General features: G+C 61.4%; 47 protein-coding genes and 1 tRNA gene (1 of these 48 running past the window's edge). 31 read left to right on the plus strand and 17 right to left on the minus strand.

Features of this window, described 5'->3' with window-relative positions:
* The 5 genes from R2R70_RS14280 to R2R70_RS14300 all read right to left on the minus strand — a co-directional run.
* Positions 1-3,098: retention module-containing protein (locus R2R70_RS14280; protein WP_410978337.1), on the minus strand; the 3,098-nt coding region annotated here is incomplete at its 3' end.
* Positions 3,099-3,315: 217 nt separating this feature from the next.
* The gene (locus tag R2R70_RS14285) at positions 3,316-5,472 is read right to left on the minus strand and encodes a DUF3488 and DUF4129 domain-containing transglutaminase family protein (RefSeq protein ID WP_410978338.1); all 2,157 of its coding nucleotides are present in this window, start codon (positions 5,470-5,472) and stop codon (positions 3,316-3,318) included.
* Positions 5,469-6,488: a DUF58 domain-containing protein gene (locus tag R2R70_RS14290; protein WP_410978339.1), complete on the minus strand. Its 1,020-nt coding sequence runs from the start codon at positions 6,486-6,488 to the stop codon at positions 5,469-5,471. The genes R2R70_RS14285 and R2R70_RS14290 overlap by 4 nt, the downstream gene beginning before the upstream one ends.
* A complete protein-coding gene (locus R2R70_RS14295) occupies positions 6,485-7,414 on the minus strand; it encodes an AAA family ATPase (RefSeq protein WP_410978340.1) in 930 nt (309 codons plus the stop codon). The genes R2R70_RS14290 and R2R70_RS14295 overlap by 4 nt, the downstream gene beginning before the upstream one ends.
* 118 nt (positions 7,415-7,532) lie before the next feature.
* Positions 7,533-8,045: an NUDIX hydrolase gene (locus R2R70_RS14300; protein ID WP_225347259.1), complete on the minus strand. Its 513-nt coding sequence runs from the start codon at positions 8,043-8,045 to the stop codon at positions 7,533-7,535.
* Positions 8,046-8,368: 323 nt separating this feature from the next.
* Here R2R70_RS14300 and R2R70_RS14305 point away from each other — a divergent pair, with 323 nt between their 5' ends.
* Positions 8,369-8,920, plus strand: coding sequence for a copper chaperone PCu(A)C (locus R2R70_RS14305; protein ID WP_410978341.1), 552 nt, complete (start codon positions 8,369-8,371; stop codon positions 8,918-8,920).
* Positions 8,921-9,075: 155 nt separating this feature from the next.
* On the opposite strand, the gene R2R70_RS14310 is transcribed toward R2R70_RS14305, so the two are convergent.
* The gene (locus R2R70_RS14310; RefSeq protein WP_410978391.1) at positions 9,076-9,687 is read right to left on the minus strand and encodes a LysE family translocator; all 612 of its coding nucleotides are present in this window, start codon (positions 9,685-9,687) and stop codon (positions 9,076-9,078) included.
* 936 nt (positions 9,688-10,623) lie between these two features.
* Between R2R70_RS14310 and R2R70_RS14315 the strand changes: the two genes are divergently transcribed.
* The 8 genes from R2R70_RS14315 to R2R70_RS14350 all read left to right on the plus strand — a co-directional run bounded on the left by R2R70_RS14315 (position 10,624) and on the right by R2R70_RS14350 (position 22,469).
* Complete coding sequence (locus R2R70_RS14315) at positions 10,624-10,869, plus strand: hypothetical protein (RefSeq protein ID WP_410978342.1); 246 nt, start codon at positions 10,624-10,626, stop codon at positions 10,867-10,869.
* A 707-nt stretch (positions 10,870-11,576) separates the two neighbouring features.
* A complete protein-coding gene (locus R2R70_RS14320; protein WP_410978343.1) occupies positions 11,577-14,000 on the plus strand; it encodes an N-6 DNA methylase in 2,424 nt (807 codons plus the stop codon).
* A complete protein-coding gene (locus R2R70_RS14325) occupies positions 13,993-15,258 on the plus strand; it encodes a restriction endonuclease subunit S (protein WP_410978344.1) in 1,266 nt (421 codons plus the stop codon). Before R2R70_RS14320 ends, R2R70_RS14325 begins: the two co-directional genes overlap by 8 nt.
* A 39-nt stretch (positions 15,259-15,297) precedes the next feature.
* A complete protein-coding gene (locus R2R70_RS14330) occupies positions 15,298-17,121 on the plus strand; it encodes a DUF262 domain-containing protein (protein WP_410978345.1) in 1,824 nt (607 codons plus the stop codon).
* Between the two features lie 3 nt (positions 17,122-17,124).
* Positions 17,125-17,430: a hypothetical protein gene (locus R2R70_RS14335; protein ID WP_410978346.1), complete on the plus strand. Its 306-nt coding sequence runs from the start codon at positions 17,125-17,127 to the stop codon at positions 17,428-17,430.
* Positions 17,431-17,536: 106 nt separating this feature from the next.
* Positions 17,537-18,151, plus strand: a complete 615-nt coding sequence (locus R2R70_RS14340; RefSeq protein WP_410978347.1) for a Fic/DOC family protein — start codon at positions 17,537-17,539, stop codon at positions 18,149-18,151.
* Positions 18,152-18,405: 254 nt separating this feature from the next.
* The gene (locus tag R2R70_RS14345) at positions 18,406-21,771 is read left to right on the plus strand and encodes a type I restriction endonuclease subunit R (RefSeq protein ID WP_410978348.1); all 3,366 of its coding nucleotides are present in this window, start codon (positions 18,406-18,408) and stop codon (positions 21,769-21,771) included.
* Positions 21,768-22,469, plus strand: coding sequence for a M48 family metallopeptidase (locus R2R70_RS14350; RefSeq protein ID WP_410978349.1), 702 nt, complete (start codon positions 21,768-21,770; stop codon positions 22,467-22,469). Before R2R70_RS14345 ends, R2R70_RS14350 begins: the two co-directional genes overlap by 4 nt.
* 658 nt (positions 22,470-23,127) lie before the next feature.
* On the opposite strand, the gene R2R70_RS14355 is transcribed toward R2R70_RS14350, so the two are convergent.
* The 5 genes from R2R70_RS14355 to R2R70_RS14375 all read right to left on the minus strand — a co-directional run bounded on the left by R2R70_RS14355 (position 23,128) and on the right by R2R70_RS14375 (position 26,041).
* Entirely contained in the window at positions 23,128-23,475 is a 348-nt protein-coding gene (locus R2R70_RS14355; RefSeq protein ID WP_410978350.1) for a helix-turn-helix domain-containing protein, read from the minus strand.
* Positions 23,361-23,600: a helix-turn-helix transcriptional regulator gene (locus tag R2R70_RS14360; protein WP_410978394.1), complete on the minus strand. Its 240-nt coding sequence runs from the start codon at positions 23,598-23,600 to the stop codon at positions 23,361-23,363. Before R2R70_RS14360 ends, R2R70_RS14355 begins: the two co-directional genes overlap by 115 nt.
* 112 nt (positions 23,601-23,712) lie before the next feature.
* The gene (locus R2R70_RS14365; protein ID WP_410978351.1) at positions 23,713-24,465 is read right to left on the minus strand and encodes a hypothetical protein; all 753 of its coding nucleotides are present in this window, start codon (positions 24,463-24,465) and stop codon (positions 23,713-23,715) included.
* A gap of 116 nt (positions 24,466-24,581) precedes the next feature.
* Positions 24,582-25,856 carry a tyrosine-type recombinase/integrase gene (locus R2R70_RS14370; RefSeq protein WP_410978352.1) on the minus strand — a complete coding sequence of 425 codons (1,275 nt, stop codon included), beginning with the start codon at positions 25,854-25,856 and terminating at the stop codon, positions 24,582-24,584.
* A 99-nt stretch (positions 25,857-25,955) separates the two neighbouring features.
* Positions 25,956-26,041: transfer RNA gene (locus R2R70_RS14375), tRNA-Leu, on the minus strand.
* A gap of 407 nt (positions 26,042-26,448) precedes the next feature.
* Here R2R70_RS14375 and queA point away from each other — a divergent pair.
* From queA to secF, 5 genes are all read left to right on the plus strand, one after another.
* A complete protein-coding gene (gene queA, locus R2R70_RS14380; RefSeq protein WP_107336757.1) occupies positions 26,449-27,480 on the plus strand; it encodes a tRNA preQ1(34) S-adenosylmethionine ribosyltransferase-isomerase QueA in 1,032 nt (343 codons plus the stop codon).
* 137 nt (positions 27,481-27,617) lie between these two features.
* Positions 27,618-28,754 carry a tRNA guanosine(34) transglycosylase Tgt gene (tgt, locus tag R2R70_RS14385; RefSeq protein ID WP_082388822.1) on the plus strand — a complete coding sequence of 379 codons (1,137 nt, stop codon included), beginning with the start codon at positions 27,618-27,620 and terminating at the stop codon, positions 28,752-28,754.
* A 131-nt stretch (positions 28,755-28,885) separates the two neighbouring features.
* On the plus strand, positions 28,886-29,221 hold the full coding sequence (gene yajC / locus R2R70_RS14390; RefSeq protein WP_043333819.1) for a preprotein translocase subunit YajC: 336 nt from the start codon (positions 28,886-28,888) through the stop codon (positions 29,219-29,221).
* Positions 29,222-29,291: 70 nt separating this feature from the next.
* Entirely contained in the window at positions 29,292-31,142 is a 1,851-nt protein-coding gene (secD, locus tag R2R70_RS14395) for a protein translocase subunit SecD (protein WP_054556870.1), read from the plus strand.
* Between the two features lie 12 nt (positions 31,143-31,154).
* Positions 31,155-32,060 (plus strand): protein translocase subunit SecF, encoded by a 906-nt coding sequence (gene secF / locus R2R70_RS14400; protein WP_410978353.1) that lies wholly within the window; start codon positions 31,155-31,157, stop codon positions 32,058-32,060.
* A gap of 127 nt (positions 32,061-32,187) precedes the next feature.
* Here secF and R2R70_RS14405 read toward each other — a convergent pair whose 3' ends face one another.
* On the minus strand, positions 32,188-32,982 hold the full coding sequence (locus R2R70_RS14405) for an inositol monophosphatase family protein (RefSeq protein ID WP_043333816.1): 795 nt from the start codon (positions 32,980-32,982) through the stop codon (positions 32,188-32,190).
* A 505-nt stretch (positions 32,983-33,487) separates the two neighbouring features.
* Here R2R70_RS14405 and R2R70_RS14410 point away from each other — a divergent pair.
* From R2R70_RS14410 to der, 14 genes are all read left to right on the plus strand, one after another.
* A complete protein-coding gene (locus R2R70_RS14410; protein ID WP_054556868.1) occupies positions 33,488-34,285 on the plus strand; it encodes an RNA methyltransferase in 798 nt (265 codons plus the stop codon).
* Positions 34,286-34,294: 9 nt separating this feature from the next.
* Positions 34,295-35,248, plus strand: coding sequence for a serine O-acetyltransferase (cysE, locus tag R2R70_RS14415; RefSeq protein ID WP_410978354.1), 954 nt, complete (start codon positions 34,295-34,297; stop codon positions 35,246-35,248).
* Positions 35,249-35,390: 142 nt separating this feature from the next.
* Entirely contained in the window at positions 35,391-35,864 is a 474-nt protein-coding gene (locus tag R2R70_RS14420; RefSeq protein ID WP_410978355.1) for a Fe-S cluster assembly transcription factor, read from the plus strand.
* Positions 35,865-35,989: 125 nt separating this feature from the next.
* On the plus strand, positions 35,990-37,138 hold the full coding sequence (locus tag R2R70_RS14425) for an aminotransferase class V-fold PLP-dependent enzyme (protein WP_410978356.1): 1,149 nt from the start codon (positions 35,990-35,992) through the stop codon (positions 37,136-37,138).
* Positions 37,139-37,153: 15 nt separating this feature from the next.
* Positions 37,154-37,480 carry a HesB/IscA family protein gene (locus R2R70_RS14430; RefSeq protein WP_043333813.1) on the plus strand — a complete coding sequence of 109 codons (327 nt, stop codon included), beginning with the start codon at positions 37,154-37,156 and terminating at the stop codon, positions 37,478-37,480.
* Positions 37,481-37,777: 297 nt separating this feature from the next.
* Complete coding sequence (ndk, locus tag R2R70_RS14435; protein WP_043333812.1) at positions 37,778-38,203, plus strand: nucleoside-diphosphate kinase; 426 nt, start codon at positions 37,778-37,780, stop codon at positions 38,201-38,203.
* 354 nt (positions 38,204-38,557) lie between these two features.
* On the plus strand, positions 38,558-39,715 hold the full coding sequence (gene rlmN, locus R2R70_RS14440; RefSeq protein ID WP_043333811.1) for a 23S rRNA (adenine(2503)-C(2))-methyltransferase RlmN: 1,158 nt from the start codon (positions 38,558-38,560) through the stop codon (positions 39,713-39,715).
* 158 nt (positions 39,716-39,873) lie between these two features.
* On the plus strand, positions 39,874-40,800 hold the full coding sequence (gene pilW, locus R2R70_RS14445) for a type IV pilus biogenesis/stability protein PilW (protein WP_410978357.1): 927 nt from the start codon (positions 39,874-39,876) through the stop codon (positions 40,798-40,800).
* A 336-nt stretch (positions 40,801-41,136) separates the two neighbouring features.
* Positions 41,137-42,180 (plus strand): RodZ domain-containing protein, encoded by a 1,044-nt coding sequence (locus R2R70_RS14450; protein ID WP_410978358.1) that lies wholly within the window; start codon positions 41,137-41,139, stop codon positions 42,178-42,180.
* Between the two features lie 11 nt (positions 42,181-42,191).
* On the plus strand, positions 42,192-43,307 hold the full coding sequence (ispG, locus tag R2R70_RS14455; protein WP_043333809.1) for a flavodoxin-dependent (E)-4-hydroxy-3-methylbut-2-enyl-diphosphate synthase: 1,116 nt from the start codon (positions 42,192-42,194) through the stop codon (positions 43,305-43,307).
* A gap of 112 nt (positions 43,308-43,419) precedes the next feature.
* Positions 43,420-44,703, plus strand: a complete 1,284-nt coding sequence (gene hisS / locus R2R70_RS14460; protein ID WP_084589419.1) for a histidine--tRNA ligase — start codon at positions 43,420-43,422, stop codon at positions 44,701-44,703.
* A gap of 87 nt (positions 44,704-44,790) precedes the next feature.
* A complete protein-coding gene (locus tag R2R70_RS14465; protein WP_410978359.1) occupies positions 44,791-45,447 on the plus strand; it encodes a YfgM family protein in 657 nt (218 codons plus the stop codon).
* Positions 45,444-46,604, plus strand: coding sequence for an outer membrane protein assembly factor BamB (bamB, locus tag R2R70_RS14470; RefSeq protein ID WP_043333807.1), 1,161 nt, complete (start codon positions 45,444-45,446; stop codon positions 46,602-46,604). The genes R2R70_RS14465 and bamB overlap by 4 nt, the downstream gene beginning before the upstream one ends.
* A 392-nt stretch (positions 46,605-46,996) precedes the next feature.
* Positions 46,997-48,421 (plus strand): ribosome biogenesis GTPase Der, encoded by a 1,425-nt coding sequence (gene der / locus R2R70_RS14475; protein ID WP_043333806.1) that lies wholly within the window; start codon positions 46,997-46,999, stop codon positions 48,419-48,421.
* Positions 48,422-48,578: 157 nt separating this feature from the next.
* Here the strand turns inward: der and R2R70_RS14480 are convergent, their stop codons facing one another.
* Positions 48,579-49,442, minus strand: coding sequence for an ATP-binding protein (locus tag R2R70_RS14480; protein ID WP_410978360.1), 864 nt, complete (start codon positions 49,440-49,442; stop codon positions 48,579-48,581).
* A 237-nt stretch (positions 49,443-49,679) separates the two neighbouring features.
* Here R2R70_RS14480 and R2R70_RS14485 point away from each other — a divergent pair, with 237 nt between their 5' ends.
* Complete coding sequence (locus tag R2R70_RS14485; protein WP_172978723.1) at positions 49,680-50,519, plus strand: M48 family metallopeptidase; 840 nt, start codon at positions 49,680-49,682, stop codon at positions 50,517-50,519.
* 383 nt (positions 50,520-50,902) lie between these two features.
* Complete coding sequence (locus tag R2R70_RS14490; RefSeq protein WP_410978361.1) at positions 50,903-52,090, plus strand: EAL domain-containing protein; 1,188 nt, start codon at positions 50,903-50,905, stop codon at positions 52,088-52,090.
* Between the two features lie 233 nt (positions 52,091-52,323).
* Here the strand turns inward: R2R70_RS14490 and R2R70_RS14495 are convergent, their stop codons facing one another.
* Together R2R70_RS14495 and R2R70_RS14500 are read right to left on the minus strand one after the other, a co-directional pair.
* Positions 52,324-54,735, minus strand: a complete 2,412-nt coding sequence (locus tag R2R70_RS14495; RefSeq protein WP_410978362.1) for an ATP-binding protein — start codon at positions 54,733-54,735, stop codon at positions 52,324-52,326.
* A gap of 48 nt (positions 54,736-54,783) precedes the next feature.
* A complete protein-coding gene (locus tag R2R70_RS14500; protein WP_043333803.1) occupies positions 54,784-55,275 on the minus strand; it encodes a hypothetical protein in 492 nt (163 codons plus the stop codon).
* A 276-nt stretch (positions 55,276-55,551) separates the two neighbouring features.
* Between R2R70_RS14500 and R2R70_RS14505 the strand changes: the two genes are divergently transcribed.
* On the plus strand, positions 55,552-56,268 hold the full coding sequence (locus R2R70_RS14505) for a response regulator transcription factor (RefSeq protein WP_410978363.1): 717 nt from the start codon (positions 55,552-55,554) through the stop codon (positions 56,266-56,268).
* A 180-nt stretch (positions 56,269-56,448) separates the two neighbouring features.
* Here R2R70_RS14505 and aroE read toward each other — a convergent pair whose 3' ends face one another.
* The gene (gene aroE, locus R2R70_RS14510; RefSeq protein ID WP_410978392.1) at positions 56,449-57,282 is read right to left on the minus strand and encodes a shikimate dehydrogenase; all 834 of its coding nucleotides are present in this window, start codon (positions 57,280-57,282) and stop codon (positions 56,449-56,451) included.
* Positions 57,283-57,325: 43 nt separating this feature from the next.
* A protein-coding gene (gene hemF, locus R2R70_RS14515) for an oxygen-dependent coproporphyrinogen oxidase (protein WP_107336010.1) crosses the window boundary here: on the minus strand, positions 57,326-57,671 show its 3' portion. Its footprint extends 575 nt past the window's final position; the window shows 346 of its 921 coding nt (coding positions 576-921); its start codon lies off the right edge, out of view; its stop codon occupies positions 57,326-57,328.

A 57,671-nucleotide genomic window follows, 5' to 3' on the forward strand; every position in this document is an offset into this window, starting at 1 on the left:
GTATCCGCATCGACGCCAGCAATGGTGACCGTGGCAATCCCGGCAGTGGCGGCGACCGTGAAGCTGCCGGTGACGGTATCGCCGGTGGCTTCGGTGACGCTGTTGTCGTCCGTGCCGGTGATGATCGGCGCGGCATCGGGCATACCGATGATCAGGATGTCGACCGTGGTGGTCGAGCCATCGCTGAGCTCGACCACGAACGACTGGCTGACAGTGTCACCCTCATTCAACCCCTGAACGACAGCGGCTTCGTTATCGAGGGTGTAGGTCCACTCCCCTGCCTCGTTGACGCTGAAAGTGCCGTAATCATCGCTTTGGGTGCCAGCGACAACATCAGTACTTTCGACATCGACAAGCGCGCCGGAAGCTTCGGTAACGCCATCCTCCGTTACCTCTCCAGAATCGCCGCCAATCAGGGCGCCCACGTCATTGCTGGTCGCGGTGTTGCCGGCCGGATCGGTGACCGAGGCTTCGACGCTGTATTCGCCTTCGCTCAGCGGCGTCTCGGCGTCAACCGTGTAGGTGCCGTTCTCGACAGTCGCGGTGACGGTCTGCTCGTTACCCTCGCTGTCGGTAATGACCAGCGTGACAGTGCTGCCGTCTTCGGCATCGGTGGTACCGACGATGGTCGGCGTGGTGTCGGAGGTCAGTGCCGGGGCATCGACAGTCAGCGCCGGCACGCTTGCGTCGATCTCGCCTACATCATTGCTGGTCGCGGTGTTGCCGGCCGGATCGGTGACCGAGGCTTCGACGCTGTATTCGCCTTCGCTCAGCGGCGTCTCGGCGTCAACCGTGTAGGTGCCGTTCTCGACAGTCGCGGTGACGGTCTGCTCGTTACCCTCGCTGTCGGTAATGACCAGCGTGACGGTGCTGCCGTCTTCGGCATCGGTGGTACCGACGATGGTCGGCGTGGTGTCGGAGGTCAGTGCCGGGGCATCGACGGTGAGCGCCGGCGCGCTTGCGTCGATCTCGCCCACGTCATTGCTGGTCGCGGTGTTGCCGGCCGGATCGGTGACCGAGGCTTCGACACTGTATTCGCCTTCGCTCAGCGGCGTTTCAGCGTCAACCGTATAGGTGCCGTTCTCGACGGTGGCAGTGACGGTCTGTTCGTTGCCGTCGCTGTCGGTGATGACCAGGGTGACGGTGCTGCCGTCTTCGGCATCGGTGGTGCCGACGATGGTCGGCGTGGTGTCGGAGGTCAGTGCCGGGGCATCGACAGTCAGCGCCGGCGCACTTGCGTCGATCTCGCCCACGTCATTGCTGGTCGCGGTGTTGCCGGCCGGATCGGTGACCGAAGCCTCGACACTGTATTCGCCTTCGCTCAGCGGCGTCTCGGCTTCAACCGTGTAGGTGCCGTTCTCGACAGTCGCGGTGACGGTCTGCTCGTTGCCGTCGCTGTCGGTGATGACCAGGGTGACGGTGCTGCCATCTTCGGCATCGGTGGTACCGACGATGGTCGGCGTGGTGTCGGAGGTCAGCGCGGGAGCATCGACGGTCAACGCCGGCGCACTTGCGTCGATCTCGCCCACGTCATTGCTGGTAGCGGTGTTGCCGGCCGGATCGGTGACCGAGGCTTCGACGCTGTACTCGCCTTCGCTCAGCGGTGTCTCGGCATCGACGCTGTAGGTGCCGTTCTCGACGGTGGCGGTGACGGTCTGCTCGTTGCCATCGCTGTCGGTGATGACCAGGGTGACGGTGCTGCCATCGTCGGCATCGGTGGTACCGACGATGGTCGGCGTGGTGTCGGAGGTCAGTGCCGGGGCATCGACGGTGAGCGCCGGCGCACTTGCGTCGATCTCGCCCACGTCATTGCTGGTCGCGGTGTTGCCGGCCGGATCGGTGACCGAGGCTTCGACGCTGTACTCGCCTTCGCTCAGCGGCGTCTCGGCATCGACGCTGTAGGTGCCGTTCTCCACGGTGGCGGTGACGATCTGCTCGTTACCATCGCTGTCAGTGATGACCAGGGTGACGGTGCTGCCGTCTTCGGCATCAGTGGTACCGACGATGGTCGGCGTGGTGTCGGAGGTCAGCGCGGGGGCATCGACGGTCAACGCCGGCGCACTTGCGTCGATCTCGCCCACGTCGTTGCTGGTCGCTGTGTTGCCGGCCGTGTCGGTGACCGAGGCCTCGACGCTGTATTCGCCTTCGCTCAGCGGCGTCTCGGCGTCGACGCTGTAGGTGCCGTTCTCGACGGTGGCGGTGACGGTCTGCTCGTTGCCGTCGCTGTCGGTGATGACCAGGATGACGGTGCTGCCATCGTCGGCATCGGTGGTACCGACGATGGTCGGCGTGGTGTCGGAGGTCAGTGCCGGGGCATCGACGGTCAGTGCCGGCGCACTTGCGTCGATCTCGCCCACGTCATTGCTGGTCGCGGTGTTGCCGGCCGGATCGGTGACCGAGGCTTCGACGCTGTACTCGCCTTCGCTCAGCGGCGTCTCGGCGTCGACGCTGTAGGTGCCGTTCTCGACAGTCGCGGTGACAGTCTGTTCGTTGCCGTCGCTGTCAGTGATGACCAGGGTGACGGTGCTGCCATCGTCGGCATCGGTGGTGCCGACGATGGTCGGCGTGGTGTCGGAGGTCAGTGCCGGTGCGTCGACCGACAAGGACAGCACGACCTCTGTCGGCAGTGTCGGATCAAGATCCAGCCCCAGGCCATCTTCGTCCTCATCATTGAATTCCGGGTCGGTAAAGCCGCCCTCATATTCATAGGAGGTCCGTTCGACACGCCCTTCGCGCCCCACCCCAGAGGCATCCAGGAAACCACTACGACTGCTGCCCGGCGCACCGCCATTCTCACCGGCTGCGGGAGCTTCCTGAATTGCGGTCGGGTCTTCGCCACGAGCGATCGCTTCGCGCAACGCTTCCACTGCCGGGTCAACAGGCGCTTCCCCACGCGACTCGGCCAGCAACACCTCAATGCCGATCGGCGCCCCCTGCGGCACCACAAGCTGGGTGCCGTCTTCCAGCACCACGATCGCGCCCTGCGGTGCGACCAGAGTGGCTGTCGGTTCAAGCGTCATTCCATTGACGACACGCTGCGCCTCGTTGGTGGAGGAAACAACAAGTACTGTGCCTTCTGTGCGGATGACCTGGACCATGGGGACATACTCCTGCTGGGGAAAGGTGCTGCATCATGCTGCGAAGGGGGCAATGGCATGATCGACAAGAACGGATAGTTACATTTTGATACACAAGATCACTTACTGCAACCTAGCAATTTTCAGTAGCGCTATCGCGCTGCAAAGATGAGATATCTAATGCAAAAAAAACCTCTTTAAATCAATAGTTAACACTCACCAAAGACATCATTACGCTTTAGCGAATCTTGCGAGACAGCACAGACCACTGGCGCCGAACACTACGCAAGGGTGGTGATTGATCATGAGAGCTCGCTAATACCGTAGCATCGTTGTATAGCCATTGTTCAATCAAATCTGCCAAATGTAACAATACTCTTACATTTTGCGGCTGCTGTTGGGCAATACGGCGCAAGTGGCTGCCGGGAGCCTCGCCCACGTGGGGGCCATGGCCCGTACGCTCCAGCCGCTTCACCAATCTGCGGTAGGCTCGCACACCTGCGTGCGCTGACACCTCACGGCCAGACCACAACACCAGCGCCACGCCTGCCAGCACCACACTGGCCAACAGCCCGAGCACACCCCAGACAAGCCACTCCCAGCGGAAGTCACCAAACAGTCGCTTCCAGAGATTTCGCTGCTCGTCGAGACGGAACCCCACCACGCTGCGTTGCCAGCGGTATTCGAAACGCTCCCACTGCCGTCTCAGATCACTGAGCAATGAATTATTCAGCGTGAAGGCGCGCAAGCCAGCATCGGCCATGAAGCCCGGCTGCCCCTGCAGGCTCAGCGCCCCCTGCGAGATTCGCTCGGGAGCCACCGCCGCGGTGGGATCAAATCGATTCCAGCGGCCGGCATAGAACACCTCGACCCAGGCGTGGGCGTCATACTGACGAATGCTCAATTCCTGCGGCCCACCGATGCCATCGCCTTGTGCCTCGCCGCCCAGATAACCCGCGACCATACGCGCCGGCAGTCCGGCAGCGCGCGCCAGAAAAACGCTGGTAGAGGCGTAATGGGTGCAATAGCCCCGCAAGCTGTCGAACAGGAAATCATCGACACGGCTGAGCCCCTCGAGGCGCGGTGGCGTCAGGGTGTAGTGGAAAGGCTGGCGATTGAAATACTGGAAAAGGCGTTGCAGGAAGACCTGAGGTTCTCCCCCCGACTCCCGCATCAGATCGCGAGCGAACTCACGGGCACGCGGGTTGCCATCATCGGGCAACAGCTGATCAAGGCGCTGCATCCATTGCGGAGCCGTTGTCGGTGGCGCGCCGGAGGAAGACATCTCCAACAGCTCGCGGGTATTGAGTGACGCCAGCCCCTCAAGGGTGCCGTCGATCAGGTAACGGGCCTCACGACTGGTCGTCAGTGGCGCGCCGAGACTCGGCCGCCAGGGGCGCGGGTCCGGCTCCAGCAGCAGCTCATAGCGATGACGCGCGACTTCCCCCTCCATACGCGTCCCGCGCTGAACGTAGCGCTCGGCCGGCCCGCCCAGTGCCTCCTGAAGACGCTCCGGCGTGGCGCGCGACCAGCGCACGCCATCAAACAGGCTCAGGGTATACACACGCCAGTAGCGCTGGGAGGCCGCAGGCAGACCGTTGTCGAAACGTGCCCGAAACGCCAGGGCATCACTGCGACCCAGGGCGGCGATATCGCCGGGAGAGACACTGTCGGTAAGCCCCGTGGTGGCCTCGTTGAGCTGCGGCACGTTCCACAGCGGCGGCAAGCGGGGAAAGAGCACGAACAAGCCCAGCATCAGCGGCAGGGACAACCCCATCAGCCAGGCCGTCTCCCGCATGGCCTCGCGACGCTCGCGTGCACCGGCGATCAACACCAGCCCGCCGACCAGCCACGCCGCAGCCATGACCGAGGCCGCCGCCATCAAGGGCCCCTGGTCATGCAGGAAGGCCGCCGCCAGCACCACGAAACCCAGCCCGCAGACCACGCGACCATCGCGCAGGCTGTCCGTCTCCAGCAACTTGAGCAGATAGATGCCGACCAGCAGGCCGATCATCGCCTCCAGGCGCAGCATCTGGCCGTATTCGAGAAACAGGCCCGCCGCGACCATTGCCACCGCCGCCAGTCGCAACAGGATGCCAGCGCGCGGAACTCGCGCCCGGAGTTGCTGAAAGCGCCACAACGCCGCCAGCAAGGCCGGCAAGGCAAGCCACACCGGCATCCACAGCACATGCAGCGCCAGCACCAGACACTGGCCGATGAACAGATGGCGCAGCTCAAGCCAGCCCAGCGCCTGATCAGGCGTCAGCGGTTTGCGCTGCCACCAGCGTCGTCTGGCGCTGGAGGAAGTAGAAGATGTGCCACTGGAGAGCTCGTCCTTTGAGGAGCGGCCCAGGGAGGCGCGTCCCGGGGAAGCCTTGGCTGTCGACAGGCTCATGCGCTGCCCTCCTGACTCAAGGGACGACTCGCGCCGGCTCGCTCGGCGGCCTCACTGGCCGCCAGCTGGGCGGACCATGGCAACCTCTGCTCGCCGCCGAACAGCGTCAGCGCCTCAAGCACTCGACGACGATGCGCCCCGCCGCTGGCGATGGCCAATGTCTGGCCCGGCAGCCGCAGACCATAGGTCGCCTGGGCGCCTTCCGCCGCCAGCACCCGCGCCGTAAGCTCCGAAAGCCGCTGCTCCATGTCGCCACGACAGGCCTCGTAATCCAGCCACAGCGAGGGACGCGCAGGTGTCTCGAAGCGCTTGGTGACCAGCTCTCCGCTGCGCCCCCAGTGCTTCCATGCGATATGCGCTGGCGCGTCGCCCGGCACATAGCGGCGCAGCCCGGCGAAATCGCCCTGCTCTATCTGCTCGAGCGTGCGACGACTGCCCTGCGGGGTGGAGGGAAGCTCTGGCTGTGGATAGACGAGGACCGGCGTATCGATCGCGACCCAGGCCCACAGGCGTACCAGCCCCAGTGGCCAGCGCGACTCCAACGTCAGCGTCGGCAATGAGAACTGGCCACGCTGAAAGGCCGCCAGCTCCAGCGGCGCACTGCCTTCGCCGTCATGGATCTCGAGTCGTTGGCGCGCCTCTCCCAGTCGCACATCGATGGCATGCGAGCGAGCCCGACCGGTGAGGCGCACCATGACGCGCAACGTATTGCCTGCAAACGCCTCACCATCGGCGATCAGCTGCACTCGCACGCCCGCCAGATTGCGCCAGCTGCGAAAGATGCTGACCACTGCCACGGCGAAAAGCCAGAAGGACAGGCCATGCGCCAGCGAGTTCTCGTAATTGATACCCAACAGCAGCAGCAGGATCACCAGCACCGCCCAGAACAGCCCGAAGGGCGTCGGCAAGATCATCAAGCGCGCGTGATGAAGCGCCTCGCCTCCGCCAATCGACATCTTGCGCAGCATGCGGGCTTTCACGCGCGTCCATGCGCCGGGCTTCGCCACCTGGGTCATGCAGGCACCACCGCCACCTGCCCGAGCAGATGGCGCGCCACGGCTTCACCTTCTGCAACACTGCCTTCGCTGAGGCGGTGCCCCACGACGGGCGCCCAGACCGCTTGCACATCCTCCGGCAGCACATAGTCACGTCCTACCAGCAGTGCCCAGCCACGCGCAGCACTGGCCAACGCCAGCACCCCGCGCGTCGAGAGACCATAGGCCACTTCCGGTGAGCTGCGCGTCGCCGCCACCAGCGCCTGCAGATAATCCAGCAGCGGGTCAGACAGGCGCACACGGTCCACGGCGGCCTGCCACTCCTTGAGCACCGAGACGGGCAACAAGGGTCGCAGCGCCTCGATATGCTGACGCCCGGCATTGCCCTTGAGAATCTCGCGCTCGGCAGCGGGCTCCGGGTAGCCCAATGACAACCGCATCAGGAAGCGGTCCAGCTGGGACTCCGGCAGCGGGAAGGTGCCGGATTGCTGGAGCGGATTCTGGGTCGCGATCACGAAGAACGGTTCTGGCAGGCGACGGGTCTCGCCCTCCACCGTCACCTGACGCTCTTCCATCGCCTCCAGCAACGCGCTCTGCGTCTTGGGCGTGGCACGGTTGATCTCGTCCGCCAGCACCAGCGAGTGGAATACCGGGCCGGGATGGAAGCGGAAGTTGCCCTCACGCGGGTCGAATACCGATACGCCGAGAATGTCAGCGGGCAATAGATCGCTGGTGAACTGCACCCGCTGCATGTCCGCTCCGATCAGACGCGCCAGCCCCTGGGCGAGCGTCGTCTTGCCCAGCCCCGGCAAGTCCTCGATCAGGACATGACCACGGCACAGCAGACAACAGAGCGCCAGACGGATCTGGCGCGGCTTGCCCGCCAGCACGGTCGACAATGCGGCTTCCACCTCTTCCAGCTGCTGTGGCGATACCTTGGCATTCATGCAAAGACTCCAGAACAAAGTGGGGAGGAGGAGATGCGGCCATCACGATGGGCAGCACACACCAGATGACGCAGGGCCAGCGGCGTTGCTGCCCAGGCTCGACAAGGAAAAGCGAAGATCATCGGCTCAGGCTCTCACTCAGAAAGCCTTCACGAATCAGGCGCTCAAGGGCCATACGGCTATCAGGCGTTGAAGGATGCAACGCAAGCGCATCGGCCGGCGTGACCCAGAAGGCATCTGCCACTTCTTCGGCCTGCAGCGTCAGCGGGCCATCGTAATGCACCAGATACGCACTGCCGAAGACATGGTTGGTTGCGTCGGTGTAGCAGAAATCGAAACAATGCTTGAGCGGCGCGCCGCGCACGCCAATCTCTTCCTCCAGCTCGCGACGGGCAGCCACCTGCACGGCCTCACCGGCCCCGACAACGCCCCCACTGGCGAGATCGAAATAGCCGGGGAACACTTCCTTGCTCAGGGTACGCTTCTGGATGCACAGCTCACCGCGGCCATTGAGCACGAAGGCATAGGTGGCACGGTGCCAATAGCGGTAGCGTCGCATCAAACGACGTGGTGCCGTGCCACAAGGGCGATTCTGCGCATCGACCAGCTGAATGATTTCGTCCTGGATCACCGTTCCCTGTTCCTTGCCTGTCCTTGAATCACTTCGATAGCCACCTGCGACGACCAACACCGCCGGATGGCATCGACCAATGCGTCCCACGGTAGCAGAATGCGACGAAGCTGCCTTCAACTGCGGCCCGGACACCAGCCTTCACACCCGGGCAACAGGTGACGCTCACATTCGTGCAAACCACCTAAAACAGAACTCTCTGCAATAGCCTCTGCACTAGCCTCTACACTAGAGGCCATCGACGTCAGAAAACACCACACTGGCATCATGGACCGCTCCCATGGTCATTCTCTTTACACACCCAGACAGGAGATGCGCACAGCATGAGGCAACCTCGCCAGGGACATGGCGCGCCGCGACGCGCCGGACAGATATCGGCTGGCCTGACCGCCCTTCGCACCATCCCCACCACCGCCAGCAGATGGCTGGCGACGCTAGCCCTGCTCTCCCTTGCCACCATTCACGCCACTGCGCAGGAGCCCCTGTCCGCCGCTCCCCATGTCGAGCAGGCCTTTGCGCTACCGACGCCACCGGGTGCCACGACCGGGGCCGCCTACCTGACACTCTCGATCGCAAAGGGCGATGCCATACTGACAGGCGCCAGCACGCCGATGGCCGCCACGGTCGAATTGCACAGCATGCAAGTCACGCAAGAGCGCATGCAGATGCACAGAATCGAGCAACTGGCGACTTCCTCTGACGCGCCGCTGACGATGGCTCCCGGCGGCGGCCCCCACCTGATGCTGATCGGGCTGACGCAGCCACTCATTGCGGGCGACAGGCTGCCACTGACACTGCATTTTCTGGCGAGACCTGACACGAGCCTTGAGGTCTCGATCAAGGACTACGCCGAGATGATGTCGCTCAGTGAGTAACGCCATCGGTGCATACGCCTCTATCGACAAACACCTCTATCTACAAACGCCTCAACCCGCGAAACGCGCATGCAAAACGGCCCTGACACAAGATGCCAGGGCCGTTTCCTACCAGATAACGAATCACCAGATCCTCACCGGGCTGACAGGCTGTCTCAAAGCCCCCAGACCACCCGCAACGCCAGCCCCAGCAACACCACGCCCGTCAGTCGATTGATCCACATCGCGCGCGCCTGCAACCAGGGCAGCACCCGCGAGTGCGACAGCACCAGTGCCACCAGCACATACCAGAGCCCGTCGATGCCCATGGCCGTCACGACAACCAGCCACTTGCCCATCTCGCTCATCTCCGGCGTGATCAACTGACTGAGCAGCGCCACGAAGAACAGGATCAACTTGGGGTTGGCCAGCGCCACCATGAAACCATCGCGTATCGCCATGGAACGGGACGTCGTGACGGCCTGCGCCTCCAGCGCTCCACCGCGACCCGCCCGCAGTGCATTGAACCCCAACCAGGCCAGATAGACTGCGCCCAGCAGCATGATCGCCTGGAAGACGTCCGGGTAATGAACGATCAAGGCGCCGAGCCCCCAGGCAGTCAGCGCGGCATACAACCCGACTCCCAGCGCATGACTGATACCGGCGGCGACCCCCGCACTCCTACCGCCGCCCAGGGTATGGCGCAGCACCATCGCCAGACTCGGTCCGGGCGACATCGCCCCCATCGCGCATAGCGCAACCAGTGACAACCACAGATTCAGCGGCATCCAATGCATGAAGGTCATTCCATGTTCCAGTCAATTGGTGAAAGCGACACTGCGCCGGCCTCGGACATACACCTGGGGAATCACCTGACAGTAGCCCGGCGCTCGCGATGGGCCCGCCCTCCCCATCCTGCGTTACTCAAGAGATGAGAGCATCGGGCACATAAGACTCCCACCAAGTCTTCGGGCAGGCGCGATCGAGTGTATCAAGCGCCATGCTGATGCGGCAGCAGGCCATATGGACGACCTGAACATGCCCCTCAGGATGGGTGTCACACGAACTGGACAGTCCGCCCTCGAAGGCGGCCGTCGTGCATGGATTTATATGAGAACATAATAAAGTACAGAATTTTACACATTTGAAACTTGTGCAACAAATTAGCCGTTGTACAAGTTTATGATGACCAGTAACGTCTGTACCGCTGCTCAGGAAGAGCGGCAGGTTCAGCGTAGTGACAGGCCAAGTGCACAGGAAGTGCAGCCAGGGACAGGCCCTGTCAAAGGATGACGCGCAGGCTTGGGGACTTCGCTCCCGGCCAGGAAGATTCGTAAGCCTGAGCGGGTAGGTTTACGAATCTTCATGACTGGCAAGCCTGCGAGCTCAGGGAAAGAGAGCACTACGCTGAATGACACCGAATTCAGTCAGTTTCTGAAAGGTGTACAAGATTCTTGCGGGTCATTAGCGCCCGATCGCTGCTCAGGAAGAGCGGCAGGTTCAGCGTAGTGACGGGCCAAGTGCACAGGAAGTGCAGCCAGGGACAGGCCCTGTCAGAGGATGACGCGCAAGCATGGGAAGCTTCACTCCCCGGCCAGCAAGATCCATGAGTCTGAGCGATTGATTCATGGGCCTTGATGGCTGGCAGGTTTGCGAACTCAAGGAAAGAGACCACTACGCTGCACCTCACCAGATTCAGTCAATTGCTGAGAAGGAGAGGAGACATGGAAGGGAAAGCTCAAGCCGCACTGTGTTGTCCGGCATGCTCCGGCCTGAAGATGGAGTATCAGTACCACACCCCATCGGCCGACCACCTGGTGCACTGCCAGGATTGCCATGAATACGTCGGCATGTGGTTTACCCTGCGCCAGGAACTCGCGATCCAGAACACCCGCATCGCACTCCTCGCCCCCTCCCTCGCCAGCAACAGCCTCTATCGACGCGTAACGAGCGTTCCACATCAGGCGTGAGCCGCCGTCTGGATGCACGAGACACAGGTAAGCCCCGACATTCGTTCGGGGCTTTCCTGTGTCTGGGCCCCTGCCGTCACGTAAAGAGCACAGACAAGCAGCTGCCAGCGCCATGACAGGCGAAGCGTGAAGGAATAAGCAAGGACAAGTATTCGGGACAGGGGTAGAGACAGACTGAGCGCGAGCGAAGAACCACGAGGAAGATGAATCGGTGGGAGCCAGAAACGCAAAAAGCCGCTCGAAAGCGACTTTTTCAATTCTGGTGCCGGTGGTCGGACTCGAACCGACACGCCTATTAAGCGGCGGATTTTGAATCCGCTGCCCTATCTAAAAAATCATATACTTACCCACATATTTTCACAAAGCCCAATACCCGACCCAATACCTGAAATACACTTGCACACCACCGAATGCGACACCTCACGAGACACGTTAGGCCTTCAGCACCAACCCAAAGTTCTGACTGACGAAACGATGTTGCAACAAGCGTTTCCTGTGTTTCCTTTGCGCTTCTTGAATCATCGAGCCTCTTGCATCTCAAGCCTAGCCTACGCGTCTTCAATGCGACGCACCCGGCTTCTCAACTGACAGCTTTTCAGCAGGTTGGCCGCCCTCTCATGGCTTTCCCGGCGCAAATTTGGTGAGATAGCCCCAACCGAAAACGGCGGTGCAATACCGCCGTCTCATCAGACAGGGAAGCGCGGTAGATGATACTCACCCTAAACCAACTGGAACGGCACCTGTTCAAGGCGGCCGATATCCTGCGTGGCAAAATGGATGCCTCGGAATTCAAGGAATACATCTTCGGGATGCTGTTCTTGAAGCGTTGCTCGGATGTCTTCGAGCAACGTCAGGAGGAAGTCCGTCAGCAGCTCAAGCAAGCCGGCAAGAGCGAGATCGACATCGCTCACCTCATCGATATGGAAAGCTGGTACAAGGCGACCTTCTACGTCCCCGAACAGGCACGCTGGGCCTACCTGCTCAAGGAAGCCCACCAGGGCGTCGGCAATGCACTGAACAAGGCGCTGGCAGGCCTGGAAGAAAAGAATCCAAGCCTCGCCGGGGTACTCGAGCATATCGACTTTACACGCAAGGTGGGCTCTACCACTCTGCCAGATAAAAAGTTGCGCCAGCTGATCACCCACTTCAGCGAATACCGCCTGCGTAACGAGGACTTCGAGTTCCCCGATCTACTCGGCGCGGCCTATGAGTACCTGATCCGCGACTTCGCCGATTCCGCCGGCAAGAAAGGTGGCGAGTTCTACACCCCGCGTACCGTGGTACGGATGATGGTGCGCCTGATGAATCCTCAGGAAGGTCACAGCGTCTACGATCCCTGTATGGGCTCCGGCGGTATGTTGATCCACTCCAAGGAGTACCTGGAAGAACAGGGCGGTGACCCGCGCCGACTCAACCTGTTCGGTCAGGAGGCATCCGGCTCGGTATGGGCCATCGCCAAGATGAATATGCTGCTGCACGGCGTCAGCAGTGCGGACCTGCGCAACGATGACACCCTGACCGATCCGCAGCATATCGAAGGCGGTGAGCTGGTGCGCTTCGACCGCATCCTGACCAACCCGCCCTTCTCCATCGGCTATACCCCGACTCAGCACTTCCCCGAGCGCTTCCACTACGGCAGCGTGCCGGAAGGTGCCAAGAAGGCTGACCTGATGTTCCTGCAGCATATGGTCGCCTGCCTCAAATCCGACGGTATGCTGGCCACCGTCATGCCCCACGGCGTGCTGTTCCGTGGCGGCGATGAAAAGCGGATTCGCGCCGGGATGCTGGAAGATGATCTCGTCGAGGCTGTCATCGGTCTCGCGCCCAATTTGTTCTACGGCACCGGTATTCCCGCCAGCATCCTGATTCTGCGTGCCAAGGGCGCCAAGCCTGAGGAACGCAAGGGCAAGGTGCTGTTCATCAATGCCGACCGTGAACTCCACGAAGGCCGTGCACAGAACCACCTGCTGCCGGAACATATCGAGAAGATCGCCAGCACCTTCGAGTCCTTCTCGGAGGTGCCCGGCTTCGCCCGTGCCGTGCCGCTTACGGAGCTGCGCGAGAACGACTACAACCTCAATATTCGCCGCTACGCCGACAACACCCCGCCGCCGGAACCCCAGGATGTGCGTGCTCATCTCAAGGGTGGCGTGCCAGTAAAGGAAATCGAGGCCAAGCGTGCCTTGTGCGATGCTCAGGGCCTGGACCCGATGGCACTCTTCCAAGTCCGCGAGAGCGATACTGATTACGTGGATTTTGCCGAGTTGCTAGCCGAGAAACGCGATATCAAACCTGCCATCGAGCAGAATGAAGGTCTAAATGCCAAGCAGGCCAGTGTCATGGCAGCCTTCGAAGGCTGGTGGGCCGAGCACTGCACCAGCGTCACAGGGCTATCCGCCGACGGCGGGCGCTTGACTCAGCTGCGTGATGAGCTGCTGGGCAGCTTCTCGGCCGCCCTCGAGCCCACGGCGATGCTCGACCGCTTTGCGGTACGCGGCATCATTGCCGGCTTCTGGTTCGACAACAAGAACGAGTTCCGCACCCTGCAAGCCCGTGGCTGCCTCGGCGTAGTGGATGCCTGGCGTACCAGCATCGTGAGCTTGCTGGAAGACGACCAGAGCAAGACCAACCCACTGGATCACCGCCTGGTGCACTTCCTGCTGGCGGACTATGTGAGCGAACTGGAAGAACTCGCCGCCAACGCTGCGGAGTTAGATGCGCGCATCAAGGCCGCTGAGGCCAAGCCGGATGGTGACGAGGGCGATGAGGCGGAAGCCGATAGCGGCGAAGGCGACGATGCCCCTACCCCGTCCGAGCTCAAGGCTTGGAAGAGCGAACGCACCCAGGTACGCAAACAGCACAAAGCCAAGGTGGCAGGTTTCGAGACACGCCTGAATCAGGCCGTGGATGCTCTGGACGAACCCGCCGCTGCCGGACTGGTCGGCACCATCCTGCACAACGACTTGAAAGGCATTCTCGAACGCTATATCCGCCAGCAGCGCCAGCAGGTGATCGCCGTCTTCGAGACTTGGTGGGACAAGTACAGGGTGACACTAGCCGATATCGAGGCTGAGCGGGATGCCGCCGCTAAAGAGCTTAAGCAGTATCTGAAGGGGCTGGGATATGTCTGATAGGAAATCAATCCAGCTTGGCGATTACGCCAACGTCCTTTCTGGCTTCCCCTTCCCATCAGAAGGGTTTTCACAAGAAGAAGGCGTGCCCCTCATCAGGATCAGGGACCTCCTTGCCAGCGAGCTTGAAACTTACTTTATCGGACCTTATCCCGATAACTTTGTCATTGACGATGGTAATATCCTTATCGGGATGGATGGCGATTTCAACATCGTTCGATGGACTAAGGGGAAGGCACTCCTTAATCAGAGGGTGTGCAAGGTTTTTACGTCCGCCGCCGAATTGGATAATGGGTACCTCTTCTGGCTCCTCGAGCCTAAGCTGCAGGATATTCACCAGAAAACTCCCCAAACGACGGTCAAGCACTTATCAGTCAGGGATCTGGTCCAACTTCGCCTTGAAATCCCTCCAGTGAATGAACAACGTCTCATCGCGCGCATCCTCGACACTCTCGACACCCAGATCGAGAAGACCGAGGCGCTGATCGCCAAGCTGGAGAAGGTCAAGGAAGGCCTGCTTCACGACCTGCTGACTCGCGGTATCGACGAAAATGGTCAGCTTCGCCCTAGCCCTCAGCAGGCACCGGAGCTATATAAGGAGTCGCCGCTGGGGTTGATTCCGAGGGAGTGGGCGTGCGTTTCAATTGGTGAGATAGCCAGATCTACCACTCTTGGCACGGCAAGTCGGGGGGCTGAGTCATCGGCAAAAACTAAGCTCATCAAGATGGGAAATCTTAACTGGGGAAACACCCTATCGCTTACTGATGTCGAGAACATATCCGACAGAAAAGTCCATGAAAATCTTTTTCTCAATGATGCGGACCTGCTCTTTAACACAAGAAACACTCCTGAGCTCGTTGGAAAAACGTGCTCATGGAAAGGTGATGGAAGTTCCTTTACCTTCGACAACAATATATTGAGGATTCGCTTTTCCAAAGGCCTGAATGGTCATTTTGTCGCATCATATATGAGCGGAGATATTGGAAGAGGCCGTATTGGTCGCCTTGCCACAGGAACAACCTCTGTTGCAGCTATTTACTGGAGGAGTTTGTCGAGACTCGAAGTGCCAGTACCGAGCCCAAGGGAGCAACAGTTAATAGTTGACAAAATAAAATCATCTCAAAATAACACTAATACTCTAAATGATGATTTGACCTCTCTTAAAAGGCTGAAGGCAGGCCTAATGGACGACCTCCTTACTGGCCATGTCCGTACCACCTCGATGCTCGAACATTTTAAAGAGGTCACCTCGGCATAGAACGAGGGCTCCTAAACAACACCACGACAGGGAAAGGTCATGACCACATTTCGCAGCGATAGCACTTCACTACCCGATTTTTTAAAGTACATCACCACCGGCAAGATCCAGCTGCCTGACTTCCAACGTGGCTGGGTATGGGACGATGATCACGTCAAAAGCCTGCTGGTAAGTATCGCCCGATCCTTCCCGGTCGGCGCGGTGATGCTGATGGAGACAGGAGGCGAGGTGCGCTTCCAGACCCGCCCGGTGGAGGGCATCGACCCGAACACCGTGACCAAGGACCCGGACCACCTGATTCTCGACGGCCAGCAGCGCCTCACCAGCCTGACTCAGGCGGTGGGCCTGGATGCCCCGGTCGATACCCGCACCGCCCAGGGCAAGAAGATTCGCCGCCACTATTACTTCAATATCTGCAAGGCACTGGAAGGCGATGAGCGTCTGGAAGATGCCATTGAGGCAGTAGATGAGAACCGCCAGACCACCAAGAACTTCGGTCGTGACGTAAAGCTGGACCTTTCTACTCGCCAGCTTGAGTGTGAGCAGCTCTACTTCCCTTGCGACAAGATTCTCGACCCATCTGATTGGTTGCAAGATCTCTTCCGCTACAACCAGCAAGCAATGGGCGAATTCCTGGAGTTTCAGAAGAAAATACTCGGCGCGTTCTCTGCCTATCAGTTACCTGTCATCGAACTGAAGAAAGAGACCTCCAAGGAGGCGGTCTGCCTTGTATTCGAGAAGGTCAACACAGGCGGCGTGCAGCTCTCGGTATTCGAATTGATCACCGCCAGCTATGCCGCCGAGGGCTACAACCTGCGCGATGATTGGTATGGCTCCGACATCCGTAAGGTGCCTTCACGCAAGGCTCGCTTCAAGGAGCACGAGTTGCTGGCGGGCGTGGAGAGCACCGACCTCCTGCTTGCCATCACGCTGCTACACACACTCGCTCGCAAGCGGGAGGATATCGCTGCCGGCAAGACGGGCAAGCAGGTGCGCCCGGTCAGTGCAAAGCGCACCTCTGTGCTGGACCTACCCCTTGAGGCCTACCAGCAATGGGCAGATGGCGTAGAGCAAGGGTTTGTCAGGGCTTCCTACTTCCTCAAAGGGGAGTGCTTCTACCGGCGCCGAGAACTGCCCTATGCTACCCAACTGGTACCGCTGGCGGCCGTCATGACGCTGCTGGGGGATCGCTGGCACGAGCCTCGGATAAAAAACAAGCTCTCACGCTGGTTCTGGAGCGGTGTGCTGGGCGAGCTCTATGGCGGCGCCGTCGAGACCCGTATCGCCCTGGATCTGGAAGAACTGATGGAATGGTTCGACAACGACGACGCCATTCCGCGTACCGTGGTCGATGCCTCCTTTGACCCCTCACGCCTTAAGACCCTTCGTAGCAGACTCAGTGCTGCCTACAAGGGCATCAATGTGCTGGTGCTGCGTGCCGGTGCCAGGGACTTCTTCTGGAAGAGTGATATCCAACAACTGGATGAACAAGATGTGGCGCTGGATATCCACCACATCTTCCCGCGCGCCTGGTGTGAGACACAGGGCATCCCCGCCAAGGTCTACGATGCCATCATCAACAAGACGCCTATCTCCGCCCATACCAACCGTATGATCGGCGGCAGAGCCCCGTCGGAGTATCTGGCCCGCCTGCAGGACCACAAGCAGGTCCAGCTCGGTGATGAAGCGATGGATGCCATCCTTGAAGGCCACCGTATCCCGACACAAGCTTTACGCGCGGATGACTTTGGCGCCTTCTACCAACAGCGCAAGCAGAACCTGCTCGAGATCATCGAGAAGGCAATGGGCAAGAAAGCGCTGGCGGGCAGTGATGAAGGTAGCGACGAGGGAGGTGACGACTGAATCATGGCCATTGACCTCTCGCGTAGCCTGAATCCACAAAAGGGGCTGATCGACAAGCGAACAAAGCGAGAGGTCTCAGTAGCACCAGTAGGTGTGTTAGCACGTATGCTGGTAGCACTTGATTGGTTGATCACGAAGGAAGCCGTCACACCCAGTGTAGAAGCTATCAAGGAAGGGTTCAGGCACTGGTCCCATGATTTGGCCGGGCAGCGCAAGATGAACCTGTTCTCGGACCGCCTGATCGCCGTGACGCTGGAGAGGCTGATATCAGGCCCAAGGCTCCACATCGTCTTGGGCGCGGAGTCATGACAGGCCACACCTGGAAAGGCTGGAAGGGTCAGGAAGCCTTTACTGAGCTCTGTCGGCCTCAGGTTGGAGACAGACACAGAAGGCTGGACCTGGGGGAGGAACTTATATGAGCAAGTATCGTGCTACTGGATCACAAGGCAGTGCCGAGCCCGGTTCAGGTGGCAAGGTCATGCGTAATAAGCTCGATCTCACCGATCAAGAGAGTCTTGATGAAGCCGAGACTGAACAGCTACTGAAACTATACGAAGTAGTGTTCGCGTCTTTGTCAGAGAACCAGCCACTCAACACTGCGCTACTAAAACACTGGCATCATCGCTGGCTTGGGAATATCTATGACTGGGCGGGCGAAGAGCGTCAGGTCAATCTGGAAAAAAACGGCTTTCCCTTCGCCGCAGCAGGACAGCTGCCCAAGCTATTGAGTAAGCTGGATCGGGAATGGCTGAGTAAACTGACACCCTGCAACGAAATGAATCGAGAGGAAGCGATACACGCCATCGCTCAAATTCATGTCGAGCTGATCTTGATACATCCATTCAGAGAGGGGAATGGCCGTATCGCTCGATTATTGTCAGATGCCATGGCCTATCAAGCGGGGCTGGGACTGTTGAATTACGATGACTGGAATCAGAACAAGGAGGCCTATATCCAGGCCATCCATGCCGGTGTCGATTGTGACTATGAACCAATGGTTGAGCGAGTCAGGCAAGCGGTAGAGACTTGAAACGGGACTTGCCAGAACGCAACTTCATCTCGATAGCTTGACTAGGCTTGCCTGTTTCTACGGCTGTAGATGTGGAAACGGCCTTCAGCAATGCGCTACTGCTCACTCTACGGCGTTTCTTGAGTACTGTAGAAGTCGTCATGTGAACCCTCCATTGAGTTACGAGTCATTTTACGCCTTCTCGCGATAATCTGCACCCAAGCTGCTCCGCTACGAACATTTTCTCACCACCCACCTGATTCTGGAGCCAAGGAATGGCAGGCCCTGAGTACACAGACGTAGAAAAGCCCTTCATTGATCAACTGGTAGGCCAAGGCTGGGAATATCTGGAGGGCTCAGTCAGCGACCCTGCCGTGACGAGCCGCGACAACTTTTCCCAGGTAGTGATGGAGCCGTTGCTGAAGGTTCAACTCGGCAAGATCAACCTGCATGATGGCAAGCGTTGGCTGGATGAGACACGCCTGAACCAGGCAGTCTCTGCCATCACCCGAATCCCCTCCAGCAAGCTGCTGGAAGCCAACAAACAGGCTACCCAGCTATTGCTCGAAGGCCTGACGGTTGAGGGGGTGGAAGGCTGGGATGGCGGTCGGGGTCAGGTTATTCGCTTCATCGACTGGGATGAACCTGCCAACAACACCTTCACGGTGGTCAATCAGTTCAAGGTGAAGAGCCCTCCCGGCCATGACTCGGGTAAAGGTCACGTGATCCCTGACCTTGTGCTGTTCGTTAATGGCATCCCGCTGGTGGTAGTGGAGTGCAAGAGTCGCACAGTGCCCGAAGGCATAAGCCACGCAGTGGACCAGCTGCGGCGCTATCATGACCAACGCATTCTGGATAACGACACCGAAGAACACGAAGGTGCCCCAGCCCTGTTCGCGACCAATCAGTTCCTGGTGGCCAGCAACTTCGATGATGCACGAGTCGGCTCCATCGGCGCTCGCTTCTCTCATTACCTGAGCTGGAAGACTGTCGCCCCGCTGCGTGAGGCAGATGTTGTCACTGACCTTGGGGTGACGCACCTATCGGCCCAGCAGCGTCTGATCGCCGGGATGCTCACTCCGGCCAATTTGTTGGATATCGTGCGTCACTACACGCTATTCATGAATGCTGGCGGGCAAGAGATAAAGCTGGTGTGTCGCTACCAGCAGTACCGTGGCATGACGCGCGCGTTCGAGCGGCTCAAGTATGGCAAGACACGCCGTGAAGACGGGGAGTCTGACCGCCGTGGTGGTATCGTCTGGCACACCCAGGGCAGCGGCAAGAGCCTCTCGATGGTGTTCTTGATGCGCAAGATTCGCACCGACCCTGCCCTGCGTCGCTTCAAGGTGGTAGTCATTACCGATCGCAAGGACCTGCAAGAGCAGCTGTCGGCAACGGCAGAGCTCACTGGGGAGACGGTCACCAAGGCAAGCAAGACATCACAACTCAAGAAGCTATTGGCACGCGAAGGCCCTGGCCTGGTCTTCGGCACCATACAGAAATACCGGGACCCCGATAGCGATGATGAACCTACGCAAGGCGCCTACGCCCAAGTCGCGCAAGATCAGCCTGATGACCAACGTCTGGTTGCCGAACCAGCAGTTGTTAGCAGTGTCGGCAGTCCGCGCAAGCCAACCCTCAGTGCGCCCTTCGAGTTACTCAATACCAGTGAAGACATCCTGATCATGGTGGATGAAGCCCACCGCACCCAGGCGGGGGATCTTCACGCCAACATGATGCGCGCCCTGCCCAATGCGGCTCGTATCGGCTTCACTGGCACACCGATCATCATGGGTGACAAGAAACGCACCCATGACATTTTCGGTGAGTACATAGACCGCTACACCATCAAGGAAGCAGAAGAGGATGGCGCGACGGTCCCGATACTCTACGAGGGACGCACTGCCAAGGGTGCCATCAAGGAAGGGGCAAGCCTGGACGGCCTGTTCGAGGACCTCTTCCGCGATCACACCAAGGAAGAACTTGAGGCTATCAAGAAGAAGTACGCCACCAAGGGCCAGATTTTTGAAGCACCTCAATTAGTGCAGGAAAAGGCGCAGGACATCCTTCGCCATTACGTCACGAACATCCTGCCCAATGGATACAAGGCTCAGTTGGTGTCTTATAGCCGCCGGGCCGCCTTGCGCTACTTCGATGCTCTTGAACAGGCCAAGCAGGACCTCCTGAAAGAGGCTATGGCACTGTCATCGGAAGACAAGCAGCTCGACGACACCCAGCTTCTCACCCGGCCGCCCAAGGTCAAGGCCGCGATACAGGCGTGGCGCTATCGCAAGGTGCTGGAAGAACTGGAGTTCGCCGTGGTCTTCAGCAGCGGAAACAATGATGACGCTGCTTGGGCCAAGTGGAGTGACCGGGCTGCTGTGGAGAGCCACATCAAACGGTTCAAGAAGCCTCTGCCGCCAAATGATGCCACGCCTGCCGACCCTACCAAGCACGATCCACTGGCCTTCCTGATCGTCAAAAGTATGCTGCTGACTGGATTTGACGCCCCCATCGAAGGGGTGATGTACCTGGATCGCTCTCTACGTGAGGCCGAACTGCTGCAAGCCATCGCACGCGTCAATCGTACTGGTCATGGCAAGTCACACGGCATCGTGGTGGACTATTTTGGCGTTGCCAATCACCTCAAGGAAGCCTTGGCTGCTTATAGCGAGGAAGATATCGAGGGCGCTTTGCAAAGCCTCAAGGATGAAATCCCGTTGCTGCGTGATCGCCACCTGCGTGTTGTTGACGTGCTGCGTGCACAAGGGGTGGATGATCTGGATGACACCGAGGAAGCTGTGCAGGTACTGGGGGATGAGCGCGTTCGCGCTGAGTTCATGGTGAAGCTCAAGGAGTTCAATCGCGGCCTGGATGACGTACTACCCCGCCCTGAAGGCCTGGAATTCGTCAATGATGCCAAGCGTCTCGCCTATATTCATGCCATCGCCCGCAACCGCTACAAGGATACTCCTGAGCTCGGGAAGGATATCGGCAACAAGGTACGCAAGTTGATCGATGACTACGTGATATCTCTGGGCATCGACCCGCGTATCCCTCCTGTACAGCTGACTGACGCGAGCTTCGATGATCATATCGATCACCAGGCGAGTGACCGAGCCAAGGCGTCAGAGATGGAGCACGCGGTGCGCTCCCACGTCAGCAAACACCTCGAGGAAGATCCTGTAAAATACGGTCGCCTCAGTGAACGCCTTGAAGAGCTGCTCGGTCAGCTTGATGGACAGTGGGCAGACCAGGTGGAAGCCTTCAAGAGTCTGATCCAGCAACTGCGAAACGGCGCCAACCTTGATGGTGAGGCCATCCCCGATATGCCGGACCACGCCGAGCCCTTCTGGCGAGAACTGGTAGCCACCTGCGACCTGGACCCGACAAGCCTGAACTCCACCACGGCACAGAGGCTGCTCGAGACTACGGAAGAAGTCGTGGCCATCATTCAGCCCGAGATTGCTATTCCTGATTTCTGGAAGCCATCGCATATCCCGGACCAGGAACGCCTGAAGCAAGGTCTGTTCAGTTTGCTGATAATGGGCAGTTTGGTGCCGACCGATCAAGCGGAGGCTACCGCTGAGCGTCTCTTTGACTTGGCACGCAGCAACCATCACAAGCTGGTAAACGCATGACACGCTTGACCATAGAAGACCTTTCTTTTGAGGTGCGCGAAAGCTCTCGCCGGAAGACGCTGGCTATCACGGTGGAACGCGATGGCGAGCTCGTCATCGCAGCCCCTACCGGCACTGATACGGAATTGGTGCGTGAGTTTGTGGGAGAGAAGCGTCTCTGGATCTACCAGAAACTGTCACAGAAAGCAGAGAAGCGTCGCTGCCTGCCCCAGAAGGAATACGTCAACGGGGAAGGTTTTCTTTACCTGGGACGTAGCTACCGTCTTAAGCGGGTGCCGCCGGCCGCCTCAAGCGCGCCTCTGAAACTGGCCGCCGGACGCTTCCTGCTTCGTGAAGACGCGCTACCTGATGCACGTGAGCACTTCATCCACTGGTACACCAGCCGAGCACAGGACTGGCTGACCAGGAAGGTGGAGGAGCACGCACAACGAATGGGGGTATCGCCCGCAGGTGTGAAGGTTCAGGATCTCGGTTATCGCTGGGGGTCCTGCGGTAAGGGCAACCGTGTGTACTTCCATTGGAAGACCATACTGCTGCCACGCCATATCGCAGAGTATGTGGTCGTGCACGAGCTAGTTCATCTGTACGAACCACATCACACGCCTGCCTTCTGGCGCCGCCTGGAAAGAGCCATGCCGGACTATGAACAGCGCAAGAGCTGGCTCGCCCGGCATGGCATCGAGGTGGAAGGGATATAGGCCTCACGGCAAGGCGCGGGTCTATCTGTTCGGGTGGCCATCAAGCACTCATCAACCATCTTGAATGGCCACAGAACCTGCTACCGGCTGGTAACTTAGTAAGGTCTCCATTTTTTGAAGTCCAACATCTCTGAAAAATGCCCTGACCACTTCATTTTTTGGAGCCTTATCCAAGGCGAAACCACACAGTTCCGGACCACCACTTCAATTTTTGACGCTATCGACTCCAAAAACTGAAGGCGGTAATGCTCGAAATCATGCCTTCCACTTCCTCGGCGGTGTGGTGGTATCCGCTACATCAAGCTTGCCATCACAAGGGTCTATCGGCTGCCAAGTGATGGCATACAGGGCACAACGAGATGCTTCACGTCCCTTGAATGCCTCTCGAGACTTCAGCACCAGGTTACGCTCCTGCAGCTCCCGGAGTGCCTTGCAAAGTGTCCCGTGAGCCATACCTCCCCACGCCTTCATCGTCGTATGCGTAGCGGAAAGGTCGCCATTGTTCCTCCCGTTATACTGAGCCGCCAAAGCGATGAGAACTTTGTGCCCGGACGAAGTAAGCAAGCGAAAATCTTCATGCTCCATGACCACTTTTGGCAAAGCCAGGTAACCACCCGGCCAGCTGGAGATGGCCTTGTGCTTCCTCCTGGCCATCGCATTACCGCTCGCTCATCAGGTGATAGCGCTTGATCTTTTCACCTGGCTTGGAAGGATGGGGATGCTCTCTTGTCTGAATATCTATCCCTGAACGCCGCAGATCCCTGACTGATGCTGGTGGATGTGCAATGTTAAGCTCACTAACCAACTCGATATTGCTCATAGGCCGCCGACGTAGTGACGATAATACTTTGCCAGCCTGGCTGTGCGGATAGATATCACGAGACGACCCACTCATTGCGCCACCTCCTGCTGAGCTTCCCATTGCTGAATATCGGAAAACTTCCAGCGAGTGCAGCCAAAGCCGAACCGCGTAGGCTTCGGAAAGTCTCCAGGCACACGCGCCCATCGCCAGATGGTGGCAGGGTGAACGTCATAGCGGTTGGCAAGCTGCTTGACGGACAACCAGGTGGATACTTGCTGAACACCTACCTGGCTGGCCTGCATAGAGCGATTATGAGAGTACATCGTCATGTCGTATTGCCTTGCGTTGTGGATTCACAGGCAGCATGACGTGGCAGTGAGTCCACTAGTTCCAAATGGGATGACTTGAGTACCATTTGGGGTATGAGCTAGGCGACTGAACTCAAGCTTTCTCCGTTTCTCTGTCTTCACGAATCGAATTGATGTCTGAAATTATATTCGCCACTGTTTCATTCTTTAGATTAAGACCATGCTTGTTCATAATGAGTAGCAAGTCATTAGCTGCAGAATAAGGCTCCCGCGGGATGTCACCTTTCAAAGATTCCTGCGCGAGTGCTTCAATGACGGTCAGATATGATCTTCGACTTCTAGGATGCACATTCTCTTTAGTAGGAAGAGAGGAAAGCTTTTTATTCTCTTCTTTCAATTTATTTATTTCTTCTTTTTGAGCAAGCCACGCTTCTTTAGCCTTCTCAACTCTAGCTTCAGTAGCCTCAATTTTCGACTGTAAGGCCAGATAGTCATCAATGTTAATCGAATGATGGACTCCTCGCTCAATCTCATCGAATAAGAATTCTGGCTTTTGCCCAGGATAGTATTTCAGCATCCACTCTTTTAAGTCGTGATGACGCACCGTTCTACGATAGGGGGCCACGTGCTCACCACTAGTGACAGCTTTCCCATCACGCCCATAAGCGAGATCATCGTTATTGATGGCATCTTCGATTGCCAAGCAATTCACTCGCAAGCAAGGCCATTGAGGGAATAATTTAACATCAGGTATAGCTTCACCGCCTACCGCTTCTAATATCTCCACTTCATGGGCAACCAAACCACACCACCTTATCGCTATTTCGATGAGACGATAATATGGCTTTTGAAGACTATTACAGCTATAAGGATCATACCCTGCCATTATGCCCTCCTTGGCACCTTCTCCCCTAATCACTCACAAATCGACAACCCCACAACCAACGAAGCCATAAATATTTTACTAAGCTTTCGCTAGCGCTTTATCAAAAACATAACTGCTCAATTACGCACCAAAAAATCTGCCCACTGCTTCATGACCCCAGCGCGTTTAGTCAATAAATCACCGCGTCGGTAGGCAGCTTCTGTCTGGTTTCCGATAGCGTGGGCTAACACGGATTCAGCGACATCGTGTGCTGTGGCTGTCCTCTCCGACATCCAGTCGCGCAGTGTGGATCGGAAGCCGTGCGGTACCACTACCCGCCCGTCAGTGGGGTCCACGAAGCCCTGGCCGCCCTCCTTCAGACTTGTTTCGTGCATCCGCTTGATGAGATCGCCCATTGATCTGGCAGCCAACGCCTTGCCATTGCCACGTATGAAGACCAATCCCTCCTGTGCCGGGCTGAGTGTCTTGAGCACTGCCACAGCTGCAGTAGAAAGCGGTATACGATGCTCTCTACGCCGCTTCATTCTGCCCGCCGGTATGACCCAGAGGGCCTCAGCCAGATCTATCTCTTCCCATCTAGCCCCCAGCACGTCACCTGAACGACTCCCGGTAAGAATCAGCAAGGTCAGTGCCTTGGCAGTTACGTCTTCTCGCTGAGTCAGGCTCTGCCAAAATACAGGCGCCGTATCGATCGGCAACGCTGGGAGATGCTCCACCTTCTTTATCTTGGCCGGCGCTGGTAACACAGCATCGAGATTGCCTTTCCAGGCAGCAGGGTTGGGCCCAGTACGATGACCATGAGCCGTTGCCCAAGAAAGAACAGACTCTATGCGCTGACGCACCCTGGCGGCGGTAGTGGGCTTGGCTTGCCATATCGGCTCAAGACATTGGACGACGTGTGCCAGCTCGATATCTGCTACGGACATCGTGCCAAGTGAAGGGATAACATAACTCTCAAGCGAAGATTCCCACTGACGGGCGTGCTTGATGTTACTGGCCTCCGCCTGCTTGATCTGAATCACCGCCTTGGCAGCGCGGGCGAAGGTAAGGCGACGCCTCTCTTCTGCCTGACGGGCTTGCTTGGCCGCCTTGCGTTCAGTTATTGGATCTATACCCTCGGCCAGCTTGTCGCGAATGGACCGAGCTTTCTCGCGGGCTGCAGCCAGGGTAGTGCTGGGAAAAGAGCCCAAGCCAACATCACGATAGACCGCGAAGGAATTTCCGGCAGCAGAAACCCGCCTCTCCCCAGTGGGGAAGCGCAATATCCAAGAACGACCGCCATTATCAGTAACACGCAGAAACAGACCATCGACCCCGCCCACCGCGTGGCGACCAGGAGAAATAAGGCGTCTGACTTGAAGAGCTGAGAGCTCAGGAGCTTTTCTCGGCATGATCTAGTCCCAATACCCGTCCCAATATGGAGGTGTCATTGGATGCTAGTTGATGCAACGAGGTGCTACAAGAAGGGAGAGCTAAGTACTTGATTGGAATGGTGCCGGTGGTCGGACTCGAACCGACACGCCTATTAAGCGGCGGATTTTGAATCCGCTGCGTCTACCAATTCCGCCACACCGGCAACGGAGCGAAATTATACGGGACATTGCGCCAAGGTCAACGAGTTTTGGCGTCAGATCAGACACATGGAGCGCTTCCTCACACCCCACGCCGCAGTGGGCTGAGGCGTGTCGCCCGCAAACGGGTCTTCGCGTGGACGATGGCATTGGGTATCATGAGCGACCTTTTTCGTCTGCCCAGACAGCCAAGGCCTCGAGAGTGTCGCACCTGACTGCCCCACCCGCAGAAAGGGAGTCATGCGCTCGCGACGAGAGCGCCAGTGTCTCAGGGCGGCATCTCCCCATTGTGCATGTACGCATGCCACGGAGCGCACCACGCGCCTCGTGCTATCAGAGTGTCAGGTTGGCCATGTCACGTATCGATTCCGGTGATGCCTCGGGCGTTGCCACACCTTCCGACGCGCGCCCGATGCAGCGCAGCGATTACGATTTCAGCCTGCCGGATGAGCTGATTGCCCGCTACCCGTCAGAGCAGCGCAGCGATTGCCGTCTGCTGCATCTGGATGGCAAGAGCGGCGAGATCGTGCACCGCCGCTTCCCGGATCTGCTCGAGCAGCTGGAACCCGGCGATGTCGTGGTGTTCAACGACACTCGCGTGATCCCCGCGCGCCTGCATGGTCAGAAAGCCTCCGGCGGCAAGATCGAGATGCTGCTGGAGCGTCCGCTGGACGCCCATCGTGGCCTGGCGCACATCCGCTCCAGCAAGTCGCCCAAGCCGGGCACCGAGCTGATCTTCGAAGGCGGCATCACGGCCGTGGTCGAAGGCCGCCAGGAGGCGCTGTTCGAGCTGCGCTTCCACGGCGAGACGCCGATGATCGAGCTGCTCAACCAGCACGGCCACATGCCGCTGCCGCCTTATATCACTCGGGATGACGAGCTGTCGGATCGCGAGCGCTATCAGACGGTCTATGCCAAGCGCGATGGCGCCGTGGCCGCCCCGACGGCGGGCCTGCACTTCGATGAACCGATCATGGCCGCCATGGCCGAGAAAGGCATCGAGACCGCCTTCGTCACCCTGCATGTGGGCGCCGGCACCTTCCAGCCGGTGCGCGTCGACAGCATTCTCGAGCACCACATGCACAGCGAGTGGATCGAGGTCGGTCAGGAAGCCTGCGACAAGATCGCCCGTGCCCGCGCCGCCGGTCGCCGCGTGGTCGCCGTCGGCACCACCAGCGTGCGCTGCCTCGAGAGCGCCGCCAAGGCCCACGCTGGTGAGCTGGCCCCCTACTCCGGCGACACCGACATCTTCATCTACCCGGGCTACGAATGGCAGGTGGTGGATCTGTTGATCACCAACTTCCATCTGCCGGAATCGACCCTGCTGATGCTGGTCTCGGCCTTCGCCGGCTACGAGCACACCATGGCGGCCTATCAGGCGGCGGTGGAAGAGCGCTACCAGTTCTTCAGCTATGGCGATGCCATGCTGCTGGAACGCGCCTGAACCCCCTTTTCTGACATAGCCCCGGCATTCGCCGAGGGCCGTGTCATGCGCAGTTAACGCGCCCCGCGCTATGCTGCGGCATAGTGGCATCGACACACCAGCTGCGGCCTGTTTCGCCGCCAAGCAAAGAGAGCACCATGCGTAAAGAATGCTTCATGAGCTTTGAAAAGCTCGCGACCGATGGCCGTGCACGTCGTGGCCGCATGACCTTCCCCCGCGGCACCGTGGAAACCCCGGCCTTCATGCCGGTGGGCACCTACGGCACCGTCAAGGGCATGACGCCGGAGTCCATCAAGGACATCGGCGCCGAGATCATCCTCGGCAACACCTTCCACCTGTGGCTGCGCCCGGGCACGGAAGTCATCGAAGCGCATGGCGATCTGCATGACTTCGCACAGTGGGACAAGCCGATCCTGACCGATTCCGGCGGCTTCCAGGTCTTCTCGCTGGGCAAGACGCGCAAGATCACCGAACAGGGCGTTCACTTCCGCTCACCGGTCGATGGCTCCAAGGTCTTCATGGGCCCGGAAGAATCGATGGCGGTGCAGCGCTCGCTGGGCTCCGACATCGTGATGATCTTCGATGAGTGCACGCCGTACCCGGCCACCCATGATGAAGCGCGCAAGTCGATGGAGATGTCCCTGCGCTGGGCGCAGCGCTCCTACGATGCGCATGGCGACTCGCCGTCGGCGCTGTTCGGCATCATCCAGGGCGGCATGTATCCGGACCTGCGCGAGAAGTCCCTCGAGGGCCTCAAGAAGATAGATTTCGACGGCTACGCCATCGGCGGCCTGTCCGTGGGCGAGCCCAAGGACGAGATGATCAAGGTTCTCGACTACCTCCCCGAGTGGATGCCGGAAGACAAGCCGCGCTATCTGATGGGCGTCGGCAAGCCGGAAGATCTGGTCGAGGGCGTGCGGCGTGGCGTCGACATGTTCGATTGCGTGATGCCGACCCGCAACGCGCGCAACGGCCACCTGTTCACGCCGACGGGCACCGTCAAGATCCGCAACGCCGTCCACAAGCGTGACACCTCACCGCTGGACCCAGACTGCGATTGCTACACCTGCACCAATTTCTCGCGCGGCTATCTGCATCACCTTGATCGCTGTGGGGAAATGCTCGGCTCGATGCTCAACACCATCCACAATCTGCGCTACTACCAGACCGTGATGGCTGGTTTGCGCGGTGCAATTGAAGCGGGTACATTGCAGGACTTCGTGGAACAGTTCTATGCCGCGCGCGGCCTGCCGGTGCCGCCGCTGGCCGACTGATCGAGGCGAATGACGACCGGGGGGCCAAATCCTCCGGTCGTCTTGATATTCGACTCGAGCCAGACGTGAAGAAGAGCCTGAATCACGCTCATTGCATAACAACAGTTCACTCGTAACCTCTGGAGATACACATGCTGGAATTCCTGATTCCTGCCGCACACGCGGAAGCCGAAGCGGCTGTCGCCGGCGGCGGCGCCATCGGCCAGATCGTCATGCTGGTCGGCTTCGTGGTCATTTTCTATTTCCTGCTCTGGCGTCCGCAGTCCAAGCGCGCCAAGGAACACAAGAACCTGATCGGCAATCTGGCCAAGGGTGACGAAGTCGTCATCGGTGGTGGCCTGGTTGGCCGCATCACCAAGGTCAGCGAGCAGTTCATCACCATGGAGCTGAACGAGGGCAACGAAGTCAACGTGCAGAAGTCTGCCGTGGCTGCAGTCCTGCCGAAGGGCACCATCAAGTCCATCTGATCCCTCCTGCTGCCGGCCCCTGTGCCGGCAGCATGCTTTTCTCTCCCGCTCCACCAAGGACAGGGCTGCCATGCTCAACCGCTATCCGCTTTGGAAGTACCTGGTGATCTGCCTGGTACTTGCCGTCGGCGTGATCTACGCATTGCCGAATCTCTACCCCGAAGACCCGGCTGTGCAGATCAGTGCCGCCAGCGGCGCCGAGGCCATCGACCAGCAAGACCTCGATCGCGCCACCAGTGCCCTCGAAAATGCCGGCATCACGCCCAAATCCGGGGAACTCAACGGTTCCACCGGCCTGATTCGCCTTACCAGCAACGACCAGCAGCTGCGCGCCAAGGAACTGATCAGCGAGACGCTCGGCGATGACGCCATCGTCGCGCTGAACCTGGCCGACGCCACGCCGTCGTGGCTGGCCAGCCTCGGTGCCTCACCGATGAAGCTGGGCCTTGACCTGCGTGGCGGTGTCCACTTCCAGCTGGAAGTCGACATGGACGCCGCGGTCAAGCAGCGCCTGGAAGTCAACGCCAGCGCCATCAAGGAAACCCTGCGCGAGGAGCGTATCCGCTACCGCGGCAGCGAAGTCGACGACGGTACCCTGAGCCTGACGTTCTCCGATGAGGAAGACCGTTCGAAGGCGCGCTCACTGATCTCGCGCGACTTCCAGAACTTCGAATACGACGAGCGCGATGTCGAGCGTGGGGCCGTACTGGACCTCACCCTGACCGCCGCCGCCGTCAAGGAGATTCAGGATTACGCGGTCAATCAGAACCTGACCACGATCCGCAATCGCGTCAACGAGCTGGGCGTGTCCGAGCCGCTGGTTCAGCGCCAGGGCCCGAACCGCATCGTGGTCGAGCTGCCGGGCGTGCAGGACACGGCCGCCGCCAAGCGCGTACTGGGTGCCACCGCCAACCTCGAATTCCGTCTGGAAGCGGCCAGCGACACGCCGGCCAGCGAGATGGAGAGCTTCGCGTTCCGCAACCAGCCGAGCCGCACCGCCAACATCATGAAGGACGTGATCATCAGCGGTGACAGCGTCTCCAGCGCCAGCACCAGCTTCGATGAAAGCGGCCGTCCGCAGGTCAACATCAACCTGGACGGAACCGGTGGCTCGATCATGAACCGCGTCACGCGTGCCGCGATCGGCCGCAACATGGCGGTGCTGTTCATCGAGCACAAGACCCGCACGCGCACCGTGATGGAAGACGGCGAGAAGGTCGAGAAGCGCATCCCATACACCGAGAAGGGGCTGATCAGCCTGGCGACGATCCAGAGTGCACTGGGCAACAGCTTCCGCATCACTGGCCTCGACTCGCCGACGGAAGCCAAGGAGCTGTCACTGCTGCTGCGTTCCGGCTCACTGGCCGCGCCGATCTACTTCGTGCAGGAACGCACCATCGGCCCGAGCCTCGGTGCCGAGAACATCTCGCGCGGCATCCTGTCCGTCGAGCTGGGCCTGCTGCTGGTCGTGCTGTTCATGCTGGCGCGCTACAAGGCCTTCGGTGTCGTCGCCAACGTGGCCCTGACCGCCAACCTGGCGATCCTGATTGCCGCGATGTCGATGCTGGGCGCCACCCTGACCCTGCCGGGTATCGCCGGTATCGTGCTGACGCTGGGCATGGCGGTGGATGCCAACGTGCTGATCTTCGAGCGTATCCGCGAGGAAATGCGCTCCAAGATGCCGCTGCACCAGGCCGTGCATACCGGCTTCGAGCGCGCCTTCACCTCCATCGTCGATGCCAACATCACCACCCTGCTGGTCGCGGTGATCCTGTTCTCCATCGGCAGTGGCCCGGTCAAGGGCTTCGCGGTGACGCTGTCCATCGGCATCCTGACGTCGATGTTCACGGCGATCATGGTCTCGCGCGGCATCATCAATCTTGCCATTGGCGGCAAGACACTCAAGAAACTCTGGATCTGAGGGGCCATCGTGATGCGACAGTTTGACTTCATGAGCAAGCGGCGCGCGGCCTTCATCGTCTCCATCGTGCTGACGATCGTGGCCATTGGCGCCCTTGTGATTCATGGCCTGAACCTGGGCCTCGACTTTACCGGCGGCACCCTGGTGGAAATGAAATACCAGGCGGCACCGGCGCTGGACAGCGTGCGCCAGACACTCGAAGCCGCCGGGTACAAGGATGTCTCGGTCCAGACCTTCGGTGCCAGCAACGAGATTCTGGTGCGTCTGCAGCAGAGCTTCGAAGCCGGCATCGGCAATGACATCGTGGCGCATCTGCAGGCCACCGGTGACAGCGTCAACCTGATCCGCGCCGAGTTCGTCGGTGCTCAGGTCGGCGATCAGCTGCGTGACCAGTCCGGTCTCGGCATGCTGCTCGCCCTGGCCGTGGTGATGGTCTACGTGGCCTTCCGCTTCCAGTACAAGTTCGCCCTCGGCGCACTCATCTCGCTGGGTCACGACGTCATCATCCTGCTGGGCATCTTCGCCCTGTTCGGACTCGACTTCGACCTGACGGTACTGGCCGCGGTGCTGGCCGTGATCGGCTACTCATTGAACGACACCATCATCGTCTACGACCGCATTCGCGAGAACATCCGCAAATCGCGTACCGATGACATGCCGTCGATCTTCAATGACGCCATCAACGCGACGCTGTCACGCACGCTGTCCACCTCCGGCACCACCTTGCTGGTGTTGCTGGCGCTGTACTTCCTCGGCGGTGACATGATCCACAACTTCGCCATCGCACTGATCATCGGCGTGGTCGCGGGGACCTTCTCGTCCATCTACGTGGCAGCGGCGCTGTTGCTGGTGGTCGGCCTGAAGCGTGTGGATCTGATCCCCCCGCCCAAGGAGCAGTTCGAGGACGGCGCGCCGTAAGCGCCTCCGCTCGTTAAGCCCGGCACGGATCGCCAGGCACAAAAAAACCCCACCTCATGCGAGGTGGGGTTTTTTTCGTTCTCCAGACGGCCCCGAGGGCTGTCAGGTCACGTCATCTTGCAGGGTCTTACAGGTGCGGCTGCATGGTCTGCGCCAGCGCCTTGTACAGACGCGCGCCAGCGGCCATCAGGGTGCCTTCGGCAACCACGACCGGCGTGCCGTCGGCACTGCCTGCCAGCGCGCCACATTCCTTCAGGAACAGGCTGACGATCTCGCTGTCACCGGCATCCAGACCCAGCACATAGACGGCATCGACGCGGCCGGAGGCCAGCTCGAGCACGTCCAGCAGCGCACAGCCGCTGGTGCGCAGCATCTCGACCTGCGGGCCGACCTGCTGAACGATGGAGAGGTAGGTCGGCAGGTGACGCGGACGCTGCCAGCTTTCCGGCAGGCCCATCGCCAGACGCGCACCTTCGATGGAGGTGGCGTTGGTCACGCGGATACGGTGACCGGAGTGCTGGGCGCCACGACCGCGGCTGACGATGTACTCTTCGTCAGTGAACGGCGCGATGACCACGGCGTGCTCGGCACGGCCCTTGAACAGGCAGACCACGGACAGCGCGAAGCCGGAGGCCGCGGATGCCAGGTTGGAGTAACCGTGCACCGGCTCGATGCGCCAGTGGTAGTCAGAGCCCTGACCTTCACCATCGCGATGGTCGGTATAACGGCCGGAGAGACCGTGTTGCGGATAACCGCGCTCCAGCTGACGCACGATGTGCGCTTCGGCGCGACGTGCAGTGTCTGCAATGAAGGTGTCGAGATCGTTGTCGCCACGGGCGACTTCGATACGTTCACGAGCACGGACGAACTGCTCTGCGGCACCGCGTGCAGCACGCAGCGCAAATTGGACCATCGGATGCATGATCAAGGCCTTGACGAGTCGGGAGCTGTTAAAGAACGGGTGCCACGGCGCGTGAGACATCAACGCGGCGCAACACGGATCGAGCGAAACTGGGTGCAATCAGATCAGGCGGTCATGTAGCCCGTACAGGAATCCTGATACGGCGCGGGGCGCGCTGCATAGTGCAATGTATGCAGGCTGCCAGCCGCCACAGCACGCGGCGCCAGCGAGGGCGAACACATGTTGCGACATGACGGGACGGCGTAGTCTATCAGAGCTCGGCTCGAGCTGCCATTGCCTGCGACCACCCTCTGCCTGCGCGTCGCGTCCTTGCGCCCTGCCCGCGCGCGCCTCCCTCGGGCCGCTCTTGCCCTCAACACCGGCGGGAAACTGCTCCCTGACGCGGCTTCATGCTAGGATATCGGGTCCTGACGCGCGATTTATCGCTGAGTCTGCGTATGCGGATCACGCACTGCGCCAGCCGCGTCAGCCGACCCGCCCTTCAATTGCTATCCTGGAAGTCCTCATGCTTGAACGTCTGCGCATTGTCCTGATTGGCACTAGCCATCCCGGCAACATTGGTGGTGCAGCCCGCGCCATGCTCAATATGGGCCTGGCCGATCTCGCACTGGTCGCGCCGCGATGTCAGGTGCAATGCCAGGAATCCGCCTCACGCGCCTCGGGTGCCGATGCACTTGTCGCCAGCGCCTCGGTGCACGAGACGCTGGAAGAGGCCGTGGCGGATTGCAGTCTGGTGGTCGGCTGCAGCGCACGCTCGCGCAACCTGCCGTGGCCGATGATCACGCCGCGCGCCTTCGGTGCCACCCTGGCCGATGAAGCCCGCCTGCCGGATGCCCGTGTGGCCATCGTCTTCGGCCGTGAGGATTCCGGGCTCTCCAATGAAGAACTGCAGCGCTGCCACCGTCACGTGCACATCCCGACCAACCCGGATTTCAGCTCGCTGAATCTGGCCGCGGCGGTGCAGGTGCTGGCCTATGAGTGCCGCCAGGCGTGGCTGGCCGACCAGGAAGCCGCCGGCGAGACGCCGCGTGCCGAGGATGACCAGCCGTTCGGTATCGACTGGGACAGCCCGCTGGCCAGCCATGCCGACCTCGAGCGCCTGTTCGAGCATCTCGAGAAGACACTGATCAGCGTCGACTTCCTCGATCCGGAACAGCCGCGCCAGCTGATGGCACGCCTGCGTCGCCTCTATCTGCGCGCGCGTCCGGACAGCATGGAAATCAACATTCTGCGCGGCATTCTTTCCGCGGTGGACAAGCAGGTTCGCCTGGCACAAGCCGACACGGCCAACCGCACTTCCTGAGGACACGCCATGTTCACTCGACTGCGTGAAGACATCGATAGCGTGTTTGCCCGTGACCCGGCGGCGCGCAACTTCTTTGAAGTCCTGACCAACTATCCGGGCCTGCATGCGCTGGTGGCCCATCGCATCAATCACTGGCTATGGCGCCACAACGCCAAATGGCTGGCGCGCACCGGCTCGACCCTGATGCGCTGGCTGACCGGCATCGAGATCCACCCGGGTGCCACCATCGGTCGGCGCTTCTTCATCGACCACGGCATGGGCGTCGTGATCGGCGAGACCGCCCTGATCGGCGATGACGTGACCCTCTATCACGGCGTCACTCTCGGCGGCACCACCTGGAACGCCGGCAAGCGCCACCCGACCCTCGGCGATGGTGTCATCGTCGGTGCCGGCGCCAAGATTCTCGGCCCGTTCACCGTCGGTGCCGGCGCCAAGGTCGGCTCCAATGCCGTGGTCACGCGTGAAGTGCCTGCCGGCGCCACCGTCGTCGGCATTCCCGGCAAGATCGTCAAACGTGCCGAGCCGGATGTGGCGGAGGAGCCGTCAGTCGACCCGGAAAGCCGCGAGGCCATGAAGGAGAAGTTCGGCTTCGATGCCTACGGCATGGGCCAGGACATGCCCGATCCGGTCGCGCGCTCCATGCACGCGATGCTCGATCACATGCATGCCGTGGACAAGCGCATCGAACAGATGTGCGGCACGCTGCGCAAGCTGGATGCCAGCTATCGCGCCGGGCGCCTGCCGGAGCTCGATGACGCTGACTTTGCCCAGCTGATCGATGAACTGGGGCCCTGCGGTGGCGAGACCACCGTCGCTGACGTGGCCGCAGCCCAGGGCAGCACCTCGCCCAAGGCCGGGGGCGCTGCGTCCAGCGCATCGCAGGGCACTGCCCCGGCTGAGCAGCCGCCGACCGAGCAGGCAAGCGATACGCAGGAGCCTGCTGAACGTCAGCATGGCTAAAGTTGACCAATTCAGTCGGGATTGACCCCGCCAGACCACCCCACCATAATGGGGCGCATTGATACGCCGTCTCGCCAGAGGCGGCGACTACGCCCGGCCTCGTCCTCAACGTCGCAGGCTCCATCTGCTCACGGACTCTGTCATGCGCCTGACCACCAAGGGACGCTACGCCGTCACCGCGATGCTCGATCTGGCCCTGCATGCCAGTTGCGGCCCGACCTGTCTGGCCGATATTTCCGTACGCCAGGGCATCTCGCTGTCGTATCTGGAGCAACTGTTTGCGCGTCTGCGGCGTGCAGGACTGGTCAAGAGCGTGCGTGGCCCCGGTGGCGGTTACCTGCTGGATACCGAACTCGAGACCACCTCGGTGGCGTGCATCATCGACGCCGTCAACGAGTCAGTCGATGCCACACGCTGTCAGGGAATGTCGGACTGTCAAGCCGGTGACACCTGCCTGACGCACCATCTGTGGTGTGATCTGTCCGACGAGATCCACGGCTTTCTCGACGGCATCAGCCTGGCCGACCTGGTCGCGCGCGAAGAGATTCGCCAGATCGCCAGTCGTCAGCGCAAGGCGTGCGAGCCGATACCGATCACCGTCATGCAAGGCAGCTGAGCGGCGTTTGCCAGCCAGGCTGAGCACGGCCAGACGACACGATGCTCGCCGCGCCCCGTCACCCTCGAGATCGCCTTCATCACGTTCATCGTCATCACTGTCTGTCGTGTCTTCAGGAAGTCACCATGTCCCAGCCGATCTACCTTGACTATGCCGCCACCACGCCCGTCGACCCACGCGTCGCCGAGCTGATGATGCGTCACCTGACGCAGGACGGCACCTTCGCCAATCCGGCCTCGCGCAGTCACATGCCGGGCTGGCTGGCCGAGCAGGCCGTCGAGGGCGCACGTCGTCAGGTCGCCGAGCTGATCGGTGCCGACCCGCGCGAGATCGTCTGGACCAGCGGTGCCACCGAAGCCGACAACCTGGCGCTGACCGGCTACATGCGCGCCAATGCCGCGCGTGGCCGCCATCTGATCACCTCGACCATCGAGCACAAGGCGATTCTGGATACCGCCAGTGCGCTGGAAGCGGAAGGCTTCGAGGTCACGCGCATCGCGCCGCAGCCTGACGGCCGCATCAGCCCGGACAGCCTGCGCGACGCCCTGCGCAGCGACACCATCCTGGTATCGCTGATGGCGGTGAACAACGAGCTGGGCAGCCTGAATGACCTGGATGCGCTGGGCGACATCGCCCACTCGCATGGCGCGGCCTTCCATGTCGATGCCGCCCAGGCCCCCGGTAAGGTGCAGATCGATGTCAGCCGTCAGCCCATCGACCTGCTGTCGCTGTCCGCCCACAAGGCCTACGGCCCCAAGGGCATCGGCGCGCTGTACGTGCGTCGCCAGCCGCAGATCAAGGTCGATGCCCTGATCCACGGCGGTGGTCATGAGCGCGGCATGCGTTCCGGCACCTTGCCGACCCATCAGATCGTCGGCATGGGCGAGGCCTACCGCCTGAGCGCCGAGCAGTTCGACGCCGATCACCAGCACCTCGTCGCGCTGCGTGATCAGTTCGTCGCCGGGCTTGCCGGCCTTGAAGGCGTGCACTTCAATACCGATATAGAGGTCAGCGCGCCCAACATCGTCAATCTCGCCTTCGAGGGCGTGGATGGCGAGGCGATGCTGATGGCGCTGCGCGGCATCGCGATTTCCACCGGCTCGGCCTGCAATTCCGCCAGTGTCGAACCGTCGTTCGTCCTCACCGGCATCGGGGTGCCCCGTCCGCTGGCGCTGGCATCACTGCGCTTCAGCTTCGGTCGTTTCACCACCGCTGCCGACATCGAATCCGCGCTCGGCGAACTCAGGCATGCCCTGACGTCGCTGCGCGCCTGACCCGGGAGACTACTCATGGCACATCTGTCGATTTCCTCCTCCGCCGCCGACCAGATCCGCGTCGTGCTGGCCGAGCGCGGCCACGGCCTTGGCCTGCGTGTCTCGGTCAAGCCCAGCGGCTGCTCCGGCTACAGCTACGTGCTCGACTTCGCTGACGAGGTCAACGAGGAAGACGCCGTCTTCGTCGATCACGGCGCTACCGTCTATGTCGACACCGAAGCCCTCACCGTGCTCGACGGCTCCGAGGTGGACTACGTCAAGGACGGCCTGAACCGCTACTTCCGCTTCAACAACCCCAACGTCAAGGACGAGTGTGGTTGTGGCGAGAGCTTCAGCGTCTAGGCCAGGCTTCAGCGTGTAGACCAGGCTTCAGCGTCTGAGACTGGCTTCAGCTTGTAAATAGAGCTTCAGCGTCCAGGCTAGACTCAACGTCCGAGCCGACCCTCAGCGCCTCGCCAGCCCATGCCGACGAGGCGCTTGCCATCTGTGCGTCATGCGACTCAGGCATGATGGATGCAGCCGGTGGCACTTGCCGCTATAATGCCGCCCACTTTTGTCGCGCGCATGCCGACAGAGCCCGTTTTCCGCCGTTCGGCATCTGCCGTGCGGCTCTTCAAAGCTTGTCTCAGGAGATTCACCATGACTCAGCGTACTCTGTCCATCATCAAGCCGGATGCCGTTGCCAAGAACGTGATCGGCGAAATCTACTCTCGCTTCGAGAAGGCCGGTCTGCAGATCGTCGCTTCCAAGATGGTTCACCTGTCCAAGGAACAGGCCGAAGGCTTCTACGCTGAGCACAGCGAACGTGGCTTCTTCGGTGAGCTGGTCGGCTTCATGACTTCCGGCCCGGTCATGATCCAGGTGCTGGAAGGCGAAGACGCCATCACCAAGAACCGCGACCTGATGGGCGCTACCAACCCGAAGGAAGCAGAAGCCGGCACCATCCGTGCAGACTTCGCCACTTCCATCGACGCCAACGCCGTTCACGGTTCTGACGCGCCGGAATCTGCTGCTCGCGAAATCGCCTACTTCTTCGGCGACAACGAAATCTGCCCGCGCGGTTGATTTCGCCTTGTACGACTGAGAAGCCCGGCCCTTCGGGGCACGCGTCTCCCAGCCGTGCATGACACGACGGCCCTGCCTGCGAGGCGGGGCCGTCGTGGTATCGGACGTGCTGAAGCGTCGCGCGACAGCATGCACCCCCTGAAGCAGATTCGACGCTTGAGCAGGTCCGATACGCTTTTCTGAAAGCCGCTGCAGCGCCCTCTCCCCACGCCATGTGACGCCCACGCGCACTGCGCTGATGATGAGAGCCTCTTGAGGTCTGCGAACCATCGCCACCTCCGCTGACAGCGTCGCCCTGCAGACGTCTATCCTTTGTGTGACGCCTGCCCATCCCTGACACGACCGGCCCATACCATGACTGATACCACTGCAACTGCCACCGATGCCGCGGCCCCTGCCGCCGTCAAGCTCACCAACCTGCTGGGCCTGCCGCGCCCGGCGATGGAAGCCTTCTTCGAAAGCATCGGCGAGAAGAAATTCCGCGCCACCCAGGTGATGAAATGGATTCACCAGGAAGGCGTCGACAGCTTCGACGAGATGACCAACCTCGCCAAGCCGCTGCGCGAACGCCTCAAGCAGGTCGCCGAGATCCGTGCGCCGGGCATCGTCTATGAAGGCGAGTCCAAGGACGGCACCCGCAAGTGGGTGCTGGAAGTCAGCGATGGCAGCTATGTCGAGACCGTGCTGATCCCGTCCGAGAACGGCAACCGTCGCACCCTGTGCGTGTCTTCCCAGGTCGGTTGCTCGCTGGACTGCAGCTTCTGCTCCACCGGCAAGCAGGGCTTCGAGCGTGACCTGACCGCCGCCGAGATCATCGGCCAGGTGTGGGTCGCCACCCGCGGCGCCGAAGACCGCAAGGACACCCGCAAGCGTCCGGTCACCAACGTGGTGATGATGGGCATGGGCGAGCCGCTGATGAACTACGACAACGTCGTGCCGGCGATGAAGCTGATGCTGGACGACAACGCCTATGGCCTGTCCAAGCGTCGCGTCACTCTCTCCACCTCCGGTGTGGTGCCCAAGCTGGACCAGCTCGGTGACGAGATGGACGTCAGCCTGGCGATCTCGCTGCACGCGGCCAACGATGAACTGCGCAACGTGCTGGTGCCGATCAACCGCAAGTGGAACATCCGCGCGCTGCTCGACTCCTGCCATCGCTACCTGGCCAAGTGTGACGACGCGCGTATCGTCACCATCGAGTACACCCTGATCAAGGACGTCAACGACCAGATCCAGCACGCCGAGGAACTGGCCGCGCTGCTCGACGAGCTGCCGTGCAAGATCAACCTGATCCCGTTCAACCCGTTCCCGCATTCCGGTTACGAGAAGCCGTCACGCAACCAGGTGATGCGCTTCCAGCAGCGTCTCTATGAGCTGGGCTACACCGCACCGGTGCGCGCGACCCGTGGCGATGACATCGACGCCGCCTGTGGCCAGCTGGTCGGTCAGGTCAAGGACCGCACCCGTCGCGCCGAGCGTTACATCAACGCCATCCAGCTCGACGCCGACTGAGCGGCTGCCAGCCCTGACCTGACGCTATCGCCATAGCCATGCGCCGCCCTGCCACCTTGACTTGTGGTAGGTGCGGCGCTTTGATGGGGGCGCTTTTGTTGCCTGCCGCGACCCTCGCCCGCAGGCACATCATGAGCCTTCATTCACGCGAGGATTGCATGCCGAGTCGTCTGCCCCGTCATCGCACCAATGAGCATGACCCTGTCGCCCATCACTCTGTCGCACAGGGCACTGTCGCACAGGGCACTGTCGCCCATGGCACTGTCGCACAGGGCCCCTGCCAGCATGATTCCCACACCCGCACCGCTGCTCGCGGCATCACTCGCCGCACCAGAGCCCTGCTGCTGTGCCTCGGATTTGCCGGCCTGACCCTCGCAGGCTGCGCGACACGCGTGGAAACCAACGACCCCTACGCCCCGCCGGATGACAACAAGGCCTCGAACGCCTACGTGGAACTCGGAGAGGCCTATCTGGGTCGTAATCAGCTGCAACGTGCCGACAGCGCCTTCCAGAAGGCACTCAAGCTGCAGAGCAGCAATGCCGAGGCCAAGGCCGGGCTGGCGATGATCTATCAGCGCCAGGGTGAGAACGTGCTCGCCGATGACTATTTCAATCAGGCCATTTCCAGCGATCCGTCCTTTACCCGTGCGCGCAACAACTACGCGGCCTTTCTCTACTCTCGCGGTGAATACGTCGAGGCCTGTCGGCAGCTCGAGATCGCGGCGGAAGACCTGACCTACGACAATCGTGGCCAGCTCTATACCAATCTGGGCCGCTGTCAGTTGCAGCTGGGCAAGACCAGCGAGGCCGCGAAGAGTTTCGAGCGTGCCGTCAAGATCAACCCGCGTGAGTCAGAGGCCTGGTTGGCGGTGGCACGCATGTCACATGACGCCGGCGACAATGACGCCGCCCAGTCGGCGCTGAGCCGCTACTTCCGCCTGGCAGGTACCGATAGCGACAGTCTCGCCCTGGCCGTCGATGTGGCCACGGCTCGCGGCGACAGTCGTCTGGCTGATCTCTACAGCCGCCAGCTGGAGCAGGTCATGACACGGGAATCCGGTCGCGCGGTGATTCGCACTCCCTGAGCGAGGCGCAACGACGCCTCTGATGGTGCCACCTCATGGGCGGGGTCGCTGCAAGCAGGACCGAGAAGACCGAAATGCCGGTGAAAATCTCGGCGCGGGCTTGGTATAGTGCCGACGCGGACGAACGTGTGTTCGTGCGCATCGATTGGCATGGGGGTCATCGCTTTTCACGCTGCTCACTCGCATGATGATCAACGAGTCGTGCAGCACCCGGCCAATCGCGCGACAGCATCAGTCAGCATGCTCCAGCATCAGTGTCAGGAGCAGTTTCCCGCAGTACCGGAAGAGCGCCCGGATGTGCGTTCGGTAGACAGTTTTTCCTTACAAGGATGCGCCATGAGCGAACATCAACCCGCCCCTGATCAGCACGCCAGTGATGCACTGCCTGGCACGCGCCTCAAGCTGGAGCGCGAGCATCAGGGGTTGTCGCGTGATGAGGTGGCGACACAGCTCAACCTGCGCCCCAGCCTGGTCGATGACCTGGAACGCGACCACTACGACCAGATTCCCATCGCCGCGTACCGTCGCGGCTATCTGCGTGCCTATGCCCGCCTGCTGGGCATGGACGAGAAGGCGATCGTCGGGCAGTACAATGCCCAGTTCGGCACCACCGAAGCCGAGCGCTACACCCCCAGTTCCACGCCGTCGGTGCGCCCGCCGGGCAAGATGGGCAAGTACCTGTTTCGACTCGTCAGCCTGCTGGTCATCGCCGGTCTGATCGGTCTCAGCTACGTGTGGTGGCAGAGTGGCGACTATGGCCGCACCTCGCCGGCGGAAACCTCCGCCCTCGAAGGCGGCAGCGATGCGGACAACGCCGCACCGGTCGTGAACGCCGATGGCTCCATCGAGCTTTCGCTCTCACAGTCCTCTGCCAGTGAAGCGGCGCCGTCCTCCACTGCTACCGCCACCGGTGATGCGTCTGCCGTCGAGGCAGCAGCCTCGTCCGAGGCGACAGCGCAAAGTGCTGACGCGCTCGATACAGGCGCGACCGCGGCCGCGCCGGGCGCTGCAGAGGCTGGCACGTCAGCGTCTGGCGCTGCCACGGATAGCGCCGCTGCCACTGACGTGAGTGCTGTCGCCGATGCCAGTGCCGACACCACACAAGAGAGCGCAGCAGAAGAAGCTGCGCCGGCGGCAGACCCGCGCAAGCTCGAATTGACGTTCAACATCAATTCCTGGACCGACATTCGTGATGCCGATGGCAAGCGCCTGCTGCGCGGCAACAACGAGGCCGGCACCAGCACGACGCTGGAAGGCAAGCCGCCCTTCACGCTGACCATCGGCAATGCCTCTGGCGTCGAATTGCGTTACATGAATGAAGCGGTCGACCTCACGCGCGTCACGCGCGGCAGTGTCGCCAAACTTACCCTCGGTGAATGATCCGGAATCCCATGCATAGTCACTCCCCCATCAAGCGCCGCGTCTCGCGCAAGATTCATGTCGGCAATGTGGCCGTCGGCGGCGATGCACCGATTTCCGTGCAGAGCATGACCAACACCGACACCAACGATGTCGCCGCCACCGTCGCGCAGATCAAGCGCCTCGAGGATGCCGGTGCCGATATCGTGCGTGTCAGCGTGCCGGACATGGATGCCGCCGAAGCCTTCGGCCGCATCAAGCAGCAGAGCAACATCCCGCTGGTCGCCGATATCCACTTCGACTACAAGATCGCCCTGCGTGTGGCGGAACTTGGCGTCGACTGCCTGCGCATCAACCCGGGCAACATCGGTCGTGAAGACCGCGTGCGCGCCGTGGTCAGCGCCGCCCGCGACAACGGCATCCCGATCCGCATCGGCGTCAACGCAGGCTCGCTGGAAAAGGACCTGCAGAAGAAATACGGCGAACCGACGCCGGCGGCGCTGGTCGAATCTGCCATGCGTCACATCGACCATCTGGATCGCCTCGACTTCCAGGACTTCAAGGTCAGCGTCAAGGCCAGCGACGTGTTCATGGCCGTCGCCGCCTATCGTGACCTGGCAGCGCGCATCGAACAGCCGCTGCACCTGGGCATCACCGAAGCGGGCGGCCTGCGCTCGGGCACCGTCAAGTCTTCCATCGGCCTGGGCATGCTGCTGATGGACGGCATCGGTGACACCATCCGCGTGTCGCTGGCAGCGGACCCGGTCGAGGAGATCAAGGTCGGCTTCGACATGCTCAAGAGCCTCAAGCTGCGCGCCAAGGGCATCAACTTCATTGCCTGTCCCAGCTGCTCGCGTCAGAATTTCGACGTCATCAAGACCATGAACGAGCTGGAGACACGTCTTGAAGACGTGATGACGCCGCTGAACGTCTCGGTCATCGGCTGTGTCGTCAATGGCCCCGGCGAAGCCAAGGAGACCGATGTCGGTCTGACCGGCGGCAGCCCCGCCAACCTGGTCTACCTGGACGGCAAGCCGGCCAGCAAGTTGACCAATGACACCCTGGTTGACGATCTTGAGCGACTCATCCGTGACAAAGTCGCGGAAAAAGAGGCCCGTGAGGCCGACACTATCATCCGCCAGAGCTGAGCTTGTCTCGGCTGGCTTGCGCGTCGTGATTGACGCGCCTTCGTCTCCCCACCCGCCTGCATGACCTCATGCGAGCGCCGTGGGGAGACGCGCAAGGATTCAGGAGAGAACGTTGAGTACCAAGATCCAGGCCATTCGTGGCATGAACGACCTGCTGCCGGACCAGTCACCGGTATGGCAATACTTCGAGCACCAGGTGGAAGCGCTGATGGGCCAGTACGGCTATCGCGAGATCCGCACCCCCATCGTCGAGCAGACCGCGCTGTTCAAGCGCTCCATCGGCGAAGTCACCGACATCGTCGAGAAGGAGATGTACACCTTCGACGACCGTAACGGCGACAGCCTGACCCTGCGTCCGGAAGGCACCGCCAGCTGCGTGCGCATGGCGATGGAGAATGGCCTGGTCCACAACCAGATCCAGCGTCTGTGGTACACCGGCCCGATGTTCCGCCACGAGCGCCCGCAGAAGGGCCGTTATCGTCAGTTCCATCAGGTGGGCGTCGAAGCCTACGGCATGGAAGGTCCGGACATCGATGCCGAGATGATCCTGATCTCAGCACGTCTGTGGCGCCAGCTGGGCCTGCTGGAGCACGTCACGCTCGAGCTCAACTCGCTGGGTAGCCTCGAGGCGCGTGCCGCCTATCGTGACCTGCTGGTCGAATACTTCGAACAGCACCTGGATGTCCTCGACGAAGACTCCAAACGCCGTCTGCACAGCAACCCGCTGCGCATCCTCGACACCAAGAACCCGGACATGGCCGCCGTCGTCGACGCCGCACCGCGCCTGGGGGATCACCTGGATGAAGAATCCCGCGTGCACTTCGAGGGCCTCAAGGCACGTCTCGACGCAGCCGGCATCGAGTACGTCATCAACCCGCGCCTGGTGCGTGGCCTCGATTACTACTCGCGCAGTGTGTTCGAATGGACCACCACCGCGCTGGGCAGCCAGGGCACCGTGTGTGCCGGCGGCCGCTACGACAGCCTGTTCGAACAGCTCGGCGGCAAGCCGGTACCGGCGGTCGGCTTCGCGATGGGCGTCGAGCGCCTCATCCTGTTGCTCGAGACGCTGGAACTGGTACCGCAGGACGTCCGCGAGACCGTCGATGTCTATCTGATGTCGATGGGAGAGCAGGCCGAAGGCGAAGCCATGCGTCTGGCCGAAGAGCTGCGCACCGCCCTGCCCAACCTGCGTCTGGTGCTGCATTGCGGTGGCGGCAGCTTCAAGAGCCAGATGAAGAAGGCCGACAAGAGCGGTGCACGCATCGCGCTGATTCTCGGTGAGAATGAAGTCATCGAAGGCACGGTGGCGCTCAAGTTCCTGCGCGAGGAACGCGACCAGGAAACGCTGAACCAGCGTGCGCTGGGCGAACGTCTCGACAGCGTCTTCGGCGCCTGAGACTGCCAATGAATATCGGGCGGAGAGCCAGCTCTCCGCCTCACGAATGCAAGTGCCGGCATGCCGGCCAGGTCAAGGAGACCGCCCGTGGCGGAAGAGCTCAGAAGCGAAGAAGAACAGCTTGAAGCCATCAAGCGTTGGTGGAGCGAGAACGGCAAGTCACTGATTGCCGGTGTCGTACTGGCCGGCGCCGGTGTCTTTGCCTTCAAGGCTTGGCAGAACTACGACGCCAGCCAGTCCGAAGCGGCCTCCGTGCGTTACCAGCAACTGATCAGCCTCGTCAGCCAGCCCAAGCTGGAAGACGCCGGCGTCAAGCAGGCGCGTACGCTGATCGGCGAACTGGAAAGCGAGCACGGCGACAGCCTCTACACCCAGATGGCGCACCTGCTGGATGCCAGCATGTCGGTCAAGGCCAACGATCTCGACGCAGCCGCCACGGCGCTGCAGAGCGTGATCGACAACAGCGACGACAGCTACCTGCAGGGGCTGGCCAGCCTGCGTCTGGCGCGCATCAATGTCGAGCGCGGCGACAACGACGCGGCACTCGCCCTGCTCAAGAGCCCGCCGGCGCCGCTGGCAGCGCAGTCGGCTGCGGTGCGTGGCGATGCCCTGGCCGCACAGGACAAGCGCGATGAGGCCATCGCCGCCTATCAGCAGGCCAGCACCCTGTCGCAGGAAAGTGGTCAGCCGGTCTACGGTCTCGACCTGAAACTCGCCGATCTGGCTGCGGAGTCTTCTTCATGAGCGTCACTCGTCGTCTGAGCGTACCGGCCTCGCTGCTGGCCGTGAGTCTGCTGGCCGGTTGCGCCAGCAGTGCCCAACCGGAATATGCGCCCAAGGAGCTGGTCGATTTCGATCGCCAGGTCGCGCTGGATTCCGTCTGGAGCGAATCGGTCGGCAATGGCCTTGGCCGTGCCCACTATCCGCTGTCACCGATCTTCGCCAACGACAAGCTGTTCGTTGGTGCCGAAGGCGGTGAGCTGGAAGCCCTCGCTGCCGACAGTGGCGACGACATCTGGCAGACACGGTTGCCGGCTGGCATCACCAGCGCACTGAATGCCGATGCCTCCCGCCTGTACGTCGGAACGCGCGATGGCAAGGTTAGCGCCGTCAGTCAGGAAGATGGCAGCATCGAATGGAGCACGCGTGTCTCCAGTGAAGTGCTGGCCGCGCCGCAGTACAACGACGAGCTAGTCGTGGTGCAGAGCGTCGATGGCACCGTGACCGCGCTTGATCGCTTCACCGGCGAAGAGCAGTGGGCCTACTCGGCCACGATTCCGGCCCTGACGCTGCGTGGCACCGGCGCGCCGCGCGTCATCCAGCCGGTCACCTTCGCGGGCTTTGCCAACGGCAAGCTGGTCACGCTCGACAACCGCTCAGGTCAGGAACTGTGGGACCTGCGCGTCGCCGTGCCGGCCGGGCGTACCGAGGTGGACCAGCTGGTCGATCTCGATGGCCAGCCGGTGCTGACGCAGGATGGTCGCCTGTTCGTCACCAGCTACAACGGTCGCCTGATCGCGCTGGACGCCCGCAACGGCGAGCCGCTGTGGGACAAACCGTCCTCCAGCTATCTGACGCCCATCGTGGTCGGCGATTACCTGTTCAGCATCGACAATGCCAGCCATGTGCTGGCGATGGATGCCAACACGGGCAACGTGCTATGGAAGTCCGAAGACCTGGAAGGCCGCTGGTTGACCTCTCCGGCCTTCGTCGATGGCAAGCTGGTGGTCGGTGACTACGAAGGCTATGTGCACCTGATCGACGCCCAGAGCGGCGAGATGGCCGGCCGCTATGACGTGGGGGGCGATGGCATCAGCATCACCCCGCTGACCGAAGGCAAGCGCATCTACGTCTACACCAACGATGGCGAGCTGACGGCGCTGGATCTCGAAGCGCCGTAAGCCACTGATCGAGCGCGCATGTCAGCCTGCCCCGCAATCTGACATGCGCCTCGTTCAGCCCTCGTCACGACAACGGCAGCCATCTGGCTGCCGTTGTCGTAATGCGCCATTGGTAGCAACTCCCTGTCAATGCTAGAATGCTGCCCCCGCTGATCAGGCCTGCCGCACGACGCAGCCATTGATTCAGCCACGAGATCTTTCCGCCGACAGTGCTAACCCCCTGTCGGCGGACCATACTGGATGCGTGCGACGCCTGCGTCGTCATCCAGTGCCCCAAGTCCGATATCATCGCTATCGCCCTGCCTGCACAAGGTGCTTTCCAGCCATCATGGTTCGAAGCAGACCGTACGGGGCCGGCATCGATGCTATCCCTGCGAATGCTGTGAGATTCCATGAACCCCGTGATCGCCCTGGTCGGCCGCCCGAATGTCGGCAAGTCGACGCTATTCAATCGCCTCACCAAGACCCGTGATGCTCTGGTCGCCGATTTCCCCGGCCTGACCCGTGACCGCAAGTACGGCACCGGCAAGGTCGGCGGCAAGCCCTACACCGTCATCGACACCGGCGGCATCAGCGGTGACGAGGAAGGCATCGACCTGATGATGGCCGGCCAGTCACTGGCCGCCATCGATGAAGCCGACATCGTGCTGTTCATGGTCGATGCGCGCGCCGGTCTGAACATGGCGGATGAGGCCATCGCCAACCACCTGCGCGTCAATCAGAAGAAGACCTGGCTGGTGGTCAACAAGACCGACGGCATGGACGAGGAGATCGGCAAGTCCGACTTCTGGACCCTGGGTCTGGGTGATCCGCGCGCCATCGCCGCCGAGCACGGCCGCAACGTCACCACGCTGCTGGAAGAGGTGCTCTCGCCCTACCCCGAAGTCGAGGAAGGCGAAGACGAGGACCTGCACCCGGAGCTGGACGATCGCGGCGTGCGCATCGGCATCATCGGTCGCCCGAACGTCGGCAAGTCGACGCTGGTCAATCGCCTGCTGGGCGAGGAGCGCGTGGTCGTCTATGACCAGGCCGGTACCACCACCGACGCCGTGGAGATTCCCTTCGAGCGTCGTGGCAAGCCTTACCTGCTGGTCGATACCGCCGGGATCCGTCGTCGCAAGAACGTGCGCGAAGTGGTGGAGAAGTTCTCCATCATCAAGACGCTGGAAGCGATCAAGAAGTGCAACGTCGCCGTGATGGTGCTCGATGCCCGCCAGGGACTGGTCGAGCAGGACCTGCACCTGCTGGACTTCGTGCTGACCAGCGGCCGCGCGCTGGTGCTGGTGGTCAACAAGTGGGATGGCCTGGAAAGCGAAGCCAAGGAGAAGATGCGCTCCGAGATCAAGCGTCGTCTGGGCTTCGCCGACTACGCTGACCTGCACTTCATCTCCGCGCTGCACGGCACTGCGGTGGGTGACCTCTACCCGTCCATCGACCGCGCCTTCGAAAGCGCCGTGGCCCGCTGGTCGACCAAGCGTCTGACCACTCTGCTGCAGGACGCCACCCAGGCGCACCAGCCGCCGATGGTCAACGGCCGTCGCATCAAGCTGCGCATGGCTCACCAGGGTGGCGCCAATCCGCCGCTGATCGTGGTGCACGGCAACCAGACCAACCGTCTGCCGGAAGCCTACAAGCGCTACCTGACCAACACCTTCCGCAAGGTGCTCAAGGTCAAGGGTACGCCGATGCGCTTCGAGTTCCGCTCCGGCGACAACCCCTTCGATGGCGCACAGGGGGCTGACGACCGCGAGCGCGCGAAAGAGCGTTCACTGGCGCGCACCAAGGAAGCTCGCAAGGAACGCAAGCAGCGCCGTTGATGGCGTGAACTGCGCCCGTGCGTGACGGCACGCCTGCCTGCCCCATGAAAAAGCCGCCCCTGCAGTCATCTGCAGGGGCGGCTTTTTCATGTCGCGAGCACTGACGCTTCAAGCACCTCAAGCGCCGCAATCATCTCAAGGGCGTCAAGCAACGGGCTCACGCCTCCAGCGTCTTCTGCCCCGCCCATAGATTGGCGAACTGCCAGGCGGCACGCCCGCTGCGCACCCCGCGCTGAGTGGCGTAGCGCAGCGCCTCGCCACGCGCGGCCTCATCGAAGCTGCCCGCGCCGAGACGCCATTCCACCCAGTGCTGACAGGTCTCCAGATAGGCGTCCTGGTTGAAGGGATGGAAGGCCAGCCACAGGCCGAAGCGGTCCGACAGCGAGATCTTCTCCTCCACCGCATCGCCATGATGCAGCTCGCCATCGACGATGTGGGTAGCCTGGTTGTCGCTCATATGCTCCGGCAGCAGATGACGACGGTTGGAGGTGGCGTACAGCAGCACGTTTTCCGGCGGCCCCGTCAGGGTGCCATCCAGCACGCTCTTGAGCGCCTTGTAGGCGTCATCGCTGCCCTCGAAGGACAGGTCATCGCAATAGACGATGAAGCGATGCGGCTGCTGGGCCAGCTCGGCGACCAGCGCCGGCAGTGCCGGTAGATCATGGCGATCGATCTGGATCAGACGCAGCCCCTCGCGGCCCAGGGTATTGAGCAGTGCGCGGACCAGCGATGACTTGCCGGTGCCACGGGCGCCCCACAGGAGCGCGTGGTTGGCCGGCTTGCCCGCGAGGAAGGCGCGGGTATTGGCCAGCAGCTCACGCTTCTGGCGTGCGATGCCGAGCAGGTCCTCGAGTGTCAGGGCGTCACGCGGCGCGATCGGCGTCAGGCGCCCTCCCAGGGGGTGGCGAGTCCACAAGGCGGCGACATCGCGTGTCCAGTCCACTTCGACAACCGTCGGCGGCAGCATCGGTTCGAGTCGGTCCAGCAGATGCGAGAGGCGGCGTTCAAACTCTGGCGACATGGTGATTCCCTGTCAGATACATGGGGTCCGGGCCGTGGCAGGCCCATCAGATCACGCCCAGTATCTCATGCCCGGCGGGGCCGGCTGGCCTGACGATGCTGTGATCTCAGCAACGTATCATTTCGCTGACTGCACCACTGCGCCTATCCGGTTATGCTGTCTGCACGTTTCTTGCACGTTCAGCGTCGCCCTGCCGTGCGCTCGAAGGTTGTCACGTCATCTAGCCAGGAGGCCCCAATGCCAGGATTGCTCGATCTCTCATCTCCCCGTGCCCTGCGTCGTCTGCTCCCGCTGGCGGCCCTTGCGGCGTCCGTCACCCTGAGTGCCTGCGCCAGCTCTCCGCTGGGCCGCAGCCAGCTGACTCTCTACTCAGACCAGGAACTGGAGAAGATGGGGGAAGCCAGCTTCAGCAAGTACCAGCAGGAGCTGCCGGTGGTGGAAGGGCGTCAGGATGCCTACGTCAGCTGCGTGGCGGATGCGGTGACCGCCAAGGTGCCCGCCAGCTATGGCATCAGCGGCTGGCAGGTCAAGGTATTCGAGGATGAGTCCGCCAATGCCTTCGCACTGCCGGGCGGCTATATCGGCGTCAACACCGGGTTGCTTGAGGTCGCCGAGAATCAGGACCAGCTGGCAACCGTCATCGGCCACGAGATCGCCCACGTACTGGCGCGCCACGCCAACGAACGTGTCTCGACACAATCGCTGACCTCCGCCGGGCTGTCACTGACCCAGGCACTGGCCGGCCTCGAAGGTACCGGTGGCGATCAGCTCATGGGCCTGCTGGGCATGGGCGCGGAATATGGCGTGCTCAAGCCGTTCTCGCGCTCCCACGAGTCCGAAGCCGACCTGCTGGGGCTGGACCTGATGGCCGAAGCCGGCTTCGACCCGCGCGCCAGCATCAAGCTGTGGGCCAACATGAACGCTGCCGGAGGCGCGCAACCTCCGGTGTGGATGTCGACGCACCCGAGTGACGAACAGCGCATGGCGGCTCTCAACGAGCGCCTCGAGACCGCTCTGCCGACCTATCAGCAGGCCCGCGCCGCCGGCGAGAAGCCCAACTGCGATCGTCTGCGCTGACCCCGCCAGTCTGGGGTGGCGTCATCATCCTCAGGTAACACACGCTCGCGCGGCCCCGGAGGCAACCCGGGGCTGCGCGAGCGTGTGGCGACCTCTATCCAGCTACCCGCCTCTTCCTTGTTTGCTAACCCCCGCCCCTCTCCGCCTCGTCCTGATTGGCTCACCCTGGAGACCTCTCCCTGGCCGGCTCACACTACCCGCCCTCTTATCCACCGACCTGACAGTTCGAATGTAAAAATAAGCCGTCAAATGTGTCGATATCCGCGAATCATGTAACCGCATTGCTAATCTGGGATCACCTGCTCGCCTGCGCACTGCTCATGCAGACACTTCATGCACAGCGGCGCGAGAGTATTCCCGACACTCGCTTGAGGATGCCTTACATGACTCGACACGCACTCATCATTGACGACGATCCGGATTTTCGTGAACTCATCAGCGGGCTGCTTTCCGCCCATGGGTTCGACTGCACGCAGAGCGAAGGGCTGCAGGACATCGCCTGCAATCCCGCCTGTCTGGAGACGGACCTCATCCTGGTAGACTACGAACTGGGCGACTTCACCGGCGATGATGTGCTCGGCTATCTGCGCGAACGCAATGTCGAGGCGGGTATCATCCTGATGAGCGCCTGTCACAACGACGACATGCAAGCGATGGTCGCCAGGGGCAAGCGCAGCGGCCTGGAGATGCTGGGCCAGCTCGGCAAGCCCTTCGACATCATGCACCTGGCTTCGCTGCTGGCAGAGCTGGACAAGCAACGCAATCCGCTATCACTCGATGAACTGGATGATGCTCTGACCGAGCGCCAGCTGCATCTCGTCTATCAGCCCAAGATCGACCTCGCCAGCGGCCAGCTCAGCGGCGCGGAAGCTCTTGTGCGCTGGCAGCATCCTCTACGCGGCATGGTCATGCCCAACCAGTTCATCGCCCTGGCGGAACGCAGCAACCGTATCGAGGCACTCACCTGGCAGGTCATCGAGCATGGCTTCCGCCAACAGGGCCAATGGCAGTCCCAGGGCCTTCACCTTGACCTCGCGCTCAATCTGTCACCTCAGCTGCTGCGCACCCGCGACATGCTGAAGACGCTGGATGCGCTGGCCAGTCAGCATCATGTCGATCCGCGCTCCATCACGCTGGAGCTCACGGAGAGCTGCGGGATCGACTGCCTCACCTACGCTCGCCACCTGCTGAACGCCATTCGCGACCGCGGCTATCGTCTGGCGCTGGATGACTTCGGCACCGGTTTCTCCTCGATGATGCAGCTCTACAACCTGCCGTTCGACGAATTGAAGATCGACCAATGCTTCGTCGGGCGCAGCGACAGCCACCCGGAAGCGCGCGCCATCACGCGTACCATCGTCGAGCTGGGCCAGCGTCTGAATCTCGCGGTGGTCGGCGAAGGCATCGAGACCGCGGAACAGCGCGATTACCTCTGCGATACCCGCTGCAATATCGGCCAGGGCTATCTGTTCGCGCGTCCCATGCCCGTCAGCGACTTCAATGCCTGGAGCCGCTGCCCGCCCAACGCCGTCAATGCACTCAGCCAGCGCCACGCCTCCGCCGTCCATTGAGGAGACTGGCGTCCCCCCGCAGCGCAGTACAGACAGCGGGAATGCCGCCACTCCCCCACTCCCCCACTACACAGACGCCACCCATGTCACCATGGGTGGCGTCTGTGTAGTGAAGGCCAGGATGAAGCGTGAAGGCCAGGATGAAGAGAGCGAGAGAAGACGGGAACGGGAGAACAAGAGGGACGCTAGTGAATGCTGTCGGCTGTCTATCACGCCATCACGTCCCAATACCGTCAGGAGAACAGATAGCCCTCTGCGAGGAGGCTGTCCCGCGTCGGCACACTCAAGGAGCGCAACGTGGCGACATGCTGGTGTACCTCAGGAAGGTCCTCGCTGATCACGGCCTCCTCCAGCGCCTTGGCGCCACTGGCTATGCCGCTGCATCCCAGCGAGGCTGACGCCCCTTTCAGGGAGTGTGCCTCACGCTTGAGCTCGGTGAGATTCATCTGCTTCAGCAAGGTCACCATCACGTCGAGGCGTCCTTCGAGTCGCGTCAGGTAATTACTCAGCAGTCGTGAATAGGCCTCGCCACTCAGGGTCGTGAGCAGCTCCTGACAGGTCGCGTGTTGCAGCAATGAAGGCACGGCATCGGGCATAGCGCGCGCGGCTGAGCCGTCAGTTGTCACATCGAGCGCCGGAGCAGCATCGATCTGCGCGTCCTGATCTTCAGCCGCTGACGAGCTGACGCCATCATCGCCTGATGCCTGCAGAGCAGCAGACGGCTCGCCAGCCGAGTCCTCTGGCTTGTCTGGCTCGAGCGCCTTCTGCTGCGAATCAGACTTCTGTGACTCAGCCTCCTGTGAATCAGAGGCCTGGACCAGATACTGTTGCAGCACCCGATGCAGATCATCACGCGTGAAGGGTTTGTGCAGCACCCCCTGCATGCCAGCCTCGATGCAGCGGCGGGCATCTTCCTGCATCACGTTGGCGGTCATCGCGATGATCGGCAGACGAGCGCTGGCGGGTTGCTCTGACTCGTGCTGACGCCAGCGACGTGTCGTCTCGACGCCATCCAGTACCGGCATCTGCATGTCCATGAACACCAGATCGACATCATTGCCAGCCTGCGCCAGCCATTCGAGTGCCTGTTCACCGTCTTCCACCACCGTGACCTGCTGCCCCAGATACTCGAGCATGGCCCGCGCCAGTGACTGATTGACCTCGTTGTCTTCCACCACCAGCACGCTTGCGTGGGGCAAGGGCGCGTCTCCCACCGCCTGCTGCGGGCAAGCCTCGGCGGCGGTCAATACCGGCAGCGGCACGCGGCACCAGAAGCGACTGCCAAGCCCGAGATGGCTCTCGACGCCGATCTCACCGCCCATTGCCTCCACCAGCCGCTTGCAGATGGCAAGCCCGAGCCCAGTACCTTCATGACGACGCGCAATCGAGGTATCCACCTGGGTGAAGGGGGCAAACAACTGGCTCACCTGGTCGGCGGCGATCCCGCAACCGCTGTCGTGAACCTCGAAATGAAGCGTCTCGCCGTCTTCCAATGATGCCCTCAGCCGGATGGTGCCCTGGGGACAGAACTTGAAGGCGTTGTTGAGCAGGTTGGTCAGTACCTGACGCAGGCGATTGACGTCCCCCTTGACCCAGACAGGCAGGTCATCGGCACGTTCTTCGAGGAAGATGCGCGAGCATCCCTTGCCGGCACTGCCTGTCTGGCGATGGTAATGCGCGGCCAGGGAATCGAGGAATTCGGGCAACGAGAAGCAGCGCTGATCCAGCTCCAGCTTGCCGGCTTCGATCTTGGAATAATCCAGCACATCATTGATGACGGCCTGCAGGCTCTCGGCACTCTGGCGCAGCATCGTCAGGTATTGCTGGCCACGCCGGGTCGAGACTTCCTCGCCGATGAGGTCCGAGACGCCGACCATGCCATTGAGCGGGGTGCGTATCTCATGGCTCATGATCGCCATGAATTCCGACTTGGCACGACTGGCCGCCTGCGCCAGCTGCACCATGCCATCCAGCTCCTGGGTGCGCTCCTCCAGCTTGCGGGTCTTGTAGGCCCGTCCACGACTCTCGACGATCAGCGCGACCACCAGCACGATGCCGCTCAACGTCATCAGCAGCACCAGCGACAGCGCGAGGGCATACAGGTTGAGGAGCTCCGAGCGCTCCTTGGTGCGCTGGATAGCGGCCTCCGCATTGATATTCAGCAGCAGATCGCCGGTCTGCTCCTGTAGCGAGGCAAGCCGGCTGAGTATCTGCACATAGAGGGACGCATCACGCTCCTGACGACTCGCCAGGTCCATGATGGCGCTGTCCAGCACCTTGATTCTGGGCAGCATGGCCATCAGCTGGGCATGCAGATCGGGCATCCCCGCCAGCATGCTGCCCAGTTGGCCGCTCTGCAGCAGCTGCACCCGGCTATAGAGGATGTCGAGCCGCAACAGCAGCTCGCTGTCATCCATCAAGGCGGGCGGCGTCGGGGTCTTCTGCTCCTCGGCCACCACCATGCGCAGCTCGCGCACTTCCCTGTCGAACTGATAGACCGCCCAGATCAGATTCTCACGCAGCTTGTGCTCGAGTGCCTGCTGACGCTGATAGACCAGAACGCCAGTCACCAATGCCGAGACGAAGAACAACGTCGCGGCAATGGCGATGGCGGTTCTGAAATGCAGAGAACGGAGTGGATTCATGCACGAGCATCCTGGCAGCGCTCATGAAACGGAGCAGAAGAGGCGGGTTCAGCGCTCGATATCGATTCGCTTCACCTGCCAGACAGAGCGGGTCATGATTTCCTCGTTGAGGAGATCCGGCTGCTCACTGAAGGGGTAGATGATGAAGATAGGGCCATTGTCGCGCACACGCAGTCGCTTGCCATCGACTTCCATGGCCAGTATCACCGGATGATCGAAATAGTCCTGCACCGGCGCGGTGGCGGCGTAGTCGTTGAGCGCCACGATACGCATGGTGCCATCCTCGACGCCCACCGCCTCCATCAGCGCCGAACCGAGCGGACCGCTGAAGCTCACTTCGCCGTCATGCCAGGGGGTGGTGGTCACGGTTTCCCGTTGCGTCAGCGCCATGAGCATGGCGCGATCGAAATGCGCCTCGCCTCCGGCGTTGGCATGGGTGACATCCCCGGTGACGCGCAGCACCACCGGCCCCTGCGGTGCCTCCAGGGCCATGGCGAAGGGGCAAAACGACAGCGTCAGCAACAGAAGCCAGTGGCGCATGCGGGGTAACGCCGTGGTGAGACATCGCAGGAGAATGAGAAGCGGCATGGGAAGACTCCAGGGGTCATGGACAACCATGGATGACGGCCGGAGATTCACCGTCTCGTTTCATCCTCGCCATTCACGGGCCAGCAGCGGCACCGCGCCATGAAGCAGCGAGAGGGAATGAACACGAGTATATGTCGCCATCGTCCTGCCAAACGTGAACCATTGTGACGCGGTCTCACGCAAGAGGCGCGTAGACTGCTTGCGATACCCACGCGGGGAGGCAGCGACATGCAAATCGGCATTCTGGAAGATGATCATGATCAACGTGATTACCTGACCCTGTGTCTAGAGGCCCAGGGACATGAGCTGGCAGGCTTCGAACGCGCCAGCCAGTTGTTGCGCGCACTGCGCGAGCGCAGCTTCGACCTGCTGATCATCGACTGGCAACTGCCGGATGCCTGCGGCATGGAGCTGACGCGCACACTGCGCAGCGAGCACGGCTGGCGAGGGCTGATCCTGTTCATCACCGCAAGCCAGGGAGAGGAGGATGTCGTGCATGCGCTTCAGCACGGCGCCGATGACTTTCTGGCCAAGCCTATCCGCCCTGCCGAGCTCACGGCGCGTGTGGAAGCGCTGGGCAGGCGTTTCGTCACCTCCAATACCAATTACCTGCAGCCCAAGGTGGCCATCAGCGATCAATATCGGATCGAGCCGGATGAACACACCATCTGGTGCGGCGAGGAGCCGGTCACCCTGACCCAGCGCGAATATCAGCTGGCCTCCCTGCTTCTGCGCCACGTCGGAGAGCTTTACTCACGCGCCTACCTGCTGGAGATGATCTGGGGGGTCAACGGGGACATCTCGACCCGGACGGTCGACACCCACGTCAGCCGCCTGCGGCGCAAGCTGGGACTGAACGGCAGCCGTGGGCTCAGACTGAAAAGCGTCTATCAGTACGGATATCGGCTCGAATCCTGTGCCACGGCCCCCGTCAAGAGCAGCTGAGCGCCAACAGCGAGGGCGTGAGCACGCTGAATCATGGCCAACCAAAAAGGAGCGGGGGACTCTGTCGAGTCCCCCGCTCCTTTTCATCGTCTATCGTCTGACTGGTCGGCTAGCTGGTCATCTGGCTGGCCGTCTGGCGGCCATCTGAATCGACGTGCATGCCCGGCAAGCGCACACGAATCACCCCTCCGCCAGCATCCTGCGCAACATATCCGCCACGGGCCCTGTCTCCGGGCGCTTGTGACGCCACAGGAAGTAGGACTCGGCCGCCTGCTCCACCAGCATGCCGAGACCATCCTCGACCCGCGCGCCGCGCTCGCTGGCCCAGCGCATGAAGACGGTCGGCTCGGCGGCATACATCATGTCGTAGGCGAGCGCCTGCGGAGAGAACAGCGAATCCGGCAACGGCGGCAGCTCGCCGCCCAGCGATGCGCTGGTGCCATTGATGACCAGATCGAACTCACCCTCGATGGCCGCATAGCTGCCACCGGACAGCAGGCAACCTTCCCCCGCCAGGTCGGCGAAGTCCTCGGCCAGCGCACTGGCCTTGGCGGCGGTGCGATTGGCGATCACCAATGCCGCCGGCTGCTTGGCCAGCAGAGGCTCCAGCACACCACGCACGGCGCCACCCGCGCCGAGAATCAGGATGCGCGCGCCCTTGAGCGGCGCCTCGAGACGCTCGAGATCACGGGTCAGGCCGACACCATCGGTGGTATCGCCATACAGCTGACCAGTCTTGCCGAGCATCAGCGTATTGACGGCGCCGGCGCGACGGGCACGCGGGCTCAGCACATCGACCAGCCGGAAGGCCTGCTCCTTGAAGGGCATGGTGACATTCGCCCCCTGGCCGCCTTCGGCGACGAACTCGGCCCAACCGGCCGCGAAGTCATCGGCCGGCGCCAGTCGCGCCTCGTAGCTCAGCGAGTCCTTGAGCTGCTCAGCGAAGGAGCGATGAATCAACGGGGATTTCGAGTGGGCAATCGGGTTGCCGAATACAGCGTAACGGGACATCAGGACTCCGGGACAATCACAGAAAAGCGTCAGGTCAATGCGGCGATCAGGCCTCTTCGCCCAGCCAGTCGCGGGCATGCAGGAAGTCACGATACAGCACCGCTTCGGCACTGCCTTCCTCGGGCTCGTAGCCATACTCCCAGTGCACCACCGGCGGCATCGACATCAGAATCGACTCGGTACGTCCGCCGCTCTGCAGGCCAAACAGCGTGCCGCGGTCCCAGACCAGATTGAACTCCACGTAGCGCCCGCGACGATAGAGCTGGAAGTTGCGTTCACGCTCGCCATAGGCCGTGTCGCGGCGGCGCTCGACGATGGGCAGATAGGCCTCGAGGAAGCTGTCGCCGACGGATTGCTGGAAGGCGAAGCAGCGTTCGAAGCCCCACTCGTTG

The sequence above is a fragment of the Cobetia sp. SIMBA_158 genome (assembly GCF_046566945.1).
GTDB classification, from domain to species: Bacteria; Pseudomonadota; Gammaproteobacteria; order Pseudomonadales; family Halomonadaceae; genus Cobetia; species Cobetia amphilecti.

What these genes read in the sequence shown, in the direction of transcription:
- R2R70_RS14285 (WP_410978338.1), bottom strand. Translation starts at nt 5,472, where the DNA reads ATGAGCCTGTCGACAGCCAAGGCTTCCCCGGGACGCGCCTCCCTGGGC.
- R2R70_RS14290 (WP_410978339.1), bottom strand. Translation starts at nt 6,488, where the DNA reads ATGACCCAGGTGGCGAAGCCCGGCGCATGGACGCGCGTGAAAGCCCGC.
- R2R70_RS14295 (WP_410978340.1), bottom strand. Translation starts at nt 7,414, where the DNA reads ATGAATGCCAAGGTATCGCCACAGCAGCTGGAAGAGGTGGAAGCCGCA.
- R2R70_RS14305 (WP_410978341.1), top strand. Translation starts at nt 8,369, where the DNA reads ATGAGGCAACCTCGCCAGGGACATGGCGCGCCGCGACGCGCCGGACAG.
- R2R70_RS14310 (WP_410978391.1), bottom strand. Translation starts at nt 9,687, where the DNA reads ATGCCGCTGAATCTGTGGTTGTCACTGGTTGCGCTATGCGCGATGGGG.
- R2R70_RS14315 (WP_410978342.1), top strand. Translation starts at nt 10,624, where the DNA reads ATGGAAGGGAAAGCTCAAGCCGCACTGTGTTGTCCGGCATGCTCCGGC.
- R2R70_RS14320 (WP_410978343.1), top strand. Translation starts at nt 11,577, where the DNA reads ATGATACTCACCCTAAACCAACTGGAACGGCACCTGTTCAAGGCGGCC.
- R2R70_RS14325 (WP_410978344.1), top strand. Translation starts at nt 13,993, where the DNA reads ATGTCTGATAGGAAATCAATCCAGCTTGGCGATTACGCCAACGTCCTT.
- R2R70_RS14330 (WP_410978345.1), top strand. Translation starts at nt 15,298, where the DNA reads ATGACCACATTTCGCAGCGATAGCACTTCACTACCCGATTTTTTAAAG.
- R2R70_RS14335 (WP_410978346.1), top strand. Translation starts at nt 17,125, where the DNA reads ATGGCCATTGACCTCTCGCGTAGCCTGAATCCACAAAAGGGGCTGATC.
- R2R70_RS14340 (WP_410978347.1), top strand. Translation starts at nt 17,537, where the DNA reads ATGAGCAAGTATCGTGCTACTGGATCACAAGGCAGTGCCGAGCCCGGT.
- R2R70_RS14345 (WP_410978348.1), top strand. Translation starts at nt 18,406, where the DNA reads ATGGCAGGCCCTGAGTACACAGACGTAGAAAAGCCCTTCATTGATCAA.
- R2R70_RS14350 (WP_410978349.1), top strand. Translation starts at nt 21,768, where the DNA reads ATGACACGCTTGACCATAGAAGACCTTTCTTTTGAGGTGCGCGAAAGC.
- R2R70_RS14355 (WP_410978350.1), bottom strand. Translation starts at nt 23,475, where the DNA reads ATGGGCGCGTGTGCCTGGAGACTTTCCGAAGCCTACGCGGTTCGGCTT.
- R2R70_RS14360 (WP_410978394.1), bottom strand. Translation starts at nt 23,600, where the DNA reads ATGACGATGTACTCTCATAATCGCTCTATGCAGGCCAGCCAGGTAGGT.
- R2R70_RS14365 (WP_410978351.1), bottom strand. Translation starts at nt 24,465, where the DNA reads ATGGCAGGGTATGATCCTTATAGCTGTAATAGTCTTCAAAAGCCATAT.
- R2R70_RS14370 (WP_410978352.1), bottom strand. Translation starts at nt 25,856, where the DNA reads ATGCCGAGAAAAGCTCCTGAGCTCTCAGCTCTTCAAGTCAGACGCCTT.
- queA (WP_107336757.1), top strand. Translation starts at nt 26,449, where the DNA reads ATGCAGCGCAGCGATTACGATTTCAGCCTGCCGGATGAGCTGATTGCC.
- tgt (WP_082388822.1), top strand. Translation starts at nt 27,618, where the DNA reads ATGCGTAAAGAATGCTTCATGAGCTTTGAAAAGCTCGCGACCGATGGC.
- yajC (WP_043333819.1), top strand. Translation starts at nt 28,886, where the DNA reads ATGCTGGAATTCCTGATTCCTGCCGCACACGCGGAAGCCGAAGCGGCT.
- secD (WP_054556870.1), top strand. Translation starts at nt 29,292, where the DNA reads ATGCTCAACCGCTATCCGCTTTGGAAGTACCTGGTGATCTGCCTGGTA.
- secF (WP_410978353.1), top strand. Translation starts at nt 31,155, where the DNA reads ATGCGACAGTTTGACTTCATGAGCAAGCGGCGCGCGGCCTTCATCGTC.
- R2R70_RS14405 (WP_043333816.1), bottom strand. Translation starts at nt 32,982, where the DNA reads ATGCATCCGATGGTCCAATTTGCGCTGCGTGCTGCACGCGGTGCCGCA.
- R2R70_RS14410 (WP_054556868.1), top strand. Translation starts at nt 33,488, where the DNA reads ATGCTTGAACGTCTGCGCATTGTCCTGATTGGCACTAGCCATCCCGGC.
- cysE (WP_410978354.1), top strand. Translation starts at nt 34,295, where the DNA reads ATGTTCACTCGACTGCGTGAAGACATCGATAGCGTGTTTGCCCGTGAC.
- R2R70_RS14420 (WP_410978355.1), top strand. Translation starts at nt 35,391, where the DNA reads ATGCGCCTGACCACCAAGGGACGCTACGCCGTCACCGCGATGCTCGAT.
- R2R70_RS14425 (WP_410978356.1), top strand. Translation starts at nt 35,990, where the DNA reads ATGTCCCAGCCGATCTACCTTGACTATGCCGCCACCACGCCCGTCGAC.
- R2R70_RS14430 (WP_043333813.1), top strand. Translation starts at nt 37,154, where the DNA reads ATGGCACATCTGTCGATTTCCTCCTCCGCCGCCGACCAGATCCGCGTC.
- ndk (WP_043333812.1), top strand. Translation starts at nt 37,778, where the DNA reads ATGACTCAGCGTACTCTGTCCATCATCAAGCCGGATGCCGTTGCCAAG.
- rlmN (WP_043333811.1), top strand. Translation starts at nt 38,558, where the DNA reads ATGACTGATACCACTGCAACTGCCACCGATGCCGCGGCCCCTGCCGCC.
- pilW (WP_410978357.1), top strand. Translation starts at nt 39,874, where the DNA reads ATGCCGAGTCGTCTGCCCCGTCATCGCACCAATGAGCATGACCCTGTC.
- R2R70_RS14450 (WP_410978358.1), top strand. Translation starts at nt 41,137, where the DNA reads ATGAGCGAACATCAACCCGCCCCTGATCAGCACGCCAGTGATGCACTG.
- ispG (WP_043333809.1), top strand. Translation starts at nt 42,192, where the DNA reads ATGCATAGTCACTCCCCCATCAAGCGCCGCGTCTCGCGCAAGATTCAT.
- bamB (WP_043333807.1), top strand. Translation starts at nt 45,444, where the DNA reads ATGAGCGTCACTCGTCGTCTGAGCGTACCGGCCTCGCTGCTGGCCGTG.
- der (WP_043333806.1), top strand. Translation starts at nt 46,997, where the DNA reads ATGAACCCCGTGATCGCCCTGGTCGGCCGCCCGAATGTCGGCAAGTCG.
- R2R70_RS14480 (WP_410978360.1), bottom strand. Translation starts at nt 49,442, where the DNA reads ATGTCGCCAGAGTTTGAACGCCGCCTCTCGCATCTGCTGGACCGACTC.
- R2R70_RS14485 (WP_172978723.1), top strand. Translation starts at nt 49,680, where the DNA reads ATGCCAGGATTGCTCGATCTCTCATCTCCCCGTGCCCTGCGTCGTCTG.
- R2R70_RS14490 (WP_410978361.1), top strand. Translation starts at nt 50,903, where the DNA reads ATGACTCGACACGCACTCATCATTGACGACGATCCGGATTTTCGTGAA.
- R2R70_RS14495 (WP_410978362.1), bottom strand. Translation starts at nt 54,735, where the DNA reads ATGAATCCACTCCGTTCTCTGCATTTCAGAACCGCCATCGCCATTGCC.
- R2R70_RS14500 (WP_043333803.1), bottom strand. Translation starts at nt 55,275, where the DNA reads ATGCGCCACTGGCTTCTGTTGCTGACGCTGTCGTTTTGCCCCTTCGCC.
- R2R70_RS14505 (WP_410978363.1), top strand. Translation starts at nt 55,552, where the DNA reads ATGCAAATCGGCATTCTGGAAGATGATCATGATCAACGTGATTACCTG.